This window comes from Bradyrhizobium sp. 160, assembly GCF_023073735.1.
Lineage (GTDB): Bacteria > Pseudomonadota > Alphaproteobacteria > Rhizobiales > Xanthobacteraceae > Bradyrhizobium.
This window is the reverse complement of sequence record NZ_JADPKD010000024.1, coordinates 1-57671: the sequence shown is the minus strand read 5'-3', so window position 1 is coordinate 57671 and position 57671 is coordinate 1. Positions and strand designations below refer to the sequence as shown.

General features: G+C 57.7%; 40 protein-coding genes, 1 tRNA gene and 8 pseudogenes (1 of these 49 running past the window's edge). 34 read left to right on the top strand and 15 right to left on the bottom strand.

Features of this window, described 5'->3' with window-relative positions; genetic code table 11:
* The 4 genes from IVA98_RS09200 to IVA98_RS09185 all read left to right on the top strand — a co-directional run.
* Positions 1-895, top strand: partial view of a branched-chain amino acid ABC transporter permease gene (locus IVA98_RS09200; protein ID WP_247354717.1) — the 3' portion only. 89 nt of this gene lie to the left of the window's left edge; the window shows 895 of its 984 coding nt (coding positions 90-984); its start codon lies beyond the left edge, outside the window; it ends in the stop codon at positions 893-895.
* Between the two features lie 149 nt (positions 896-1044).
* On the top strand, positions 1045-2043 hold the full coding sequence (locus IVA98_RS09195; protein ID WP_524536362.1) for a branched-chain amino acid ABC transporter permease: 999 nt from the start codon (positions 1045-1047) through the stop codon (positions 2041-2043).
* A complete protein-coding gene (locus IVA98_RS09190; RefSeq protein WP_247354716.1) occupies positions 2040-3029 on the top strand; it encodes a CobW family GTP-binding protein in 990 nt (329 codons plus the stop codon). The genes IVA98_RS09195 and IVA98_RS09190 overlap by 4 nt, the downstream gene beginning before the upstream one ends.
* A 27-nt stretch (positions 3030-3056) precedes the next feature.
* Positions 3057-4703 (top strand): amidohydrolase, encoded by a 1647-nt coding sequence (locus IVA98_RS09185; protein ID WP_247354715.1) that lies wholly within the window; start codon positions 3057-3059, stop codon positions 4701-4703.
* A gap of 289 nt (positions 4704-4992) precedes the next feature.
* Here IVA98_RS09185 and IVA98_RS09180 read toward each other — a convergent pair whose 3' ends face one another.
* The gene (locus IVA98_RS09180) at positions 4993-5655 is read right to left on the bottom strand and encodes a cupin domain-containing protein (RefSeq protein WP_247354714.1); all 663 of its coding nucleotides are present in this window, start codon (positions 5653-5655) and stop codon (positions 4993-4995) included.
* Between the two features lie 190 nt (positions 5656-5845).
* Here IVA98_RS09180 and IVA98_RS09175 point away from each other — a divergent pair, with 190 nt between their 5' ends.
* From IVA98_RS09175 to IVA98_RS09135, 9 genes are all read left to right on the top strand, one after another.
* On the top strand, positions 5846-8299 hold the full coding sequence (locus tag IVA98_RS09175) for a GcvT family protein (protein WP_247354713.1): 2454 nt from the start codon (positions 5846-5848) through the stop codon (positions 8297-8299).
* 25 nt (positions 8300-8324) lie between these two features.
* On the top strand, positions 8325-9116 hold the full coding sequence (locus tag IVA98_RS09170; protein ID WP_247354712.1) for an ABC transporter ATP-binding protein: 792 nt from the start codon (positions 8325-8327) through the stop codon (positions 9114-9116).
* Positions 9113-9826 carry an ABC transporter ATP-binding protein gene (locus IVA98_RS09165; RefSeq protein ID WP_247354711.1) on the top strand — a complete coding sequence of 238 codons (714 nt, stop codon included), beginning with the start codon at positions 9113-9115 and terminating at the stop codon, positions 9824-9826. Before IVA98_RS09170 ends, IVA98_RS09165 begins: the two co-directional genes overlap by 4 nt.
* A gap of 15 nt (positions 9827-9841) precedes the next feature.
* Positions 9842-10717: a branched-chain amino acid ABC transporter permease gene (locus tag IVA98_RS09160; RefSeq protein ID WP_247354710.1), complete on the top strand. Its 876-nt coding sequence runs from the start codon at positions 9842-9844 to the stop codon at positions 10715-10717.
* Between the two features lie 2 nt (positions 10718-10719).
* Positions 10720-11745, top strand: coding sequence for a branched-chain amino acid ABC transporter permease (locus tag IVA98_RS09155; protein WP_524536361.1), 1026 nt, complete (start codon positions 10720-10722; stop codon positions 11743-11745).
* A 30-nt stretch (positions 11746-11775) separates the two neighbouring features.
* The gene (locus IVA98_RS09150) at positions 11776-13023 is read left to right on the top strand and encodes an ABC transporter substrate-binding protein (RefSeq protein ID WP_247354709.1); all 1248 of its coding nucleotides are present in this window, start codon (positions 11776-11778) and stop codon (positions 13021-13023) included.
* A 109-nt stretch (positions 13024-13132) separates the two neighbouring features.
* Complete coding sequence (locus IVA98_RS09145; RefSeq protein ID WP_247354708.1) at positions 13133-14761, top strand: amidohydrolase; 1629 nt, start codon at positions 13133-13135, stop codon at positions 14759-14761.
* Entirely contained in the window at positions 14758-15768 is a 1011-nt protein-coding gene (locus tag IVA98_RS09140) for a CobW family GTP-binding protein (protein ID WP_247354707.1), read from the top strand. Before IVA98_RS09145 ends, IVA98_RS09140 begins: the two co-directional genes overlap by 4 nt.
* 145 nt (positions 15769-15913) lie before the next feature.
* Positions 15914-17953, top strand: a complete 2040-nt coding sequence (locus IVA98_RS09135; RefSeq protein ID WP_247354706.1) for a prolyl oligopeptidase family serine peptidase — start codon at positions 15914-15916, stop codon at positions 17951-17953.
* 54 nt (positions 17954-18007) lie between these two features.
* Here IVA98_RS09135 and IVA98_RS09130 read toward each other — a convergent pair whose 3' ends face one another.
* Complete coding sequence (locus IVA98_RS09130; protein ID WP_247354705.1) at positions 18008-19159, bottom strand: alpha-hydroxy acid oxidase; 1152 nt, start codon at positions 19157-19159, stop codon at positions 18008-18010.
* A 587-nt stretch (positions 19160-19746) separates the two neighbouring features.
* Here IVA98_RS09130 and pyc point away from each other — a divergent pair.
* Positions 19747-23223, top strand: coding sequence for a pyruvate carboxylase (pyc, locus tag IVA98_RS09125; RefSeq protein WP_247354704.1), 3477 nt, complete (start codon positions 19747-19749; stop codon positions 23221-23223).
* 268 nt (positions 23224-23491) lie between these two features.
* On the opposite strand, the gene IVA98_RS09120 is transcribed toward pyc, so the two are convergent.
* Positions 23492-24928: a PucR family transcriptional regulator gene (locus IVA98_RS09120; RefSeq protein ID WP_247354703.1), complete on the bottom strand. Its 1437-nt coding sequence runs from the start codon at positions 24926-24928 to the stop codon at positions 23492-23494.
* Positions 24929-25078: 150 nt separating this feature from the next.
* Here IVA98_RS09120 and IVA98_RS09115 point away from each other — a divergent pair, with 150 nt between their 5' ends.
* A complete protein-coding gene (locus IVA98_RS09115) occupies positions 25079-26461 on the top strand; it encodes an NAD(P)/FAD-dependent oxidoreductase (protein WP_247354702.1) in 1383 nt (460 codons plus the stop codon).
* A gap of 29 nt (positions 26462-26490) precedes the next feature.
* Positions 26491-26841, top strand: coding sequence for a cupin domain-containing protein (locus tag IVA98_RS09110; protein ID WP_247354701.1), 351 nt, complete (start codon positions 26491-26493; stop codon positions 26839-26841).
* Between the two features lie 205 nt (positions 26842-27046).
* Here IVA98_RS09110 and IVA98_RS09105 read toward each other — a convergent pair.
* Positions 27047-27123 (bottom strand) — tRNA-Arg (locus IVA98_RS09105).
* Between the two features lie 339 nt (positions 27124-27462).
* On the opposite strand from IVA98_RS09105, the gene IVA98_RS09100 reads away from it, so the two are divergent.
* Genes IVA98_RS09100 through IVA98_RS09090 form a run of 3 tightly spaced genes read left to right on the top strand, consistent with a single transcriptional unit; the run spans position 27463 to position 31133 of the window.
* Complete coding sequence (locus tag IVA98_RS09100; protein WP_247354700.1) at positions 27463-28788, top strand: FAD-dependent oxidoreductase; 1326 nt, start codon at positions 27463-27465, stop codon at positions 28786-28788.
* 15 nt (positions 28789-28803) lie between these two features.
* Positions 28804-29547 (top strand): enoyl-CoA hydratase/isomerase family protein, encoded by a 744-nt coding sequence (locus IVA98_RS09095; protein ID WP_247354699.1) that lies wholly within the window; start codon positions 28804-28806, stop codon positions 29545-29547.
* A complete protein-coding gene (locus tag IVA98_RS09090) occupies positions 29544-31133 on the top strand; it encodes an acyl CoA:acetate/3-ketoacid CoA transferase (RefSeq protein ID WP_247354698.1) in 1590 nt (529 codons plus the stop codon). Before IVA98_RS09095 ends, IVA98_RS09090 begins: the two co-directional genes overlap by 4 nt.
* A gap of 21 nt (positions 31134-31154) precedes the next feature.
* Here the strand turns inward: IVA98_RS09090 and IVA98_RS09085 are convergent, their stop codons facing one another.
* Entirely contained in the window at positions 31155-31841 is a 687-nt protein-coding gene (locus IVA98_RS09085; protein ID WP_247354697.1) for a GntR family transcriptional regulator, read from the bottom strand.
* A 355-nt stretch (positions 31842-32196) separates the two neighbouring features.
* Here IVA98_RS09085 and IVA98_RS09080 point away from each other — a divergent pair, with 355 nt between their 5' ends.
* The 5 genes and pseudogenes from IVA98_RS09080 to IVA98_RS09060 all read left to right on the top strand — a co-directional run bounded on the left by IVA98_RS09080 (position 32197) and on the right by IVA98_RS09060 (position 36363).
* Positions 32197-32574, top strand: coding sequence for an ABC transporter ATP-binding protein (locus IVA98_RS09080; RefSeq protein ID WP_247354696.1), 378 nt, complete (start codon positions 32197-32199; stop codon positions 32572-32574).
* 20 nt (positions 32575-32594) lie between these two features.
* The gene (locus IVA98_RS09075; protein ID WP_247354695.1) at positions 32595-33353 is read left to right on the top strand and encodes an enoyl-CoA hydratase/isomerase family protein; all 759 of its coding nucleotides are present in this window, start codon (positions 32595-32597) and stop codon (positions 33351-33353) included.
* Between the two features lie 32 nt (positions 33354-33385).
* Positions 33386-34528 (top strand): acyl-CoA dehydrogenase family protein, encoded by a 1143-nt coding sequence (locus IVA98_RS09070; protein WP_247354694.1) that lies wholly within the window; start codon positions 33386-33388, stop codon positions 34526-34528.
* 229 nt (positions 34529-34757) lie between these two features.
* A pseudogene (locus IVA98_RS09065) lies at positions 34758-35413 on the top strand (electron transfer flavoprotein subunit beta/FixA family protein).
* Positions 35413-36363 (top strand): electron transfer flavoprotein subunit alpha/FixB family protein, encoded by a 951-nt coding sequence (locus tag IVA98_RS09060; RefSeq protein ID WP_247354693.1) that lies wholly within the window; start codon positions 35413-35415, stop codon positions 36361-36363. The pseudogene IVA98_RS09065 and the gene IVA98_RS09060 overlap by 1 nt, the downstream one beginning before the upstream one ends.
* A 313-nt stretch (positions 36364-36676) precedes the next feature.
* Here the strand turns inward: IVA98_RS09060 and IVA98_RS09055 are convergent, their stop codons facing one another.
* From IVA98_RS09055 to IVA98_RS09050, 3 genes are all read right to left on the bottom strand, one after another.
* A complete protein-coding gene (locus tag IVA98_RS09055) occupies positions 36677-37531 on the bottom strand; it encodes a DUF2156 domain-containing protein (RefSeq protein WP_247354746.1) in 855 nt (284 codons plus the stop codon).
* Between the two features lie 128 nt (positions 37532-37659).
* On the bottom strand, positions 37660-38163 hold the full coding sequence (locus tag IVA98_RS37540) for an SET domain-containing protein-lysine N-methyltransferase (RefSeq protein ID WP_524536359.1): 504 nt from the start codon (positions 38161-38163) through the stop codon (positions 37660-37662).
* A gap of 348 nt (positions 38164-38511) precedes the next feature.
* Positions 38512-39303: a hypothetical protein gene (locus IVA98_RS09050; RefSeq protein ID WP_247354692.1), complete on the bottom strand. Its 792-nt coding sequence runs from the start codon at positions 39301-39303 to the stop codon at positions 38512-38514.
* 131 nt (positions 39304-39434) lie between these two features.
* Here IVA98_RS09050 and IVA98_RS09045 point away from each other — a divergent pair.
* A pseudogene (locus IVA98_RS09045) lies at positions 39435-39697 on the top strand (transposase); the annotation flags it as partial.
* A 242-nt stretch (positions 39698-39939) separates the two neighbouring features.
* On the opposite strand, the pseudogene IVA98_RS09040 reads toward IVA98_RS09045, so the two are convergent.
* Positions 39940-40985: pseudogene (locus IVA98_RS09040) on the bottom strand (IS110 family RNA-guided transposase).
* A 67-nt stretch (positions 40986-41052) separates the two neighbouring features.
* Between IVA98_RS09040 and IVA98_RS09035 the strand changes: the two are divergent.
* Positions 41053-41493: pseudogene (locus IVA98_RS09035) on the top strand (IS3 family transposase); the annotation flags it as partial.
* Positions 41494-41539: 46 nt separating this feature from the next.
* Here IVA98_RS09035 and IVA98_RS09030 read toward each other — a convergent pair.
* Together IVA98_RS09030 and IVA98_RS09025 are read right to left on the bottom strand one after the other, a co-directional pair.
* Positions 41540-41801 (bottom strand): annotated as a pseudogene (locus tag IVA98_RS09030) (integrase core domain-containing protein); the annotation flags it as partial.
* Between the two features lie 394 nt (positions 41802-42195).
* Complete coding sequence (locus IVA98_RS09025; RefSeq protein WP_247354691.1) at positions 42196-43572, bottom strand: aspartate aminotransferase family protein; 1377 nt, start codon at positions 43570-43572, stop codon at positions 42196-42198.
* 558 nt (positions 43573-44130) lie between these two features.
* Between IVA98_RS09025 and IVA98_RS09020 the strand changes: the two genes are divergently transcribed.
* Positions 44131-44901, top strand: a complete 771-nt coding sequence (locus IVA98_RS09020) for a CmcI family methyltransferase (RefSeq protein WP_247354690.1) — start codon at positions 44131-44133, stop codon at positions 44899-44901.
* A 509-nt stretch (positions 44902-45410) separates the two neighbouring features.
* Here IVA98_RS09020 and IVA98_RS37195 read toward each other — a convergent pair.
* Complete coding sequence (locus tag IVA98_RS37195) at positions 45411-46913, bottom strand: hypothetical protein (protein WP_247354753.1); 1503 nt, start codon at positions 46911-46913, stop codon at positions 45411-45413.
* Positions 46914-47272: 359 nt separating this feature from the next.
* Here IVA98_RS37195 and IVA98_RS37190 point away from each other — a divergent pair, with 359 nt between their 5' ends.
* Positions 47273-47578, top strand: coding sequence for a hypothetical protein (locus IVA98_RS37190; protein WP_346657699.1), 306 nt, complete (start codon positions 47273-47275; stop codon positions 47576-47578).
* A gap of 9 nt (positions 47579-47587) precedes the next feature.
* Here IVA98_RS37190 and IVA98_RS37185 read toward each other — a convergent pair.
* Positions 47588-47827: pseudogene (locus IVA98_RS37185) on the bottom strand (AAA family ATPase); the annotation flags it as partial.
* Positions 47828-47856: 29 nt separating this feature from the next.
* On the bottom strand, positions 47857-48120 hold the full coding sequence (locus IVA98_RS09005) for a hypothetical protein (protein ID WP_247354689.1): 264 nt from the start codon (positions 48118-48120) through the stop codon (positions 47857-47859).
* Positions 48121-48247: 127 nt separating this feature from the next.
* Between IVA98_RS09005 and IVA98_RS09000 the strand changes: the two genes are divergently transcribed.
* Positions 48248-49405 (top strand): hypothetical protein, encoded by a 1158-nt coding sequence (locus IVA98_RS09000; RefSeq protein WP_247354688.1) that lies wholly within the window; start codon positions 48248-48250, stop codon positions 49403-49405.
* Between the two features lie 127 nt (positions 49406-49532).
* Complete coding sequence (locus IVA98_RS08995; RefSeq protein ID WP_247354687.1) at positions 49533-50867, top strand: hypothetical protein; 1335 nt, start codon at positions 49533-49535, stop codon at positions 50865-50867.
* Here the strand turns inward: IVA98_RS08995 and IVA98_RS08990 are convergent.
* Positions 50863-50997: pseudogene (locus IVA98_RS08990) on the bottom strand (IS3 family transposase); the annotation flags it as partial. The gene IVA98_RS08995 and the pseudogene IVA98_RS08990 overlap by 5 nt on opposite strands.
* Before the next feature lie 268 nt (positions 50998-51265).
* On the opposite strand from IVA98_RS08990, the pseudogene IVA98_RS37535 reads away from it, so the two are divergent.
* The 4 genes and pseudogenes from IVA98_RS37535 to IVA98_RS08970 all read left to right on the top strand — a co-directional run.
* Positions 51266-51587: pseudogene (locus IVA98_RS37535) on the top strand (DDE-type integrase/transposase/recombinase); the annotation flags it as partial.
* Between the two features lie 970 nt (positions 51588-52557).
* On the top strand, positions 52558-53106 hold the full coding sequence (locus IVA98_RS08980) for a VOC family protein (RefSeq protein WP_247354685.1): 549 nt from the start codon (positions 52558-52560) through the stop codon (positions 53104-53106).
* A gap of 108 nt (positions 53107-53214) precedes the next feature.
* Positions 53215-54483: an aminotransferase-like domain-containing protein gene (locus IVA98_RS08975; protein WP_247354684.1), complete on the top strand. Its 1269-nt coding sequence runs from the start codon at positions 53215-53217 to the stop codon at positions 54481-54483.
* 371 nt (positions 54484-54854) lie between these two features.
* Positions 54855-57671: amino acid adenylation domain-containing protein (locus tag IVA98_RS08970; RefSeq protein ID WP_247354683.1), on the top strand; the 2817-nt coding region annotated here is incomplete at its 3' end.

The following is a 57671-nucleotide window of genomic DNA, read 5'->3' as shown; positions in this document are numbered from 1 at the left end:
CTGGTTCACTCTGACGATTGCTGGAGTGGCCATGGGGATGATTATCTTTACGATCGCGTCCGGCATGACCATTGTTTTTGGTCTGATGGATGTATTGAATTTCGGCCAGGGCATTTTCATCACAGTTGGAGCTTATATCTCAGCGACCGTCTTCGCATCACTCAGCGGCTACGTCGTATCTCCGTATCTGAGCGAGAATCTTCTAGTGATCCTCGTGGCCATCGTAGCTGCCGTCGCCGGTGCCGGCTTGTCCGGCTTTCTGTTTGAACGATTGCTGGTCAAGCCGGTCTACGGCGATCACTTGATGCAAATTCTGGTGACGACCGGAGGTCTGATTGTCGGTGAAGAGATCATCAAGATTATCTGGGGCGTTCAGCAAGTAAATGTGGTGCTGCCGCCGTTTCTGAGCGGCGCTTTCGTGATCGCCGATGTTGCCGTTGAACGTTATCGCGCCTTTGCATTCCTGGTTGGGGCTCTCGTCTTCTTCGCCCAGTATCTTGTGTTCACCCGCACAAAAACCGGGCTGTTGATTCGCGCAGGGGTTCACGACCGCGAAATGGTCGAGGCTCTCGGTTATGGTGTGCGACGCCTCTTCGTCGCGACATTTGTATCGGGCTGCGCGCTTGCTGGTCTCGGCGGAGTAATGTGGGGCCTCTACCAGCAGACGCTTGTCCCCCAGATCGGGAGCCAAATGAACGTACTGGTCTTCATCGTCATCATCATCGGCGGGCTTGGATCCACCGGCGGCGCTCTTCTGGGCGCAATCTTGGTCGGGATCTGCGCGAATTACGCCAGCTTCATCGAGCCCAAAGTCGCACTATTCTCAAACATTGCTTTGATGACGACGATACTCCTTTGGCGCCCAAATGGGCTTTATCCGACGAGTGCGCGGTGATTACGTCGATGGACTGGACGCGACTGATATCAAGAGACCGGCCTGGGAGCCGGCTTCTGGCCATACTTCTGATCGCAATCATTGTCGCGCTCCTCGTGGCTCCGTTTGCGGTAACCGGGGCCAAGGCTATCAGCATTTGCGTTAAAATCATGATCTTCGCGGTTCTTGTGGCAAGCTTCGATCTGCTGCTCGGCTATACCGGGATCGTAAGTTTTGCTCATACCGTGTTCTTCGGTATAGGGGCCTACGGTGTCGGTATCGCCATCGTCAGATTGGGGGCGAGCTGGACCTCGCTAGCCGTTGGCGCGATCGCGGCTATCGTCGTGTCCGTCTTGCTTGCGCTTGTCATCGGCTTGTTCTCGCTACGAGTGCGAGCGATATTCTTCTCGATGATCACGCTCGCGCTGTCGGCGGCGGCCCAAACCCTTGCAACTCAATTGTCCAATCTGACAGGCGGGGAAGACGGCATTATCTTCCGATTGCCGCCTGCTTTGATGCCAAGCTCCCGCCTCTTGGATACGAAGATATTCGGGCTTACGATCGACGGTAAAGTCGTCTGCTACTATCTCATTTTTGCGATGAGCGTGACATTCGTTCTCGCGATGCTCCGTATCGTGAATTCACCGTTCGGACGTGTGCTGCTCGCTATCCGCGATAATGAATTCAGAGCGGAGGCGATCGGCTATCCGGTTTTTGTCTTTCGAACGCTGTCCAACGTCGTTGCTGCCGTGTTCGCGTGCCTGGCTGGTGTCATGTTGTCGCTTTGGCTTCGATACACCGGACCGGACGCCTCGCTCTCGTTCGAAATCATGCTCGATATCCTGATGATAGTCATCATCGGTGGGGTCGGAACGATCTATGGCAGTATCTTAGGGGCGGCTGCGTTTTTAGTGGCGCAAGGCTATCTGCAGGATCTACTGAAAGGTGCGAGCACGGCCTTATGGTCATTGCCGGGAATCGGCCAAGTGCTGTCCCCGGATCGCTGGATGTTGTGGCTCGGACTGCTTTTCATTCTGGCAGTCTATTACTTCCCAACCGGAATCGTGGGAGTGTTGCGCCGTCCCGCGCGGAGGCTGGAATCCAGCAGCAAGCCATCCGCCAAGGAGCGCCTCAGTACTGTCTATCGCTGGATGGGACGCGCGAGATGATGCTTCCAGCGACAATCGTCTCCGGGTTCCTCGGTGCGGGCAAGACAACACTCATCAACCATCTCCTGCATAATCCTGGATCCGAACGTCTTGCCGTTCTGGTCAACGATTTTGGTGCGATTAATATTGATCAAGACCTCATCAAGGTTGAGACTAACGACCTGATAGAGCTGAGCAACGGTTGCGTTTGTTGTTCAATCCGAGACGATCTGGCATCCGGTTTGGTTTCAGTCAGCCGCCTGTCGAACAAGTTCACACGCGTCCTGCTCGAGTGCAGCGGTGTATCTCATCCCGCCGGTGTATTGAGAGTCTTCGACGGCGATCCCATCAGAGAGCTGTTCTATGTCGATGGCCTATTCTGTTTGATCGATACATCCAACATACTCGATCTCGACTTCCAAAGCACGGAGCTTGCAATAGATCAAGCGGCCATGTCCGATCTGGTTTTGTTGAATAAGACCGATTTGGTGCCGGAGGCGGTGCAGCTCGAAGTCAGGCAAATGCTTCAAGCAGCTCAACGCAGCATGAAGCTGTTGGATGTTGTTAATGCGCAGGTCTCGCCCGAAATTCTCTTTGGTACGACGGAACAAGCTCGCCACAGAGCTGGCGGAGCGGTACAGGGCAAACACTCGGATCTTTACGAAAGCGCTTCCTTTTACTGGGATGCTCCAATTCGTGCAGAAGCATTCAGACAATTCGTCGAGGCTCTCCCGCCCCAAATTCTGCGCGGCAAGGGCTTGCTGAGTCTGATGATCAAAGACCAACAGCGACCGTCACGGGCCATCTTTCAATTCGTAGGAAAGCGATCTTCCGTCGAACTGGAGCGAGAGGAAGGCCCTGAGAGAAGCCAGGTCGTATTGATCGCCCGGCGAGGAGAACTCGACAGGAACGCGATTGACGCGGCTCTTGAGCTCTGCCCCGGTGCGCGTGCCGCCCTACCAATCGCGCAGCGCCGGCGTCCAAGGCGTCCGAAGATCTGCGAATAGAAGCCACAACCGAAGAAGGGTGTCCAAATGAAGACAGCTGACAGAATATTCTTTGGCGGCCCCATCCGGACCATGGACCCGGCGAATCCGATCGTCGAGGCCGTTGCCGTTCGAGAAGGCAGAGTTCTGGCGGTTGGCTCCAAGGCGGATATGGAAAGGCTCGCGGTCGCCGACACGATCAGGAGCGATCTTGGGGGAAGGGCAATGCTCCCCGGCTTTGTTGAGGCGCACAGCCATCCCATGATGAGTGCGCTGGCGTGGGGCGATCCGGTCGTCGATATTCGAGCGGTTCATGAGCCGACGTTTTCCGCGGTGATTGCGAAGATGCGTCGCCGTGTTGCGAAAGCGAAGTCTGATGAAATCATCTGGTTTCTCGGACTTGATCCGCAACTGCACGAAGGCATGGAAGAGCCGTCCCGCGAACTTCTCGACGACATAGCCCCCAACAATCCGATCGTTGTTCAGACGATCAACTTTCACGGAGTGTTCATAAACACTAAAGCCCTTGCCGCTTTTGGGATCGGTGCCGACTACAAGCCGCCACTTGGCGGAAAAGTGTTCGACGCAGCGGACGGGCTTCCTTGGAAGTTTGCCGAGACTTCGGCATGGCAACTGTGTAACCACTTTTATGATATCTGCGGCGAAGAGCGAAAGAAGCGTAGCTTCGAGGAGTGGGTGCAGAAGTTCGTACGAGCAGGTTATACCACCACGTCAGAGATCATGATTGAGCCTGGCGCGGCCCCAATGCTCTACGCTATGGTTAAATCGCGCCGAAACCCGCTCCGTATTGTGGGATACGAAGCGAAACATCTGGGTGGTGAGGTGACGGTCGCCCGGAATTTTGGCGATGACGATTTCCGGATGATTGGGACCAAGCTCCACGCGGACGGCTCCGTGCTGTTGGGCAATGTCTGGACCACGAGCCCCTACCTGAACAACAAGATGACACTCAAGGGGATGGGGTTGCCCGAAAACAGCACGGGTCATTCCAACATTTCAGAAGAGAAGTTGTACGAATTGGTCGTCAAGTACGTGAGTGAGGGCTGGCAGATGTCAGTCCACGCTCATGGCGATCGGACCATCGACATGGTCCTCAACGTATACGAGAGGGTCATCGAGAGGGTCGGCGCTGACAGGGTGTCCGGGCCGCTTCGCATTGAGCACTGCGGGATCATGCGCGAGGACCAGATCGATCGTGCCATTCAACTGAACGTCGTTTGCTCTTATTTCTTGCCTTACGTCCACTACTGGGGCGAAGCGCTCCGCGACTATCTACTTGGTGAGGAGCGCGCGGCTCGCTTCGCTCCCTCAGGTTCAGCGGCAAGAAAGGGTATGCGGGTCTCCTATCACTGCGATTCTCCAATGACATGGCCAGATGCGCTTGTTTGCCTGAATGTCGCTGTCAATCGCAGCACAATGAAGGGCGCAGTCCTTGGCCCTGAGCAACGCGTGTCCATGGAAGAAGCGCTGAAGGCGATCACGATCGATGCGGCGTATCAACTTCAGATGGACGATAGAATCGGGAGCATTGCCACAGGCAAATTTGCAGATTTCGTCATTCTTGGCCGAGATCCCGTTGTTTGTGAAATCGATCGAATCCTTCAGATTCCGATCGTCGGGACAGTTGTCGGAGGAGTTGATACCAGCGACTTCTTTCGAGCCTCCTCGAACTGACCCAAGCAACTGACTGCGCGCGCTTCTCCTCGAAAGGCCTTCCTCCCAAACTAGGGCCATCTTCGCGATGGCCCTGTTTTTTTTGGTCAGACAATCTCGCCCTTTGATCGACAACAGTAATTGCTCGGTAGTCCCCGCCGCCTACCAGGACGACCGGCGGCGAGTCGCACTAGGCGACGTCATGGAGATTGCTCTGCAATCTGAGTGTGGCGACGTTCGTCGGTTCAAGCCGCCGGTGATTATCGGCTCTTACAGACCGCGTAATCAGTGACGCCTCTGCTGCTCGTCTTCAATAGCTCGGAGGCGTAATGGCCCATATGACCACGCATTCTCGATTGTTGGTGTTTGCATAACGATGGGGAAGGTCGCTTGCGAACGCAAAACTATCGCCTTCGCGCAGGACGACATGACGCTCGCCGATCCAAAGGTCGAGCTCACCTGAAATGACATATCCCGCTTCCTCACCCTGATGTGTGTAGGGTTCTTTGCCGCTTTCGGAGCCAGGAGGGAATGTACACCTCAGAAGCTCGAGCTGCCGGCCAAGATTGGGGGACAGAAGCTCGTCTGTAATGCCGCCTACGAAGGTCAGTTTCCGTCGTGAGCTTGCTCTCACGACATAGTCACGTAAATCACTGTCATCATCGGCGTTAGGCGGAAAGAACCAGCTGATTGTGACCCCCAGCGCCCGGCTGATACTGTGAAGAGCTTTCACCGAAGGGCTCGAGACCCCACGCTCGATCTGACTGAGATATCCCTTTGACAAGCCCGCGGCGTCGCTAAGTGCGTCGAGCGTGATACCGCGCGCCTTGCGTAGGTTCTTGATTTCTCCTCCGATACGGTCGCCGACATTGAGCAGTTCTTCCACGTTGACGGGTTGCTCAGCCTGCTCTGCCAGTCCCTCCAGATTGGAAGGGCGCAGCATCTTGGGCGGCGTCCTGATCATCGAACTCATGTTTGCTCCTTGAATCGATCGAATGCAGGCGTGGGACCGGATCAATTCCGCTTACGTCTTGTGAGCCCAACCAAGCCGAACCCTTTCGCATAGATTCTCGTGCCAACAAAACGCACAAAACTGTCACTTTGATATTGCAATATTCACTTTTGTGGATTTCAATCTCATAAATTCATCTTTTGGGGGCGGAATGGTAGGAAGGATTCCCGAGGAGGCCGAAGTCGTAATTATCGGCGGTGGCATAGCGGGCTGTTCGGTCGCCTATCACCTGACCAAGCTCGGTGTGAGTGACATTGTCTTGCTCGAACGCAAGCAGTTGACATCCGGAACGACATGGCATGCTGCGGGTCTCGTAACGCAATTGCGCGCCACTCGAAACATGACGGAGCTAGCCAAATACACTGGCGAATTGTTTCACAGTCTCGGCCCCGAAACTGGGCAGGAAACAGGCTTCAAGCAAAACGGCGCTCTGCGGCTCGCGAAAAGTCCTGACCGTCTCGAGGAATTGCTGCGCGGCGCCTCGATGGGGCGCAACTTCGGCCTTGAGATGCATGCTGTCTCACCCGCGGAGATCAAGGAGCGCTGGCCGCTCCTCAATCTGGATGGCATCGCTGGAGGGATATGGGCTCCCAAAGATGGCCAAGTGAATCCTGCCGACGTTACGCAAGCCTTTGCGAAGGGCGCGCGTATGGGCGGTGCAAAAATCGTTGAAAACTTGTGCGTCGACCGGATCCTGATTGAGCACGGGTGTGCCGCAGGCGTCTCGACGAATGAAGGTAACATTCGCTCCAAGAAGGTCGTCATTTGCGGCGGCATGTGGTCTCGAGAGTTTGCCTCGAGCCATAGCATTTCTTTGCCTCTTCATGCAGCTGAGCACTTCTATGTCGTCACTGACGCAATCCCGGACTTGCCGCGCGAACTGCCGGTGTTGTTCGTGACTGATGAGGAGGCATACTACAAGGAAGATGCCGGCAAGCTGCTCGTGGGATGTTTCGAGAAGGAGGCGAAGCCGTGGGCTCGCGATGGTATTCCGACGGACTTCTGTTTCGACTCGCTGCCTGAGGACTTCGATCATTTCGAACGAATTCTCGATATGGCGGTCAACCGGGTCCCGGTGCTTGCCCGCACCGGCATACAACTGTTTTTCAACGGCCCCGAAAGTTTCACGCCTGACAATCGATACCTCCTCGGCGAGACTTCCGAGGTACGGGGGCTCTTTACGGCCTGCGGATTCAATTCGGTAGGCATTCTTTCTTCCGGCGGCATCGGAAAGGCGCTCGCCTCTTGGATCAAGGAGGGCCACGCACCGGTCGATCTCGCTGACGTCGATGTTCTCCGTATGCATCCTTTCCAATCGAACAGGACGTATCTCTACGATCGGACGAAAGAGGCTCTTGGCCTGCTCTTCGATATGCATTGGCCCTACCGCCAATACACGACGGCACGCGATGTTCGTCAAAGTGTCTTTCATGATCGCTTGAAAGCACACGGTGCAGTGATGACGGAGGCCGCTGGATGGGAGAGGCCTGGATACTTCTCCCTCGGCGGAAAAGCGAAGGAAATTGAGTATTCATATGGCCGGCAAAACTGGTTCGATATCGTCGGCCAGGAGTGCCGAAACGCAGCCGGGCATGTCGCGCTGTTCGATCAGAGTTGCTTCGGCAAGTATATGGTCGACGGGCGGGACGCCTGTGCGGTCCTCAACCGAATCTGTGCCAACAATGTGGACGTGCCCGTAGGCAAGCTTGTTTACACGCAATGCCTAAACGAGCGCGGCGGGATAGAGGCGGACGTTACGGTCACCCGGCTTGCCGAAGAATCCTACTTGGTCGTGACGGCGGCGACGTCGCAGACGCGCGATCTGGTGTGGTTGCGACGCAATACTCCAGATAAGGCTCATGTTTTCATTCGGGATGTGACATCGGGATTACCCATGCTCGGTCTCATGGGACCTAAGGCAAGGCCATTGCTTGAGCGGTTGTCAGGTTGCGACCTCTCGAATTCAACCTTTCCGTTCGCATCCAGCCAGGAAATAGAGATTGGCTACGCGAAGCTACGCGCAAGCCGCGTCACCTATGTGGGCGAGCTAGGGTGGGAGCTCTATGTACCGGCCGAGTTCGCCGCCCATGTCTTTGACAGGGTCGTTGCGGCTGGCGCTGACTACAGCTTGTCACAGGCAGGCTACTTTGCCCTTGGCTCCATGCGCATGGAAAAGGGCTATCGCCACTGGGGCCATGACATCGGGCCGGAGGATACGCCCTATCAAGCTGGCCTCGGCTTTGCGGTGAAACTGGAAAAGCCGGGAGGGTTCATTGGCCGCGAGGCACTGCTGCGACAGAAAGAGCAGGGAACGCCACGCCGCCGGCTAGTGCAATTCAGAATGATCGAACCGGATGCTCCGCTTGTCTACCACCAGGAGCCCATATGGGCTGATGGTCGTTTGGTCGGATCTATTACCTCTGGCGCTTACGGACATCGTGTCGGCGCTTCCCTCGCAATGGGCTACGTCGAGAACGGTGACGGAATAGACGCCTCGTTTTTGTCCGCATCAAAATTCGAGATCGAGGTGGCGGGTCGGCGCCATAGGGCAGCGGCGCAATTTGCTGCGCACTATGATCCCTCCAATTCTAAGATCACTGCATAGGTCCATCGCGGACAGGAGCAATGCTATGAGTGCTAGCGCCGCTGTTTCAGAGCCGCAACTCTCCGTGCGGGACGTCGCCGTCCATTTCGGCGGCATTCTGGCGCTCGACGGCGTTCGCTTCGATTTGCAACGGGGCCAGATCCTCGGCTTGATCGGCCCTAACGGCGCCGGCAAGACGACGCTCTTCAACTGTTTAAGTCGGCTCTACACGCCCGTCTCAGGTGACATCATCTATAAAGGGGGCTCCATCCTGTCGAGCCCAGCCCACCGGATGCCGCGTATAGGCATCGGACGCACATTCCAGAACGTGTCACTCTTCCGTCAGCTCTCCGTGCGCGACAATATTCGCATCGGTGCCCATTCAAAGAGTAGGAGCGACATGTTTTCCGATTCTCTGGCGCTTCCTTGGGTGCGGCGACAGGAAAAGCATATCGATCTCATTACCGCGGAACTAATCGAATATCTCGATCTCGCCGATGTGGCGGATCTGCCAGTCAATGGGCTTCCCTTTGGAACGCAGAAGCGCGTCGAACTGGCGCGCGCTCTTGCGATCGAGCCCGGCCTGCTTCTCCTCGACGAACCGGCTGGCGGGCTCAACCACGAGGAAGTCGCCGAGCTCGGACGGTTGATTCGTCATATCAGAGACGATCGCGAAGTCACCGTGCTCCTCGTCGAGCACCATATGGGCCTCGTGATGTCGGTTTCCGACAAGGTCGTTGTTCTCAATTTCGGCCGCAAGATCGCTGAGGGCGCACCAGCCGAAGTTCAAAACAACCCCGACGTTATCGCCGCCTATCTCGGAGGAAGCGCGCATTGACAGCGCTTCTGAACGTCACCGGATTGCGCGCCTCCTATGGCGATTTCCGCGTCCTTCAGGGTATCGACTTTACTGTCGAGCGTGGTGGAGTGACAGCCCTGCTTGGTGCAAACGGCGCCGGGAAAACGACGACGCTGCGTGCCGTATGCGGCATGATCAGGCACAGCGGCGCTATTATTTTCGACGGCGTCGATATCGCCAGGCGCGCGACGGAGGACATCGCGCGGCTCGGCATTGCTCAGGTGCCGGAAGGTCGTGGCACCTTCACCGGCCTGACGACAGAAGAAAATCTCCAGTGCGGCGCGATCACGCGCAAGCACAAGGCTTCCATCGCCACCGATATCGAGCGCATCTATCACTGGTTTCCACGATTGAAGGAGCGCCGTCGACAGCAAGCCGGTACGCTGTCGGGTGGCGAGCAGCAGATGCTCGCCGTGGCCCGCGCCTTAATGTTGCGGCCGAAGCTAATCCTGCTTGACGAGCCCTCTTTTGGCCTCGCTCCGCTGATCGTCGCTGAGCTCTTTTTGATCCTCCGCCAAGTCAACGAGGAGGAGGGCGTCGGCCTGCTCATTGTCGAGCAGAACGCAGCGCTCGCCCTCGAACTCGCCGACCATGCCTTCCTGATCGAGACGGGAAGCATTTCGATATCGGGGCTCGCTGCTGAAATCCGAAATAACGAATCCATTCGCGCCGCCTATCTAGGTTACTGAGAGGATGCAAAACACATGGAGTTGCTGATCCAGCAACTGGTAACCGGCATCGCGACAGGCGGCATCTACGGCTGCATGGCACTCGCCATCGTGATGATATACCAGGCAATCCACCACCTGAACTTTGCTCAGGGCGAGATGGCGATGTTCTCAACCTTCATCGCCTGGCAACTGCTTCAATGGGGGCTTCCCTACTGGTTCGTAATCCCGCTGACAGTGGCAGTCTCCTTCGTCGTTGGAATTGCGATCGAGCGCATTGTCATCGGGCCACTCGGCGACGCCCCCGTCTTGAGCCACGTCGTTGTCTTTATCGGCCTCTACGCCGTCATCAACAGCACCGCAAGCTTCGTCTGGGATTTCACCACCAGACCGTTTCCCAGCCCCTTCGGTGAAGGCTCGCAACTCGGCAGCCTGATCAGTAACCAGCAGATAGGCATGGTCGCCATAACGCTCCTCGTCCTGGTTCTGCTCTATGCCTTCTTCCGCTATACGCGAATTGGCCTCGCTATGCGGGCGGCCGCGGAAAATCCGGTCTCTGCTCGTCTTGTCGGGATCCGTGTCGGGTGGATGGCGGCACTCGGCTGGGGCATGGCCGCCGCGATTGGCGCGATCGCCGGTATTCTGATCGCGCCCATCGTCTTCCTCGAGCCAAACATGATGCTGTCGATTCTCCTCTATGGGTTTGCTGGCGCTGTGCTCGGCGGCTTGGCAAATCCTGCTGGAGCGGTCGCGGGCGGCATCGCCGTCGGTATCATCGAGAATCTCGCGGGTACATATGTCCCGGTCATCGGCTCCGAGCTGAAGCTGCCGATCGCGCTCTTCCTGATCATCGTCGTGCTCGTTTTCAAGCCGACCGGCCTTTTCGGTCGTACCGTCGTGCAGAGGGTCTGACCGTGACGATAGAGACGTCGATCGCGCGGCAGTCTTCTGCCACAACGAGCAAGCCCACTGTCGTCAATCCCGCGCAGCGCCTCAGTGCAGGTAGGCTCACAATTACCATCACTTCCCTGGGGCTCGCGATTGCTGCGCCCTTCCTCGTGGGCAATTTCACCATTTTTCAGCTCACCATGGTGCTCGTCTATGCGATCGCTATTCTTGGCCTCAACATTCTGACTGGGATTAACGGCCAGTTCTCACTTGGCCATGGCGCCTTCTACGCGGTAGGTGCCTATACCGCCGCCATCATGATGGATCGCTGGGGTGTCGGTTATTTCTGGACCCTACCGGCGGCCGGAACCATCTGCTTCGTTGTCGGCTTCCTCTTCGGCCTGCCGGCACTTCGCCTCGAAGGCGTTTATCTTGCACTCGCAACGTTTGCACTTGCCGTTGTCACGCCGCAGCTCTTCAAGCTCTCGCCTTTCGAGCCATGGACCGCGGGCGTTACGGGTATCACGCTCACCAAGCCCGACGCTCCATTCGGTCTACCACTCGATCAAGATCAATGGCTCTATCTTTTCACGCTGTCGATCGGGATCGCAGCCTACGTTTGCGCCCGCAATCTGATCGCGAGCCGCGGCGGCCGAGCCCTCATGGCAATCCGCGACAATCCGACCGCGGCGCGGTCGATGGGTATCAATACGGCGGGTTATAAGTCGCTCGCCTTCGGCGTCAGCGCGCTCTACACAGGTGTGGCCGGCGCGCTCGGTGCGATCGTGGTCCAGTTCGTGGCCCCGGATTCTTTCACCTTCTCGCTCTCTGTTGCGCTTCTGGTTGGTCTGGTTGTCGGCGGCGTCGGCTGGTTGCCAGGCGCGCTGTTCGGTGGCGCCTTCGTGCTGTTTGTCCCGAACTTCGCAGAGGCGATTTCCAAGGGCCTATCCGGCGCTGTCTACGGGCTCGTCTTGATTCTTCTCATGTACGTCATGCCAAGCGGGCTCGGCGGTATTGTGCGCGCCGTGAAGGCGCTCGCATCAAAAAAATAGATTAGTGCAGTTTCACAATGGAGCAGAACCATGCAGAGCAGACGCTCGATCCTGAAGTACGGCAGTGCAGGTCTCCTGCTGGGCGCCGGTCTCGCGCTCTCCGGCGCGAGTTATGCAGCAGGCAAATACGATCCCGGCGCCTCAGACACCGAAATCAAGATAGGCAATACAAATCCATACAGTGGTCCCGCGTCGGCCTATTCGACGATCGCCAAGACACTCGATGCCTATTTCAACAAGCTGAATGACGAAGGTGGAATCAATGGACGGAAGATCAAGTTCATCTCCTACGACGATGGCTATTCGCCGCCCAAGACGATCGAGCAGGTGCGTAAGCTGGTGGAGAGTGACGAAGTCCTGCTTCTTTTTCAGCCGCTGGGGACTGCGCACAATATCGCTATTCGGAAATACCTGAATGGCAAGAAGGTGCCGCAGCTCTTCGTGGCGACCGGCGCCGCTACGTTCGGGGATCCCAAGCAGTTTCCCTGGACCATGGGTTGGCAGCCAAGTTACGAAAGCGAAGGCATTATCTACGCCCGCTGGCTAATGGAGAATATTCCGAACGCGAAGATCGGCGTATTGTACCAGAACGATGATTTCGGCAAGGATGTTCTGAAAGGCCTGAAGATGGGGCTTGGTGACAAGGCCTCAATGATCGTCGCAACCACGCCATATGAGGCCTCGCAGCCGACGGTGGACTCGGAAGTAATCAAGTTGAAGGCGTCTGGAGCGGATGTCTTCATCAACGTTGCCACGCCAAAATTCGCGGCTCAGGCTATCAAGAAGGTCTACGAGATCGGCTGGAAGCCGACGCAAATTCTCTCCAACGTCTCTGACGTGGTCAACGATGTCTTGAAGCCCGCCGGCCTCGAGACCTCGACCGGCATTCTCTCGACTGCCTATCTGAAGGACACAGGCGATCCACAATGGGCTGACGATCCGGGGATGAAGGACTTTTATGCCTTCATGGATAAGTACTATCCGGCCGGTGACAAAAGCTCAAAGTCGAACGCCTACGCCTACACGGTAGCTCAGACGCTGGTCCACGTCCTCAAACAGTGCGGCGATGATTTGACTCGCGGCCACATCATGAAGCACGCGGCGAGCATGAAGGGAATAACCCTGCCGCTCCTTCTGCCCGGTATGTCTATGACCACCAGTGAGGACGATTTCTATCCGATCGAGCAGCTTCAGATGAAGAAGTTTGATGGCACGCGATGGGTGCACTTCGGCAAGGTCATCTCCAGCGAGGACCTGCAAGATCCAAAGAAGCCTTGAATCGCCGCCGTGCTCATGGCTTGCCCAAGTCCCGTCGCCGGGCCGAACTTCCACGACGTTCCGGCCGGCGCGCGCTGTACCCAGACAGCAGCAACAGTTTGAGGACAAGATGGTCGATCAAATATTCTTCAACGGCATCATTATCACGATGGACCGCGCGCAGCCGACTGCCGAGGCAGTCGCCGTAAAGCATGGCGAGATCGTCAGGGTCGGTAGCACGGATGACATCCTCGTTCTTGGTCAGCCTAAAACAGAGCTCATCGATCTCAAGGGCGCTGCTCTCCTGCCTGGCTTTATCGAGGCGCACGGGCATCCTCTCTTTAGTGCGTTGTGTTGGGGTGATCCCGTTATCGATATTCGCGCCGTGCACACACCGACCTACGACGCTGCTCTCGCCAAGATCAGGCGTCGGGTCGCAAAGGCCAAGCCTGGCGAGTACATCATGGCGGTTGGTTTGGATTCGACGTTACACGATGGTGTGAGAGAGCCCTCCCTTGAGGAGCTTGACGGCATAGCGCCAGACAATCCTCTTTCAATAACCGTGTTCAACTTTCACGCTGCGTACCTCAACAGCAAAGCGATTGAGGCTTGCGGTCTGAGCGGAGATCTTGATCCCACGCTTGAAAAGCACGTTTTCCGCGACAAGCAGGGGCGTCCGACGAGATTTACAGAGAATGCATTCTGGCATGCGCGCGACATCTTTTTCGAAAAATGCGGAAAAGACCGTGCGGTCCGCGAACTCCGGGAGTGGCTCTCGAAATATTCCGCTGCAGGATACACAACGGCGGCCGAGATCGGCATGTTTCCAGATTGGGCCGGCTACTTTGAGGCCGTCCGCAAGCAGGAAACTCTCCCCATCCGGATCCGCGTGTATGAGGCCGGAATCCTTGACAAGCACTACATGTCAAAACTTGGAAGCGGCGACGATCACTTCAGGACGATCGGGATCAAGTTTTGGGCGGACGGCTCGATCTTTGCCGGCACCGCTGCAGTATCACGGCCCTATCTCAACACTGATCTGACCATCAAGAAGCTAAACCTTCCTATCGACAACCGTGGCCAAGGCACATACACCGTCAACGAACAGAAAAGGTTAATGACCGCGGCAATTTCGCAAGGCTGGCAATTGGCGGTGCACACTCAAGGAGATGCCACGGTCGATGTTACGCTCGACTTGTATGAGGAACTATTCAAAAAGTATCCGAATGCAAACGGCCCCTGTCGGCTAGAACACTGCACGACGATGAGGCCGGATCAGGTTGAGCGCGCTCATAGACTCGGAGTGGTTTGTAGCTTCTTCAATCCTCTCGCATATTACTGGGGCGATCCGATGCGCGCGGACATGTTCGGTCCGGGGCGGGGGGACGCGATATTGCCGTTCGGGACTGCGGCGCGGCTGGGAATGCGCGTTTCGTATCATTGCGATTCTCCTATGACATGGCCAGATCCAATGCTCTGTCTGTACTTCGCGACAACACGGAAGACCCAATCCGGTAAGGTCATCGGACCTGGCGAGCAAGTCGATATTGCAACTGCGCTGAGGGCGGTAACGATTGATGCTGCTTACCATCTCCAGATGGAGCACCTGGTCGGAAGTATTTTTGAAGGAAAGCGCGCGGACTTTGTTGTGCTCGATCAGAGTCCGCTTTCCGTCGACCCTGAGAATTTGCGGAGCATCAGAGTTCTTGAAACGTATGTCGATGGTATTCGGGTGCAACCTGTCGCGGAGCGGAAATGACGCCTGTGACAATTATCGGCGGCTTTCTAGGAGCTGGAAAGACGACCCTCGTCCGCCGCTTGCTGGCAAACCCCGAAGGGCGCCGACTCGGCGTACTTGTAAATGATTTCGGAGCGCTCAACATAGATGCCGAAATCATAGGCGAGATCAGGCCTGACGTCGTTTCGCTGAAGAATGGCTGCATTTGCTGCAATATCAATTCCGACTTGGCCGGCGGTGTTCGCCAGCTTCTTGCAACTGAGAGGCCTCCAGATCAGATCATTATCGAGACCAGCGGGGTGTCACAGCCGCGCCGCGTGGCCGAAACGTTTTTCTCAAACGGCGTGAGTGATCGGCTAACCGTGGATTGCATACTCTGCTTGATCGATTGCCTAAATTTTCCAAGTCTCACTTATGAGGAGACGGAATTTGCCATCGAGCAGGCTGCCGTTGCAGATATCGTGGTCCTCAACAAGGTGGATGCAAGCTCGAGGGCAGCAATAAAGTCTATTTCAAAGACCTTGCGCGATGCGTTGCCGTACGTGCGAATTCTTGAGGCGGCACACGCAGACATTTCTCCCGAAATCGTATTCGGAGTGGATCATCAGCGAAGGAGACGGTGGAGCGCGATGCGGGCTGTCGGTCTCGTCGACGGAGACATGCAAACGCACGATCGCACGTTTGTTTCCTGGAGTTGGCAGTCAAATCGACTGCTTAGTCTGGCTGCATTTCGCGAGGCCGTTGGACAATTTCCGACGAGCATATATCGTGCTAAGGGGGCTCTGTTCTTCGATGACGCGCCCGGCGAGCCTGGTCTATTCCAACTGGTCGGAAAACGATCTTCTCTCGACTTTCAGGGGCGCCTTCCATCCATTCGCCGGAACTCGCTCGTTGCAATAGGGCGCAGAGATTGTTTCGACCCCGCCAGAATGCAAGCCATAATCGATAGTTGTCTTCTGACTCATCAGGAGACAACTCAACGACTGCAATCGGGTCTTGCTGAGCCATCACCGGTGCGCTGTTCTTAGTTACTCCAACTCTCACTCACCTGTTGCTGGCCGCCCGCGACTCATCTGCGGCCACTCCGGTGCGAACAGGCTCTCGCATCGGTAGCGACGAGAGTTAGCCTCGCTAGGCGAATTCAAGCACGAGCCACACACTTGGAGAAGTGACATGCATCCTTCGGCTTTTGACTACCCTGTCACGGCTGCGGAAACGACGGTGGTTCGACTAGGCGGAAGGGCTGTGCCCGACGAATATAACTGGCTCGCGGAAGCCAGCCCGCGGGCGCAAGCGTGGGTGGCGGAACAAAATAGACTGACCTCAAACTACCTTGCCGGGCTTCCAAGTCGCGAATTCGTTTCGGGGGCCATCGGCCGATATGATGTCGCTCGGCCGGACCAACTTCCGAGGTTCGCTGGGGGCGCTTGGTTTTGGATCTCGAGCAATCTCGAGAGCGGCAGGCCGGTTGTCTGGACTGGGCCAAGATTTCCCGCTTCCGGAAGTATCCTATATGACACGACTAATCTCGAATCAGCCGTACCTACGATCACCTGGATCAGTCCAAGCCCGGATGGAAAAATACTTGCTCTCGGATTGTGCGAAGATGGGAGTGAAAATAATCGTATCATACTGATCGACGTATCGACCGGCCACGTTTTACCGGATGTTCCTGATATTCCACTGATGGACAATTGGACGGGCGGCGTTCACTGGCTACCCGACAACCGCGGCTTCTATTTCACGGGCTTGCCAAATCGATCCGTCGATGGAGGATTTGAAGTCTTCCTTCACGATCTCAAGTCAAAGCACACCGGCCGAGCCGACATTACCTGGTCTCAAAACGCAGACTACCGAGGTGTATTCATTCGGCCCGGGACTACGTGGGCGATTGCGGTGCAGGGATTATCGGACCCTGTTCCCATTGCGGTGCTTGATCTCGCTGATCCGCATGCCAAATGGCGTCCCTTCGTTCGCGAGGCAGAAGGGGGGCTCCCAGGTCAGGTGTTTGGTGACCGATACATTGCTGTAACCTTCGTCGGCGCCAATCGGGGGCGGATCGTCAGTATACCTCTGTCCGGTGATGGCTCAATGGACACTTGGCACGAGATCGTTCCCGAATCCGATGTTGTTCTCAGGACGATCATCCCCGCAGGAGATCGTTTCTACGTCACGTTGTTTGATGATACCTATTCAGGCGTTCATATCTACGGATTGAACGGCGAGTTTATCGATAGCGTTAGGCTACCCCCTCTCGGCGTGATTACTGAGGGCATCTTTCCGATAATGAACCTGACGAGACCAACCTTCGAAACAACGCCTCTGTTTGTGGTCTCAACCCTAACGACTTCATGGGGCATATATAAGCATGACCCATCAAGCGGCGGTCTGGAAACAGTCGTTGCGCCTGCCACGACTATTCCCGATGCGATAGTTGAAGAAGGCACGGCGCGGTCCAAGGATGGCACGCATGTGCGGTATCATGTCGTTGGAAAAAGACGGAGGGAAACCGGGCCGCGTCCTGCATTGATCTTTGCATACGGGGCGAGCAATCGTCCGCTCATCCCTGAATTCCCAGGTGCCATGGCCACCGTGGTTGAGGCCGGCTGTATTTTCGTCCATGCCCATATCAGAGGCGGTTCAGAGTTTGGACTTCGCTGGTGGCTGGAGGGGAGAGCACAAAACAAGCAGAACGGGTACGACGATTTGTACGCTGTTGCCGAAGACCTGATTGAGAAGGGTTTCACCCAACCTGAGCGGCTGGCCGTAGCCGGAAAGTCAAACGGGGGTATGATGGCTGGTGTGGCGATGACGCAAAGACCCGATCTTTGGGCTGCAGCAGTTCCCCTCGTACCAGTACTGGATCTCGTAGACTGGTTCACGCGACCCTATTTGCATGGAAACATCGAGTTTGGCGATCCCGATGATCCGCAAGACCTTGAGCGTATTCTCGCAACATCGCCTTATCACGCTATCAGGCCTGGTGTTGCTTACCCGGCGCTTCTGGCGATTGCTGGCGCGACCGACCCACGCTGCCCGTCCTGTCACGTCTCAAAGTTTGTGGCGCGTCTCCAGTCTGGACAAGCGAAAGGCAAGCCAGCTTTAATGCGGATCCACGAAAATGAGGGCCACGGTGCCGCGGCCGCAGCTGAGGTGCGCGTGCACCTCAACACAGAGTGGCTTACCTTCGTACTGTCCGAGATCACTGGGTAAGCGCGTTCAAGGCAGATTCACGAGCCGATCCGACGTGCTGCGATTCAGAGTTTTTCAGGAGGATCTGAAACGCAGATTTCCGCGCGATAGCTCGCTTACAGACTTGCAGCCCATCAGCTTCATGCCGCGCTCTACCTCGGCACGCAATAACGCGAGCGCGCGCTCGACCCCAGCTTCCCCCGCAGCCGCGAGGGCGTAAAGATAGTACCGTCCGATCCCTACCGCCTTGGCGCCCAACGCCAGTGCCTTGATGATGTGCGTTCCACGCTGGATGCCGCCGTCCATCATCACATCGATCCGGTCACCGACCGCATCGACGATTTCGGCAAGCTGATCGAATGCGGCGCGCGATCCGTCGAGCTGGCGGCCGCCATGGTTCGACAGGACGATTCCTGCGCAGCCGATCTCGACCGCTCTCCTTGCGTCGTCGGGCGACATGATGCCTTTGAGACAAAACGGTCCGTTCCAGATCTGTATCATCTCGGCGACATCGTCCCAGTCCATCGAGGGATCGAGCATCTCGGTGAAATAGCGACCGATCGACATAGCGCCGCCGCTCATGTCGAGGTGCTCTTCGAGTTGCGGTAGTTTAAATCGTTCATGGGTGACATAGTTGATGCCCCACATTGGCTTGATGGCGAATTGGGTCAGCCCGCCAAGCGTTAACTTGAAAGGGATGCTGAAGCCGGTACGAAGGTCGCGCTCGCGATTTCCACCGGTGATGCTGTCCACCGTCAGCATCATGGTCTCGACTCCCGCCTCCTTGGCACGCTGCATCATGGCCCTGTTCAACCCACGATCCCGATGAAAATAGAATTGATAAACCTGTGGCGTGTCGTGCGTTTTGCGTAGCTCCTCAAGACTGACCGTTCCCAACGAAGAGACGCCGAACAGGGTCCGGTGTCTTGCTGCCGCAGCAGCGACCGCGCTCTCTCCCCGATGATGGAAGAGGCGCTGCAGCGCTGTCGGGGAGCAGTAGAATGGCACCGCAAGCTTCTGGCCCATCACAGTCACGGACAGGTCGACGTCCTGCACACCGCGCAGCACGTTCGGCACAAGATCGCAGCGCTCGAAGCTTGTGCTGTTCCGCCGAAGACTGGCCTCATCGTCCGCACCGCCGTCGATGTAGTTGAAGATCGGTCCCGGCAGCCGCTTCAGCGCGAGCTTACGGAAGTCATGGAAGTTGTGGCATTGTTCGAGCCGCATTGTCTAAATCCTGTTTGCTGATGATCAGCCTTAAGCCTCGATCTGTTCAAACCTCGGCGGTATTACGCAATTGGCGATCGCTGTGCCCGTGAGCCCGACTGGCTCAAAGATGGGAAGCCGAGAGTGCCGTTCGGTGAATTCTTCAAGCTCGCAATCGAACATGTGAGCTCGTCGTCCCTTCCCAATTTAGGAAGCAACGAGACAGCACGGACATTTTGACCGCATCGGATTCGACGAACTCCGTCTCGTCACCTCGCGGGCCTATCTCTGACTGACCTAATCTATCCCTTCCACGGCTCTACCAGCGTACGGATCACCCGTTCATTCACAATTCGATCTAGCGGATCCGCAGGTTTCGGGCGAGTTCATTAAGGTCGTTATTCCCATTTCTAACGTCGTGTTGAGAATCCTGCGTCTCAGCGCCAAACTGAGCTGAATTTCTGCATCCGCAGGGCTCTCACGCTCCAAGTTTGCAGGAAAACAAATCGATCTTCCAACTAGAAAGTCGTCGTCTATTAGGGAGATCGGAAGATGAATGCCGCTTGGGTCTTGGAGTCGTTTCGCAAAGATGTGGCGGCAGGCTTAGGATGGTGATTGAGACTGACCTGCGGGCTATGCGAAATCTTCTTGTCGCAAATCGCTCCGAGATCGCAATCCGAATCTTCAGAGCCGCGTCCGAGCTGGGATTGCGAACATTTGCCGTTTATGCAGAGGAGGACAAACTCTCCCTGCATCGGTTCAAGGCTGACGAAGCCTACCAGATCGGGAAGGGCAGGGGCCCGCTAGAGGCCTACCTTTCGATCGACGAAATCATCAAGGTCGCCAGAGAGCACGCCATCGACGCGATCCATCCGGGCTATGGGTTTCTCTCCGAGAGCCCGGAGTTCGCTGATGCCTGCGCGCGCGAAGGCATCGTGTTCGTCGGTCCGTCCCCCGAGACGATGCGCACGCTCGGCAACAAGGTGGCAGCGCGCAATCTCGCAATCTCCTGCGGAGTGCCGGTCATGCCGGCGAGCGATCCTTTGGCTGACGATCCGGAAGCAATCTTGTCCGCGGCGAAGGCCATTGGCTATCCAGTGATGATCAAGGCCTCATGGGGCGGCGGCGGCCGTGGCATGCGGCCCGTCGAAAGCGAGGACCGACTCGTCGATGCGGTCCTTAGCGCAAAGCGCGAGGCGCGCGCGGCCTTTGGCAAAGACGAGGTCTATCTCGAGAAGCTCGTGCGCCGTGCACGCCATGTCGAGGTGCAGATCCTAGGAGACCGGCATGGCAACCTGGTTCACCTGTTCGAACGTGACTGCTCAATTCAGCGGCGCAACCAGAAGATCATCGAACGGGCCCCGGCTCCATACCTCGATGCGCGGACGCGTGATGCACTATGCGGTGCCGCGCTCGAGATCGGCAGGGCGACAGATTATGTCGGCGCCGGCACGGTCGAGTTCCTGATGGACGCCGAAACCGGCCAGTTCTATTTCATCGAAGTCAATCCGCGCATCCAGGTCGAGCACACGGTCACGGAGGTCGTGACAGGTCTGGATATCGTCAAGGCTCAGATCAGGATCGCCGGTGGCGGCCATATCGGCGATGCGGCCGAGACCGGAGTCCCGCCGCAGGCGGATATCCGCTTGTTCGGTAACGCCTTGCAATGCCGAATCACAAGCGAGAATCCGGAAAACAATTTCATCCCCGATTACGGTCGGATCACCGCTTATCGCGGCGCGATGGGGTTTGGCATTCGCGTCGACGGCGGCACGGCCTATTCCGGTGCAGTGGTCACGCGGTTCTATGATCCAATGCTAGAAAAGGTCACAGCCTGGGCACCGACACCGGACGAAGCCATCGCACGCATGACGCGAGCGCTGACCGAGTATCGCATTCGCGGCGTGGCAACTAATCTTGCGTTTCTGCATAACGTGATTGGCCATCCACGTTTCCGCTCGAACGACTACACCACGCGGTTCATCGACGAGACCCCCGCGCTGTTCGATTTTAAGGCACGCCAAGATCGCGCGACCAGGCTGCTAACCTGGATCGCCGATGTTACCGTGAACGGTCATCCCGAAACTCGTGGCCGGGTAAAGCCGGTCTCTGGCGCGCCGGTGTCGAGCGTGCCGCAATTCGCAGATCCCCCGGCGAAGGGAACCCGACAGCTGCTGGAGCAACTCGGCCCCAAGGCGTTTGCTGGCTGGATGAAGGCGCAAAAGCGCGTGCTGGTGACCGACACGACCATGCGTGACGCTCATCAGTCATTGCTCGCGACACGGATGCGCACGAAGGACATCGTTGCGGTTGCCCCAGCCTATGCGGCCGGGCTGTCGCAGCTCCTTTCGGTCGAGTGCTGGGGCGGAGCGACATTTGACGTGGCGATGCGCTTTCTCGCGGAAGATCCATGGGAGCGGTTGACCGATCTTCGGGCGAGGGTGCCGAACATCCTGACTCAGATGCTGCTCCGTGGCGCGAACGGCGTCGGATATACCAACTATCCGGACAACGTGGTCCGGCATTTCGTCCGTGAGGCCGCGGAGGCCGGCATGGACCTGTTTCGCATTTTCGACTGTCTGAATTGGGTTGAAAATATGCGCGTCGCAATCGACGCCGTGGTCGAAAGTGGCAAGCTGGCAGAGGGGGCGATCTGCTATACCGGCGATATCCTCGACCCCAGTCGTACCAAGTACGGACTCAAATATTATATTGCGCTTGCGAAAGAGCTCGAGGCGACTGGAATTCACATTCTCGGCCTGAAGGATATGGCAGGCCTGTTGAAGCCCGCCGCGGCGCGCGTCCTGATCTCCACACTGAAGCAGGAAGTCGGTCTGCCGATCCATTTGCACACACACGATACCTCAGGCATTGCAGGAGCCACAATCCTCGCTGCCGTGGAAGCTGGGGTAGACGCGATCGATGCGGCGATGGACTCTATGAGCGGAACGACATCGCAGCCGACCCTTGGATCGATCGTCGAAGCGCTTGCGCGTACCGAGCGCGACACTGGTCTTAGCCCGGATGCCATCCGCCGCATCAGCTTCTACTGGGAGAAGATACGGTCCCAGTATGCGGCTTTTGAAAGCGACCTCAAGGCCGGCGCTTCGGAGGTCTACCTGCATGAAATGCCAGGCGGTCAATTCACCAATCTGAAGGAGCAGGCTCGATCTCTGGGGCTTGAGGCGCGCTGGCACGACGTTGCGAGGGCCTACCGTGCGGCGAACGACCTGTTCGGCGATATCGTCAAGGTGACACCATCGTCGAAGGTGGTCGGCGACATGGCGTTGATGATGGTATCGCAGGGGCTGACGTCAGAGGATGTTGCCGCCGAGGACCGCGATATCGCGTTTCCAGCCTCCGTCGTGGAGATGCTCCGCGGCGATCTGGGCCAACCACCGGGAGGGTGGCCGAAAGTCTTGCAGAAGAAAGCCTTGCAGGGGGAGGCGCCGATCGTCGTCCGACCGGGATCGCTTCTGCCTGATGCGGATCTCAATCAACGGCGCGAGGAGGCAGAGAAGTCGTGCGGCCGTGCGCTCAATGAGCCCGAGTTCTCCGCGTATTTGATGTACCCGAAGATCTTCAGCGAGTTCGTCGCACTCCAGCGCAAGTACGGTCCGGTATCCGTACTGCCGACGCCCGTCTTTTTCTATGGCATGAAGATTGGGGACGAGGTGACGCTGGAGATCGAAAGGGGCAAAGCACTGGTCGTGCAGCTGGTGGCAATCGGCGAGCCGCGCGAAGACGGGCAGGTCGAGCTATTTTTTGAATTGAACGGGCAGCCACGCGTCATCACCGTTCCTGATCGGGCCGCGGCCGCCACTGTCAAAGCACGCCAGAAGGCCGAGAGTGGGAATCCGGCCCACATCGCTGCGCCGATGCCCGGTGTGGTGTCGACTGTAAATGTCGTCAAGAATCAGGAGGTTAAGACTGGAGATGTGCTGCTTACCCTTGAAGCCATGAAGATGGAGACTATGCTGCACGCGCCGCACGATGGAACGGTCGCCGAGCTGTTCGTCGGTCCCGGTGCTCACGTCGACTCGAAGGATCTGTTGGTTGATCTGAGGCCAAGCCTGGCCACCTGAACTGCTCCTCCCTCTGACTCCGAAAAGTCGATTTTTCTTCTTTCCTCGCTTTCGGGAGTTTTCTTCCTCTTTCCCCGCGAACACGACAATAGCGATGCGGTTCACTCGGGAGATCGGGATCTAGACGAGCCTCCTGTAGAACTCAAGCGGATCAGCTTTACGGCGGACGCGCAGGGGCAACGTCTGAGCCGATCACGGTTATTCCGCATCACTCGTGAAGTCTCCAGCGCCTTGCTACCTTTCATCAGCATTTTTACGAACGGTTCTCTCATGGTGCGCGCAGGAGTCCCGCCGAATGCCCAGCCTGCAGCGCAAGCCAGAAGGCTGTCGTTCCGGAGGTTGAAGCCGGTCTCAACCCTGTCAGTTGCTCGATCATTCGCAATCTATAGACCAGCGTCTGGCGATGAATGCTCAACTTGGCCGCCGTCACCTTCCAGCTACCGTCATTGGTCAGAAACGTGGAGAGAGTAGCCAAAAGCGATGTGTCATGATCGCGGTCGTACTCGATCAGCGGACCCAGGTATCGATCCACTAGATCGCGCGCCTCGGCGAGGGTTTTGGGTGCCAAGGCGGTGAGCGTTTCGGTTGATCCGTATTTGACGAGGCAAACTTGGCCTTCGCGCGCACGTGCAAGCGAGAGCCTGGCCTGATTTACGCTCTCTAGGAAGTCGGCGCCAATGATTGGTCGACTTACTCCCGCCCTCGATTCCGAGCCCAAGGCGTTCACTATCGTCCGGATGAGATATTCCCGATCGGGCACGACCGCGATCATAACATCTTCTTGCAGCAATAAGGGACTTATCGAACGCAATGCAAACGCATGGTGGATATCTTGCGGGTCCCACGAAGTGGGGCCGGCTGGATCGATGGCGAGAGCGACCAGTGGCCCGTGCAGACCTCTTCGCTCGAGCACCGCGCGAGCGGCGGCGAAATCTACCGCTCCGTTCAGGAAATCGCGCAAGAGGATTTCGCCTTCGACGCGGCGATGATCTCGCTCGATCGCCTGTTGCTCAAGCTCGACCGCGACCAATCCGGCCAGATAATGGACAAGGAGTGGATCGATAATCTTGTTCTCCTTGTGATGGCGCACCGTTAAGACCGCGCGCCCGCGGCCCGGGATGTCCGCAGTTTCTGGCCTTCCGCCGCCAGCCGGAAGTTCGCCTGACGAGGCGATCGGGTCGCCGCTGACCGGATCGCGGATTTCCACGTGCCATTCTTCACGTCTACCAAGCGTGGCCAGGCGTCCCTCGAAATCGTTACGCTCCCGGAGCGCAGAGGTGTACGACTGAAACAACCGTTGACTTGCCTCGAGCCGGTTTCGCTGTGATTGCAGTGCGCTCTCGATCACTCTTCGTGCGAGCTTGACAAATTCGAGTTCGAAGCTTGCTTCGAGCACGGGGAACTTGCGTGCGTCCGCGGCGGCCAACATCTGGTCTAGCATCCGGGGGGCATCAGCTCGCGCCGCCACCACAAGCGCACCTACGTTCGTATCGGCCAGACGATTGAGCCAATTGGCCTGCTCGACAGGATCCGTCGGGATGCTGGCACCCGTTGTCATTACCAGATCTCCGGCAGCGACCCATCTCCAAGGATCGGGCAAGTCGCAGGCGTGCGCCCATGTAACCAGACGATCCCCACCCGCGCCGCCAGCCCGAAAAACAAGGCCGAGAGTATCGATGGCGACGAGGCCGTTCACGGTGATCATCTGCTGAAAATACCTCGAGGCATCCGCGGGCTGTTTAGACAATTGTATAACAGCTTCGACCTCTTTTGTAGAAGTGCTTGATGGACGTACCCGGTGTCGCGCCTCTAACACCTATGGAAAGCCTGCAAGCCTCAAATGCGGATTTCTAAAATGGCGGTTAATCAAGCCCTAACCTGTCTGCCGAACGTCCCCCTTTGGCACGAAGATGCTGAGCGTCGAAAGGCGCTGGACTCCGATATCGACGCCGATGTCGCGATTGTCGGCGCAGGCTATACGGGTCTCTGGACCGCATATTACCTGTTGAAGGCTGAGCCGAGCCTGCGCGTGATCGTCATTGAGCGAGAGTATGCCGGGTACGGCGCGTCTGGCCGCAACGGGGGCTGGGCATCCGCAATTTTCCCGCTTTCGCTGCAGCACTTGGTCAAGTCCTCCTCGCACGCCGCAGCGCTCGCACTTCAGGCAGCCATGAACGAAACAGTTGACGAGATCGGTCGCGTTCTGCGCGACGAGGGCATTGACGCGAAATATTCCAAGCAAGGCTTTGTGTCGTTGGCGAGGTCGCCTGCGCAACTTAGTCGCGCCCGCGCCGCCCTCCAAGCGTCCCAGGCCTTTGGCCTTCCGCATCAGTGGCGGCTCTTAAATGCGCAGGAGGCTTCGGCGTTGGTAGTAGCCGAGGGATGCGTCGGTGGGCTGTACACCGAACATTGCGCTGTCGTTCATCCTGGCCTTCTCGTTCGCGGCCTCGCGCGCATCGTCGAGGCTCTCGGCGCCCGCATATACGAGAACACCTCGGCAACCAGCTTTTGCAAAGGCGGCGTCATCACCCCCGGTGGCAAAGTTCAGGCTCGTATCGTCGTTCGCGCGACGGAGGGATTCACGACGCAATTCAAGGAGTACCGTCGCGCCCTCATTCCGCTGTACTCGCTGGTGCTCGCCACCGAACCTCTGCCGCAACATCTGCGAACCGAGTTGAAGCTCGATCATCGTATCGCCTTCAATGATATGCGCCATCTGCGGACCTACTCGCAAGTGACGGCGGACGGGCGGCTTGTCTTCGGAGGCAGGGGTGCACCTTATCACTTCGGCTCGAGGATCTCGTCTAAGTACGACACCGTGGATGCCGTGCACGAGAAAATCCAAGCCGCGATGATCGAGTTTTTTCCCCGCCTCAGCGGGATCCGTGTCACCCATCGATGGGGCGGTGCGCTTGGAGTTCCGCGCGATTGGCATCCGTCCGTCGGACTTGATCGTACCAACGGTGTCGCATGGGCAGGTCAATACGTTGGAGACGGTGTCGCGACTAGCAACCTTGCGGCGCGCGTCCTCCGGAATCTCATCCTAGAGCGTGAAGACGAGATCAACCAATTGCCTATTGTCAATCATCGGTCGCCGCAGTGGGAGCCTGAGCCCTTTCGCTGGCTTGGCGTGAATCTCGGGCTCTATGCCGCGGCCATCGGAGACGCCGAGGAGCGTCTGGCGGAGCGCCCCTCCCGAATAGCCCATGTGCTCGAGTCATTGACCGGCGCACACTGACGACGTCGCAGATACGAAAGGGACCTGAAATGACCGCAATGACCTTTATCAAGAGCACCGATGTCGCTTCCGGCCATCTCCCGCCGGCGGGTCGACGGCCCGGAGCGGACAAAGGCGACCCTCAGCTCCGCCTCTTGAGGATTGCTCCGAACGCAAGCGGAAACATCGGCATCTGGGAATGCCAACCCGGAGGCTGGCCCGTCAACAATCGCCCAGACACCGAGGTGGCATTCATCCTGTCAGGCACCGCAACAATCACCGACGAAATCACCGGCACGGCCTACACCATCACGGCGGGTGATCTAGTCGTTCTTCCCCCTGGTTGGACCGGCCGGTGGGATGTGACGAAGACCATCCGGAAAGTTTACGCGATCTACTGAACGGCTCGTCCTGCCATATGTCAGGACCCGTGGGCGCGCTACCGCGCTCTGCGGGCTGCGTTCCGAGAGAGATCAAAAGCTCTCTCTTCCCGCGAGCTCGTCGCAGTTCCAACGTCATTCGATTAGAACGCATGGCTGAGCTTGCGGTCTGCAAAGCCCCGATGCGTTCGAGGAAAGAACTTGGTTCACTTGCCATCGAGAACGATGGCACACCCGACACGATTTGAACGTGTGGCCTCCCTTTTCGGAGGGGGGCGCTCTATCCAATTGAGCTACGGGTGTATCTCATTTCACCTAGCTGATCGGCCCTCGACAGCTAACGGATTCGGTATCTCATCAAGCCCTCATCCCTGCTAATGCACGCTGCGCTATGCTTGTTCGCTGCTGTTCTCCGGAAGCTGCTTACGCGAGAAATCTCCAGATCGGGCAGTCTGCCGAAAGGCCATCAATCTGCTGAAGCTCGTTGACTTTTTCTGCTTCCAAATGAAAATCCCTTGACATCACCGTCGGAGAGCAAGGGCCTGCAAGTTCGCGAGATTAGCGCAAATCTTGAACTTGTGCTTGCGTTCCATGACGGACATCAGTAATACATCACTAATGTACGACCAGGGAGGTTGTCGCTTGGACGCGCGCGGTTCCACTCGGCTCGATAGCGATGTTGTGGTTGTCGGAGGCGGTGCGGCCGGTGTCGCCGCAGCGGTATCTGCGGCGCGTAAAGGTCTCAGTGTGACTCTCATAGAGCGCTACGGATTCTGCGGTGGGGGCGCGGTCGCCGGTCTCTCCGGCACGGTCTGTGGGCTGTACGAAGCGACCAACAATGTCGCGGCAGGTCCCAAGCAGATCGTGTTCGGCTTCGCCGACGAATTTTGCCAACGGCTAGCGGCGAAGGGTGGGCTCGGTGATCCGTTGCTCTATGGCAAGACGTGGGCTCGCGTCCACGATCCAATCGTCTGGCGCGAGGTTGCCGATGCGATGCTTCGCGAGGCTGGCGTCAACGTCATTTTTCATGCGCATGCGCAGGCTGTGCGACTGGACGGAGAAAAAATCGAAGGAATTGGCGTCTGGACGAAGCAGGGACCGGTCGACGCGCGCGCGAAGGTCGTCATCGACGCCAGCGGTGATGCCGATGTCGTAGCGATGGCCGGACTTCCGAATTTCATTGGCGACAACGGCTCGGTTCAGAATCCGACGATGATCTTCAGAATGATGGGCGTAGACGTCGAACGGTTTATCGGCGAATACGGCGTGAACACCATCATGCCCGAAAAGGTCTCGGCGCTGATCCGGGCCAAGCACAACGCCGGTGACTACCGGTTGCCGCGTGCCAAGATCTGGCTATTTCCGACCACTCATCCTGCCGAACTACTTTGCAACTGCACGCGCGTTATTGGCCCGGACGGTCGGGAACTCAATACGCTATTCTATCAGGATTTCACTGACGCGGAAATTGAAGGTCGTCTGCAGGCCCGTGAATATGCGCGATTCTTCCGGGACAATCTCGTCGGTTGCGAAGCGGCATTCTTGAGCGACACTGGAGTGCAAGTCGGCGTGAGGCAGACCCGTCAGGTGTCTGGCGTTACGAGGCTTTCAAACGCCGACGTTGTGCGTGGTGCAAAATTCTCGGACGGCGTCGCCGTTTCGCCTTGGCCGCTCGAACTGCATACGGGCGACAAGCCCAGGGTTGAATGGCTGCTGAACGACTATTACGAGGTTCCGTACGGATGCTTCGTGCCCGAACGCGGCGAGGGGTTACTGGTCGCGGGTCGATGCTTGTCGGCAGAGCACGAGGCGGTGGCCTCGGCGCGCGTAACTGCGCAATGTTTCTCGTATGGGCACGCAATAGGGCTCGCTGCCGCTGTCGCAGTACGTGAAAACCTTGCGCCTCGTGCAATCGACGGCAAGGACGTCCGGACGCTGCTGAACGCGGACGGTGCGCAGATTGATTGAAGGACAAATCGCGAAATGATCCAATCAGAGTTGAGGGGGGCAGTCGCGCTCGTTGCGATCAATCGCCCTGAACGTCGCAATGCGTTGGGGTCGCAGTTGATGAGGCAACTCGGCGATGCGCTTACTGGCGCCGAGCGCAATGATCGGGTGAAGGCGATCGTACTGGCAGGCGCGCCGCCGGCATTCTGCGCTGGCAGCGGTTTGAAGGAGTTGGCCGGCCTATCTATCGCGGATATGTGCAGGCATGAAGCAGAGACCGCTAGATTTGCGAGAGCGATCGGCTATCGAGCGAAGCCGGTCATCGCCGCAGTGGAGGGATATGCTCTTGGCGGCGGATTTATCCTTGCAGCATCCTGCGACATTGTCGTCAGTTCATCGACGGCTCGTTGGCATTTACCGGAGGCGCCGAACGGCTGGTTACCTCCCTGGGGACTGACGGCGCTGATTGCTAGGGTCGGTGCCGTCCGGGCGCGCCGACTAACTTGGGGCACCTCGCCGATCGACGGCGTTGACGCGGTCCGCATCGGCCTCGTCGACGATGTGGTCGAGCCCGGTACTGCCCTCGATCATGCGATCGGTGTAGCTAACGGCCTCGCTGTGGTACCGCTGAAGGCAATTGCCTCAACCAAGCGATTCTTCGAACCATTCATCATGGCCGGCGCAGAGCGTCTAGATGAAGTCGCGTCTAGGGAATTCGCAGCGAACTGCGAATCCCCCAGTTCTGTGAAGACCTTCGAACGTTTCAAGGTGAAAGCGTGAGCAAAATTGTCGATGCTGCGACCGCGGTCGCTTCTATTCCGGGTGGATCCACGGTTGGGTGCGTTGGTGTGATCGGCTGGTTGACGCCGGACGCGCTGCTCAAGGCACTAGGGGATCGTTTTCGCGAGACGGCAAGTCCGAAGGATTTGACGTTCTATTTCCCTGTCGGAACGGGCGATGCTCAGGGTATCAAGGGTATGGATCACGTCGCGCAAGAAGGATTAATGAAGCGCATCGTTTCTGGATCCTACGTCAATCCTGTTGACCCGGCGACGGGCAGACGTCCAGAACTCATGCGCTTGATCCGCGAAAATAAGGTCGAGGCCTATTCATGGCCGATCGGGGCAACCATGCACTGGCTGCGCGAAGTTGCGCGTCGCGGCCCCGGCTATATGACGCGGATCGGGCTCGGAACGTACATCGATCCTCAAAATGGTGGCGGCAGGTTCACCGAGCGTGCGCGTGACGATTTGGTTCGCCGGATTGACTTTGAAGGACAGCCATATCTGTTCTATCCCTCTTGGAGGCTCGACACGGTCTTTGTTTGCGCTTCCTCTGCGGACGAGGAAGGCAATCTTTCGTTCGAAAGCGAGGCGCTGGTCTCGTCCAGTATCGCCCTTATCCTGGCGGCAAAGGCGCACGGCGGTCGTGTCATCGCCCAGGTTCGTCGAGCCGTACCCTATGGGACGCGGCCCGCTTCCGAGGTGAGGGTTCCTGGATTATTCGTCGACGCGGTGGTGGTCGATCCCTCGATGATGATGACAACCGATGTAAAATTTGAGCCAGCGTATTTCGCTGGGACACGGCTTCCTTTGTCGCAACTTCCGCCGATACCGATGACGGCCGACAAGGTTGTTGCGTTGCGGGCAGCGAAGGAGGTTCGTAAGCGGGAATTGTCGATCTTTGGCTTTGGCGCAGCGACCGACGTCCCACTGGTGATGGCCGAAAAGGGGATGTTCGAAGACGGGCGCCTTAGGGACTACTGGTTCACGACCGAGCATGGCTCTTATGGCGGCATCGTAATGTCGGGTTGGCAGTTCTCCGCTAACCTCAATCCGGATGCCATCATGGACGGGACCTACCAGTTTGACGCCATCGATGGCGGCCTGTGCCGATTCGCAGCTCTGTCCTTTGCGCAATTCGACCAGAGCGGTCTCGTCAACGTGTCCAAGTTCGGTGTCGCCAATCCCGGCGCCGGCGGGTTCATCGATATCGCGGAAAGCGCAGAGCGACTGGTATTTGCGGGCACCTTTACCACCGGCGGGCTCGACGTCGCATTCGGAGGGGGCAAGCTTCGAATCGTCAAAGAAGGCAAGGTGCGCAAGTTCGTAGAAAAGACCGAACAGATCACCTATTCCGTGATCGCTGGCGTAATACGCGGCCAGACCGCCAGCTTGATCACCGAGCGAGCGGTGTTCGAGGTTGCAGCCGAGGGCTTGGTCCTTACGGAAGTTGCACCAGGGATCGACGTTCGAAAAGACGTACTTGGTCAGATGGAATTCGCCCCATGGAAGGTGGCGGATGATCTTAAGCTCATGGATCGGGAATTCTTCTTGGACGCCCCCGCTCGCGCGGAGGTCGGCTAAAGCTGCCGGCCCCCGCTCAAATCAGGCTACACGCGTTCCTATGCCCAACTCGAAAATTCTGCGGGTGTAACTCTCAATCTTGTCCATCAGATCCATCGCGTGGCCAAGCGCCTTTCGCTCGTCTTGCCGAGCAACGGCACGCGCACGCTCGGCGTGCAGTTTGCCCATGGCTTCGAGATTCTGCAGCTCGGACTCATACTTATAGTAGAAACGACGGGACATCGCGTGGAGAGGTGAGATCGACCTAGCCGCAAAAGGATTGCCGGCCGCTTTCGCGAGGAGCTGATTGGCTTTGAAAACTTCGCGAAGATAATGCGCCACATTCCCTTGCTTGCCGGCCGCGTCGATCTGGTTCGCCGCTGCAAGGAGCCGCTCCCGATCACCGGCCATGATTCTCCGCGCCGCTCTCGCCGTAATGAAAAGCTCGAGTTCCTTGCGGAAGTCAATTACAAGTAGTTGCTCGTGGAGATTGATCTCGGTGATCATCAGACCATGTCGCGGCAATATGCTGACGAGATAATCCGCTTGCAGGCGCTTTACCGCTTCGCGGACCGGGGTGCGACCTATTCCGATCTTGTCGGCTAGTCCTTCTTCAGACCAGCGGCTCCCGGGAGGAAGCTGCAGCGTGACGATCATCTCCTCGATGCGTCGATGCGCGGCATCGGCCAGGGACTCCGTCGTTGGATCGATCGCAGGTTTCCTAGCCATCCGACATCTAAGCCTTTCCAGTGCGTGGAAATCGTATTGAAGAACTCGGTAGCGCCGAGTCAACCGAGCAACGCCAATTCTATACCACTTTGTTGTTTGTCAGTGCTCCTGACCCGTCCAATTCGGCCATCGCGGCCTTCATCTTTCCCGACCTCAGCCGAGCTGTATTCGCCTTGACTTGAGTAAGATATCAGTAGTACGTCACTGAGATAATACAAGCGCATCAGGGAGTGAGACATGCTCGGCGTGAGGGGTGGCCTGGTGCTCGTCCCGGAAGGCCGCCAGATCTTTCCACGATCGTCGTTCTACGAAAACCTTTTTGATGGGCGCGTACCATCGTCCCGATCGAGACAGGGTGGATGGGGATATCGAGCGCATCTTTTCCATGTTTCCGCGCTTGCGTGAGCGAAGCACCCAGCGAGCTGGATCGATGTCTGGGGGCGAGCAGCAGATGCTGGCGATCGGTCGGGGGTTGATGTCGCGTCCGAAGTTGATGCTGCTCGACGAGCCCACGCTGGGTCTCGCGCCCATCATCATCGAGGAACTTGGGCAAATCATCCGCAAGCTAGCTAGCGAAGGGCTTACGATCTTGCTGGCGGAACAAAATGCCGCAATGGCGCTGGGATGTGCCGACCGCGCCTACGTTCTTCAATCGGGCAGCATCGTAACCTCGGGTCAAGCAAAGCAACTCGCGGAGACATCTGAGGTCAAGCAGATGTACCTCGGCGCGTGACGAGTATCGGCAGGCCGCTCATGGATGAAAAGCACAAAGTTGTTGGAATTGAGAAGCGAGACGCGGTCGCAGTGGTCACACTGCTCAGGCCTGCGAGTCGCAATTCGATGAACCAGGATCTCGTCGATGAGACGAGAGCGGCGCTTTTGGAATTGGACCGAGACGACAATGTTGAAGCGATCGTTCTGGTCGGCGCACTTCCAGGCTTTTGCGCAGGCAGCGATTTGAAGTTCATCGGAGCACTGGGACTCGAGGCCATGGGTCGCTTCGAGCAAGAATGCGGCGATTTGGGCCGCCTCATAGGATACATCAGCAAGCCGGTTGTCGCTGCCGTTGAAGGATTCGCAATTGGCGGCGGATTTACGCTCGCCACGTGCTGCGACGTCGTCGTCGCCGCGCGCGGGTCAAAGTGGAGTTTGCCAGAAGTCCCGCACGGGTGGCTTACTCCTTGGGGGATCAAGTCCCTGGTAGCTCGAGTGGGCTTGATTAAGGCCCGCCATCTTTGTTTTTGCCTCGAGCCGCTGACTGCAGAGGACGCGCGGGTTTTCGGCGCGGTGGACTATTGCTGCGGAGATGGCGAGGCGCTTTCGACCGCCATCGGTGTGGCCAATAAACTTGCCCTACTGCCCCGACCTGCCGTCGCAGCCACCAAGCGCTTCTTTTCAAACTATCTGATGCAGGATGCCGAAGCGATGGACTTCGAGGCCAATCGTCTTTTCCTGGATAACTGCCGGGAAAGGGCCGCCCAAGCGACCCTCGATAAGTTCCGAAGTCGGTGAGTGCCAATATCTAAAACCAAAGGACCGGATCGATGCTGCTCGACCTCAGCGAAGATGAGACGCTTCTCAAAGAAAGCCTCGAACAATTTGCTTCGGGATCAATCCGTCCGAAGATCAAAGCCTTTGTGGACCGACACGATTTCCCAACTGAGTTGGTGAAGGAGTTCTTGTCACTCGGCTTCATGGGGACGGCCTACGATCCTGACTTCGGTGGTGGCGGGCTTGGCGCGCGTGGTTCGGCAATCGTTGCCGAAGTGTTGGCGCGAGTAGAACCCGGCTTCGCTGCGATATACCTTTGCAACAGTGCGCCGATGAGCGTGATCGCGCGCTATGGCTCTGACGAGCTAAAGCGGAAGTGGCTGGAGCCATTGTGCCGTGGCGACTTCATTGCGTCATTCGGCGTTACCGAACCCAGCGGCGGCTCGGATGTAGCGAGCATTAAGACGCGGGCTGTGGAAGATGGTGGCTCTTTCGTGTTATCCGGTTCTAAAGTGTTTTCCACGAACGCGGGCACGCCTCTGCATGGCGCGTCGACCTTCGTGGCGGTCACTGATCCAGAATTGGGTCCCAAAGGGCTGTCGACGTTTGTCGTTCCAGTCGGTTCGCCAGGGTTCAAGGTTGGCAAGCCGGGTCGAAAAATTGGCTGGCGGATTGCAGATTCAGTTGAACTGTTTCTCGATGAATGTCGCGTGCCGAAGTCGAATATGGTCGGCAACCGCGGCGATGGATTGAAGCAAATACTGACGACGTTGAGCCTCGGTCGAATTTTGGTGGGGGCCTCGGGACTTGGTCTGGCCCGAAAGGCCATGGATCTTGCCAAAGTCTATGGGGCGGGACGCAAAGTGGGCGGGACACCGATATTCGATCACCAAGGACTAACTTTCCCTCTAGCTGACGGGTTAACGAAGATCCATGCGGCTGAGCTTATGATACGCAACGCCGCCTGTTTGGCGGATGCAGGACGGCCTTTCCGACTTGAGACATCGATGGCCAAGCTTTTTGCCACCGAAATGGCGAGTGAAGTGGCTGATATCGCTCTACAGGTACATGGCGGCTATGGCGTATTCGACGAGTACGAGGTGTCTGGCCTCCTGGGCGAGGCGAGAGTGCTTCGTATCCTTGAAGGAACGAGCGAGATTCAGCGCCTCGTGATCGCTCGTGAACTATTCGCGTAGGAGGCGGCGGACCGTCTGGCGGGATACGCGTCTTCGTGAGAGCGTAGAGGATGGAACATAGTTCGCGGCAGAGCTGAAGGGGCCGGCGGAATCGATACTGTCAGGGCTTCACCACGCTGAGGGTGGATGCGTAACTCCGACAAAGACCGAGCTCAGAGGAAGAGAAACTGGTGTGGTTCCACCGAGTACGCCGCGGTCGAGCGTTCGTTTATTGAGGCAAGATTAGACGATGAAGGTCCTGGTACCGATTAAAAGAGTGGTCGATTACAACGTCAAGGTCCGCGTCAAGAGTGACGGGACGGGCGTGGAGCTCGCCAACGTCAAGATGTCGATGAACCCGTTCGACGAAATCGCCGTCGAGGAAGCGCTGCGGCTCAAGGAAGCCGGCAAGGCGACCGAGGTGGTGGTGGTGTCGATCGGACCGGCGCAGGCCTCGGAAACCATCCGCACCGGTCTCGCCATGGGTGCCGACCGCGGCATCCTGGTCAAGGCAGAAGGCAATGTCGAGCCGCTGGCGGTTGCCAAGATCCTGAAGTCGGTGATCGAGGCGGAGAAGCCCGGCCTTGTTGTCATGGGCAAGCAGGCGATCGACGACGACAGCAATCAGACCGGCCAGATGCTGGCCGCGCTGCTCGGCTGGTCGCAGGCGACCTTCGCCTCCAAGCTTCAAGTCGATGGAAGCGACTTCAAGGTGACCCGCGAAGTCGATGGCGGCCTGCAGACGGTGAAGCTGAAAGGGCCGGCGATCGTCACCACAGACCTCCGCCTCAACGAGCCGCGGTATGCGTCGCTGCCCAACATCCGGCGGGCCGCAAGGCCGGCGTCAAGGTCAAGGACGTCGCCGAACTCGTGAACAAGCTCAAGACCGAAGCCGGGGCTCTCTGATGACGACGCTGTTGATTGCTGAACACGACCACGAGACCCTGAAGGATTCGACCAACAAGGCGCTGACCGCGGCGAGCCAGCTCGGCGGCGATGTCCATGTGCTGGTTGCCGGTGGCGGCCAGGGCACCAAGGCGGCGGCGGAAGCGGCCGCCAAGCTCGCCGGCGTCAGCAAGGTGCTGCTGGCCGAAGGCCCCGCCTATGAGCACGACCTTGCCGAGCCGCTGGCGGCCCTGATCGTCGCGCTGGCGCCGGGCTACGACGCGTTCGTCGCGCCCGCGACCTCGCGCTTCAAGAACGTGATGCCGCGCGTCGCAGCCCTGCTCGACGTCATGCAGGTCTCGGAGATCATCAAGGTCGTCGCACCCGACACCTATGAGCGGCCGATCTATGCCGGCAACGCAATCCAGACCGTGAAGTCGAAGGACGCCAAGAAGGTGATCACGGTCCGCACCTCGACCTTCGCCGCCGCCGGCGAAGGCGGCAGCGCCGCGATCGAGAACGCCGCGTCGGCTGCCGATCCGGGCCTGTCGACCTTTGTCGGCGAGGAAGTCGCCAAGAGCGAGCGTCCGGAACTGACCTCGGCCAAGATCATCGTCTCGGGCGGCCGTGCCATGCAGAGCCGCGAGAACTTCGCCAAATACATCGAGCCGCTGGCCGACAAGCTCGGCGCCGGCGTCGGCGCCTCGCGCGCCGCGGTTGATGCCGGCTATGCGCCGAACGACTGGCAGGTCGGTCAGACCGGTAAGGTGGTGGCCCCGGAACTCTACGTCGCGGTCGGCATCTCCGGCGCGATCCAGCATCTGGCCGGCATGAAGGACTCCAAGGTGTTCGTCGCCATCAACAAGGATGAGGCCGCACCGATCTTCCAGGTCGCCGATTATGGCCTGGTCGCAGATTTGTATCAGGTAATTCCGGAACTGACTGAGACGCTCGGAAAACAGCGGGACTAAGCGGAAAGTAAACTGCTCCACTCGTTCGCCTGGTCACCTGCGCCGCGAGCCGATGTGTATAGCCGAGCTTGGCCTCTTGGCCAACGATATCGAACGATCGTTTGTTATCTTAGGCGCAACTGCTTGCTTTGATCCGCTTCCCGGTCGTAAGCTGCGCCAGCACGCTGCGCACACCCAACGCAGTGCAGTGGCGGACCGTTTAAGCCTACTAAACAGTTTGGATGAGGCGCTGCGCTCGCAGTAAGCCGCCATCATAACGACGTGGCAGCTGCGTTGAGAACCGCGTCGCAAACGTTTGGTCTAACGCCCTGCCCTACGAAGCTACCATAAGACTGAACTTTTCTATCATTCCTGCGGGACGCCAGCTGAGTTTCGCTTGGCGCAAACCCGGAATACCAAGATCTTGCCCCCGATTAAGGAAAGTAGCTTCGGCTACAATCTCGCCTGCGAGTGCGTGAAGAAGGTATTCATAAGCGCCTTTGAACTCTCGTTCGGCTTTCTCGTGATGTTCCACAAACATTGAAGAGTTGAGCCGCTCGCCTATGGCGAAACCCACGAGCTTTTCGCCTAACTCTATCACCACTCCCTTTATTGGCAGCAAATCAAAGTGCTGTAGAGCGACTTTGACGGCGAAGGTCTCCTCTGCTGCCGATTCTCGGCCGGCCTCTTGTTCGCTTAGCCATCTCTCCTGAAGCTCAATGCAATGAGCCGCATCTCGCTGCCGTAGCGTTCGCACAGTCGGATTAAGACTAGCAAATCGCCTGACGAGATTTCTTTTGCCTTCGAACTTCTTGCCCTTCAACGTCATCAACTCGTCTACTTTGTAGTAGTAGTCACTATTGTCACGATCGAGTACGACGGACGCGCTTTGCGAAAGGTCGCGGGAAAGCGGAGATGGGATACGCTCCCATCGGTAGGCCCTGAGCCCAGGTAGCAGGTCAAGCATTATCTCTTCTGGATGCTCTCCTATCGGAGGAAAGAACCGCAACTCGCTGTCAGAGTCACGCATACACGACACCAGGAGGTGATCTCGATAGATACAAGCCTGATGGTGTTTTACGGCGGCCCAGCAGAAAATGTTAGCAAAAGTCATTTCGCAGCATTTGGGCGGAAATGCCGCAAAATATCGGTCGAAGATCGTCTTCTGAGACATCGATATCGGCTGCATCGCATCCAAGATACACTTCATAGGACCACGTTTCTTGCGAGTGCATTTCTGATGATCAGGATTTGATTGTACTTGCGTCCGTTACAAAGAGCATCGAGTTCGCTTCAAGGCGGTTTTCAATGCGTTTCTCACTTAGACGACTTCGTCCCACCCGCCTCCGACATTTGGATGAGGTGCAACAGCGCAAATTGGTCTATGCAACGTAAGTAGTTATGCTGCTTGGTCTCCATCAGATGTCTGTATCCAGCAATGTAGTTTGATTTCTCGCAGCATCGGCACATAAACGGCTCGGCGAGAGAATACTCCGAGCAATTGTAGTCTATCGTTATTTCGTCGCTCTCACTTGCGATCGCGTTGATGGCCTTCAGAAGGACCATCTCAGAAGCAACCTCGATGTAGACGTTTGGACGACAACTATGATTAATAAAGTCAATAAAGTCGCTACAAAGATGACGTTGACGATCGATTTGTATGGTTCTCTTGTTGGGCGTTTCTAGAACGGCTCCGCTGAGTCTTCCCACAACAGCACCGCTCGATATTGGTTTTCGCGAGAAAAGACCCAATCCATTGATCTTTGATGGCCCCACGAAGAGCGATGAACTGGTCTCATAAGCGAGGATATTCGTAGTCATTCTGCGAAGTTCTCCGTGGCTCCTGACAGACGGCACGACGCGGACAGATCCGGTCTTTATCGCCGCACCTTTTTTCAGCAACGGCCGAGAGCGTGGATCATCTAAAGTGCTCTGTTCTGCCCTAGCAAGTCATCAACTCTGGTAGTCAGTTTTGAACCCCGCTCTGCGATCCTGCGCGGACACACGATGATTGCGGATATCCCCGGGGGGCACGGCGGCAGCAGTCGATCCGCTTCGCGGAGCTGTCCGGGTGACGGTAAAGATCCACTCGCCTTGCACGATTACGCGGAGCGGCTCGACTCTCCGAGTACTCCGGCCGTCCATCGACTGGCGAGCTCCGCATCAGGACTAAGTAGCGGCAAGTTGTGTCGGTGGAAACGGCGGGGTCAAAATGAGTGCGTTTCTATTGTGACAATCAAACTCGTTCCTCAACTCCTCTCCGGTTCGCCAAATCAGCCAGTATTCGTAGTCCACAATCTCGCCCTCCACCTCCACCAGTATCGATACGTCTGCTTCGTGGTGAGGACATGCGTACTGGGCGACTAGGCCCTTATCGAGTGCCCATCGCTCTACAAGCGCGCACAAGAAGTCAGGAGCCCACATTGCAAAAGACAGGCCGTGTGTCATTCTTGCTATGATCGCGGACATTCCTTGTCCTCTAAATTCTTTTCGGATCCAATAGTCGCCATGGTAGGCGACCGTCCCCGTTATTGTCTTTGCGCTTGGAGCTCTGCAAGTGCATCGGTCAGAACGATTGGCACGTACGGTTGGATCCGCATAGAACGCCTTTAAAGATTGAAAATGTTCTGCAAGATTACTGTTTGAAAGATCATAAAGTCGTTGCGCGGCCAAAATGGCGACAGCGTTCTCTTTGTCAACTCCCATGATCCAATAGCCCTCGCCTGGGTTGATTGGCGAGAGATCTGGCCTGAAATTTGGTTCGATCGGCTCCTTCGTTGGAGTCGCGCGAGTGATCCGAGTGTATTCGTCGAAATCGAATCCTATTCGTAACTTTATGCCTTTTTCAGCGAGGATGTCGTCATGAATTTGGAGGGCGCGAGAGACGCGCAACGAATCCATCAAGCACTTCATTGCTACAGTTCCTAGTTTAATGACTGCATCCTGGTCGTACTTCCACATGTTGATACAGCACAATCAATGGATCGATATACTACCCTCTTTGGTAGTGGAAACGTTGGATTGCTGTTGACCTGCCACTGAGTATTTCCTCCGGATGGAGTTAGAGCCCGGCCCCGCAGAAGGACGGACAGATGAAGCGAGCAAGTTTTTCGGAAGAGCAGCTTATCGCGGTGTTGAAGGAGCATGAGGCTGGTGCGAAGACGGCCGACCTCGCTCGCAAGCATGAGATTTCGGAGGCGACGATCTACAATTGGATGCCAAATTCCGCGGCATGGATGTCTCCGAGGCCAAGCGGCGGAAGGCGCTGGAGGAGGAGAACGCGAAGCTGAAGAAGCTTCTAGCCGAGCAGATGCTCGATGCGGCCGCCCTTCGCGAGCTTCTTTCAAAGAATGTATGGTCCGCCCCGTCCGTGCAAGGGTTCCTAACAGCAAAATGACGCTTCCAGTTGCATAAATGTATCTGGCCTCTCGCGAGTGGACTGCTGTTGCCGCCAGGCAGGCCATGATGAGATCCACGCACCCCGTTCCCAATAAATTGTTCGAGGACGAAGCCCGCTTTTTTGCACAGGGCTTACGGCATGTTGATCCACCATTTCGTCATCACTGTTCCCGAGCCTTGCAATCGAAGCCAGAAGCGTCAGGTGAAAGCAGGATCTCTGCGTTCGTGGAGAGCTCCGGGCTTGTTCAGGACCACCCAGACAATGGGGGCCATCTTGGCGGCTAGAGCGACAACGGCCTTGTTCGGATGCATCCGAACCTGGAGCCCGTCGAGCCAGCTTCCAGGCGATCGCGCGTCCGGTCCAGATGCCGGAAGCAGGATCGCGCGCCATGCACTAGAAGCTTTCTCACATAACGGTTGCCGCGTTTGCTGACGCCAAGCAACGTCTGTTTGCCGCCGGTCGCGTATTGCCTGGGCACTAACCCCAGCCAGGCAGCAAGGTCGCGGGCCTTGCAAAACTGCCGCCCATCACCGATCGCGGCAAGTACAGCGGTCGCACCCAATGCGCCGATACCGGGGATTGTCATCAGCCGGCGTGTGACGTCTCTCGATCGGCGACCGCTTCGAGCTCCTTTGTTACTTCGGGGATCCGTTCTCGAGGCGGCGGAGATCGGCGAAGAGATCCCACCAGGCGACGCATCACTGGTGGCAAATCGTTTCCTTCGTCATTCAAGGCGCGCGGCAACTCGAGTTTGAATATTCCGACACCGTGACACAAAGGTACGCCGTACTCGAGGCAGAGAGCCCGCATCTGATTGATCAGGCGTGTCCTCGAGCCGACCATCTGCTCACGGATCGATGCCGCGTTTGAAGATCGACTTGGTCCTCCTCCTTCACGGCGACGAAGCGCATTGTCGGTCGCGTCGCGGCCTCAGCGATCGCCTCGGCGTCGATGATATCGTTCTTGTTTGACTTCACGTAGGGCTTCACGAATTGCGCGGGGATCAGGCGCACCTTGTGACCAAGTGCCTGTATCGTCCGGGCGAGCCACTGTGAACCGGCGCAGGATTCCATGCCGACTATGCTTGGTTGTGCGCGAGCAAAGAACTGAAGAAGGGTGTCCCGTCGAAAGCAACGTTCTGAACAGGTGCGCCGTCGCAGCTCAGGCCAGAGACCTGGAACAGGTTCTTGCCAATGTCGATTCCATAGACAGCCGCAGGTCGCGGCAAATTGCGATGGGCCATGATACTCTCCTCTTTTGATCTGACCTTCCTATGATGAGAGAGGAGGACCGGGCAGGCCATCCCATTAATGGTAGGGCCCGCCGCTAAGCGCGCTGCGGTCGCACATCTGTAGGCCGTCATTAGCCTGTCGGAACGGCGGGCCGACTCGATCGTGAGCGCGGATCGGAAGATGATCCGCTATCGTTCCAGCCGCCCTCCAGAGGCAGAGCTGCGAGGCCGGCTGCGAGATCTCGCCAACAAGCGGCGGCGTTTCGGCTACCGCCGGCTGTTCGTCCTGCTGCGGCGGGAGGGCGAGCCGTCGGGCATCAACCGGATCTTCCGGCTTTATCGCGAGGAGGGACTCGCCGCCCGTAAGCGACGGGCTCGGCGTAAGGCTGTGGGGACCCGGGCCCCGATCCTGGGGGAGGCCAGGCCCAACGCGCGCTGGTCGCTGGACCTTGTCCACGACCAGTTCGCTAACGGCCGGCGCTTCCGCATCCTCAACATTGTCGACGACGTCACGCGCCAAGACCGCGAACGGGATCGCCGACTACAATCTCCGACGACCTGACTCAACGGGCGTCATCGAGATCGAAGAACAGGGTCTCGTTGAGCAGCTCATCGCGCATTCGGCCATTGAAACTCTCGATGAAGCCGTTTTGTACCGGCTTGCCGGGCGCGTTGAAGTGCCAGTCGATGACGGCATCTTTGCACCAGGCGAGCATGGCATTGCAGGTGAACTCGGTGCCATGGTCGGATACGATCATTCCTGGCTTGCCACGTCGGTTCGACGATTGTCGTGAGTTCGCGGGCCACCCGCCGCCCCGAGATCGACGTCTATTGAAATACCTAACCCCCGCAGCCTATGCCGGCCACCTCACCGCAACGGACGATCGGCTACGCAACACCCCGACCAGCTCCGCCGATCGTCCGTTGCTCCACCCACGCTACTTGGTGCTGCTATCGTTCGCCGTCCCCGCGGGCAGACTTGCTTTAGCCAACTGGTTGGGAAGCGATCTTCTTCGGAGTTTCAAAGCCGCCTCCCATCTTCTGGTGGGAATTCCCTCACGGGCATAGATCTCCAAGAGGTGTTCTGCCGAGAGTATGCTCGAAGGGTTCGACGGGTCCACCATTGATGCGAGCGCGACTTTATCCAAACACGAAGCATACATACAACAACTGGCTACTCGTAAGGCTCGTGATATCTCAGGCCTGTAAGCCGGACCAATTATTAGTTGGCAAAAACGGCCTTGACCGCATTAGCTGTGTTCTCGATGATGATATCAGCCTCGTCCCTTGTTAAGCACAATGGAGGGGCGAGCCCAAGAATATCGCCTTGTGGCAAGGCCCGGCCGATGACGCCACGCTCGAGTAGGGCGGCGGCTACCTGCTGACCAACTTTCTTGCTTGGATCGAAGAAGGCGCGGTCATCCTTGTCCTCAACAAATTCCACCGCCGCCATCAGCCCGTCCCCGCGTACCTCTCCGACGTTTGCGTGACCGTCGAGCACTTCAGTTAGTGCAGTGCGGAGATAGGCGCCGGTATCACGAGCATTAGCGATCAAGTTCATCTCATCGATCAGCTCGAGATTCGCGATGCCAGCCGCCGCGCAGATCGGATGGGCGGAACAGGTCCAGCCATGACCGATCATGCCGAGTTGATCGGAGCCTCGTATGAGCACTTGCCAAATCTTATCAGAGACGATGACGCCTGACAGAGGCGCGTACGCGGAGGTGAGGCCTTTCGAGATCGTCACTAGGTCCGGCCTAATGCCGTAGTGCTCGGAGCCAAACATGGTCCCAAGGCGGCCGAAGCCCGTGATGACTTCGTCCGCGATGAGTAGAATGTCATACTTCTCTAGTACCGATTGCACCTTTTTCCAGTAGCCAGTGGGTGGCGGAACGATACCACCGGCGCCTAAAATCGGCTCTCCGATGAATGCCGCGACTGTATCGGGCCCCTCGGCCAAGATCATGTCTTCGAGCTTGTCGGCGCATTCTTGGGCGAACTGCTCCTCGCTCATGGCGCGGTCGGCGCGGCGGAAATAGCATGGTGCCTCGGTGTGCAGAATTGGCGCGCGCGGTAGATCAAAGGCGGTGTGGTACAGTTCAAGCCCGGTCATCGAGCCCGTCATCACGCTTGAACCGTGATAGCCGCGCCAGCGCGAGATAATCTTTTTCTTCTCCGGTCGGCCAAGCACGTTGTTGTAATACCATGTCAGCTTGATATTTGTCTCGTTCGCATCAGAGCCAGATAGGCCGAAATAGACCCGACTCATGCCTACCGGCGCACGGTCTATGATCATTTTAGATAGCCTGATGGGGGCTTCCGTGCCGTTCCCGATATAAGCATGATAGTAGGCGAGTTCCTTCGCTTGTTTTGCGATCGCCTCGGCTATCTTCTGACGGCCGTATCCGACGTTCACGCAAAAAAGGCCCGCGAAGGCGTCGAGACTGGTTCGGCCGGACGTATCAGTGATGTAGACACCATCTCCTCTGCTCATCACGCGTGTTGGCATTTCACCTCGCGCATGCGCTCCAGCATACGTCGCAGGATGGAAGAAGTGATCGCGGTCCCAAGGGTTGAGTTCGTTAGAGCTGTCCAACATTTGCTGCTTAAGTCCCGTGTTGCTTGTCAGAGTGCATCGAGGTAACGATTTTGGCTGGCAGCCGTCTTCCAGTGGAGAGGGCCGGCTCGCTGCTTCGAATGGAAGTGGAGCCGGAGATTGTGCCCCAGCTTGCATCGACATACGATCATAGCAAAGCCCGTTGTGACGTGAACCTACGAGGCTTAGTAGTTAGCTCGATCAGCGGTCCGACCCGGCTCCTCGTCACATTTGTTCAAGAGCTGACCTTAGAAGTCACATCACGCTTCTCCGTCATACGGTTCATTGGTGAATCCGCAATTGTTGGAGGGAGGAATGCAGGGCCGGACAATGGCGCCACACGCCCTTGGCCAGTCGGTTCTTCGGCGAACTCGCACCATCTATGTCCAATTTGATAAGCTCTGATGTCGCGAACTCGACAAGCGCCACGTTCATTCCAGCGGACATGCTGCTGCGAGCTGCGTGCTCAGGTCCTGTCATGCAAGCGAGCATCATTCAGCGATTGGCACGGCGGTTGCTGGAGGAGCGAGGGGCCACTAGGGTCAGTGCGGAGATGGAGCCATGAAACTCGCTTCCGGATACAAAGCGTTTTGGGAACTCGCCCACAAGGACTACCCAGAAGAAATGAAGGTGGGCGGGCTTCTTGATCAGTGGGGACTGATTGATGCGATGAGAAGCATCGCAAATGCTGACTATTCGGACCGCTTTGCAAAGCAATCAGGTCGCGGATCGAGATCATCTATAGACCCTTGGAGTTTTCCCAAGCGCTCTACAAAAGTCGGAGCCTTAGCGCTGACCTACAAGGGCTTAATATTGATCAAAACCCCATTTGATTTGGCCCTATATACGAGGCTTATTTGGGAACTTCAGCCGAGGACCATTATAGAACTCGGCTCATTTCAGGGAGGTAGCGGACTGTGGTTTGCTGACCAAATGTCAGTTCTTTGTGAGCACCCAGGCCAAGTACACTCCTTTGACTTGAATATCAAACGTATCCATGAAAATGCAAAACATCCACTACTTACCTTCCATCAGGTTGATCTTTCGCTCGTCGAGACTTTGGACAAGAGCCTCCTGATCAAGTTACCTCATCCTTGGCTCGTGATTGACGACGCCCACGTGCAAGTATTTTCGGTATTTTCTTATCTGGGGGACTTTCTAGTCTCGGGAGATTATTACGTAATCGAAGATGTTCCCATAGAGGCAAATAAAGAGGTTATTGACGGCTTGCAATTGATGGAGCAATCAGGATTTCTGGTCGACACTTACTACACCGACGCATTTGGCACTAATCTTACTTGTGCTCCAAATGCTTGGCTTCGAAAATCGTAAAGGTGGAAGTAGAGGTGCTGCACATTGTCGACTTCCCGACACTAAAGCGGCCGAGAGATCCGGATGGCGCTCTCAAGCGGACTCCGCGATGGATTACCGTTCAAATCAACAGCTTAGCAAGTTTTGGGAAGTCGCCTGTTCCGATCAGTTATGCAGCGAGCCTGGGAATTTTCTGTTCTACCAATCGCAACAATCGTGTGTTGCGTGTCCCCGCAACCAACGATTCTTGCGAAAGCAAGGCACCAAGACCCCCGGCTTCCGAAAGGACGTCGAGTTTTCTGTTCGCGGCGAACCGTAAGAACGCAGCTAGGTCGCCGCGCAGCACAATCGCCAGCTCAGCCTCGTCGGGCACGAACGTTGCCTGATCGACCAGCGTCCGGAACAGTCCCGCTCCTAGATGAGAGTGAGAGCGCTTGATATCCCTGCGAATCGAAACGTTCTGTGGCGAAACCTGGCGAGGTTCTCGGGAGCTCAACGAGAGGCCGCGAAGGGCGCGTTAGTCACCCGGATTATCTCAGTTTGGACTCCAGATTGAGGCTGACGGCATCGCAGGCGCAGCGCAGCGATATCGGCTTGTGGCGGGGCGTCACAAACAGCCAGCTTTCGCAGCGCTCACATCTGAAGCATTCGAGCAGCTCTCGAAAAGCGTTAGCGACAGGCGCGAAGTCGCGCTTGCCGAAATTCTCCCATTCGTTGTAGTGCACGGCCTTGTTGATGGCCCATTGCTCCACCGAGGATGCCGCGTTCGACGCGGAGAGCTTGAACTTGAGCGCGGTCGCTTCGGCCTTGCCTTTGTCATTTCCCCAGGACTGCGCGGCGTCGGCGGCCTTTCCGCAGATCGTCTTGAATCGCGCAAGCACCGGCGGAAGGAGGTCGTTCAGTTCATAACCGCCATCGCCGCGAAACACCACGGCGGCGCCAAGCTGGTCGGCCAGGTGCCTGGAGACATATTCGAGGTGGCGCCGCAGGGCCGCGGCAGCCACGCCGACCTTGTTCTTGTCGAGCGCCGTCTTGATCTCGTCCCAGACCTCGACGTTCGATTCCACGAGCGGACCTGTATCGATGGTCCAGCTGTGAAAGCGGAGTGAGGTCTTGCCGGTAACGAGACCGGCGGACTTCATCTGCTCCGCCCAGGTGCGGTCGTGGGTGGTGATGATGAACTGCGTGTCCTTGAAATGCGTCTTCAGCAGCTTGCAGAACTGATAGCGATGGCCAGTATCGACGGACATCACGACATCGTCCAGCAGAGCGAAGGTGAATTGATTGCCGAACAGGCGCTTCATCAGGGCGAGATAAAGGCACACGCCCATACTGTCCTGATGCCCTTCGCTGTGAAAGGCACCCGGAGGATAAAGGCCGCGTTCGTAAAAATTGACGTCGAAATCGAGCTTGCCGGCGCTGGGCGAGAGCTTGGCGGTAAACTCACCCTCGTCATCTTCATTGATGAGTCGATAAAAGGTGCTGAAATCCTGCTGCACGTCGTCGTACAGAGCTTCCAGCTCGGCATCCATGACCTCGCAATAGGTCGTGTAGGCGCAGGTCGCGGCCGCGACAGCGAGGTCGGCGGCTTTGTCGGCGCGCATGTTCTCACGGAAATCGGCGAGCCTGATTTGCGCGGTAGCGAGAAAGGTCTGAGCGTCGACAGTGGCCGTCTGGTCCGGCAGATCGGCGACCATGTTTTCGAAGGCTGCGACTGCCTCATCGAATCCCTCCGGCACCGCATGCCATCCGCTCGCCAGGCGTTCGCTGATGCCGCGAAGCCCATCGAGTGAGCGGAAGTTGCCTTGCAGGCTGCCGAGCTCCGTGGTCCACTGATCGATCGCCGCGACGAGTGCCTCATCCCCAAGCGCCTCGGCAAGCCTGCGGATCGTCGCGAGTTGCGAGAGCCAACCCGACAGCGTGCGGTCGAGGATGTTGGCGTTGGCGAAGAGATCCCTTTGCAGGCGCTGCGCTTCGTTAGATTTCTCGAGCTTGATCGCGAGGTGATCGCGCAGATGTCGTTCGCTCTCCACGGGCTATCGCAGAGGGGGCAGTGCGGACCGTCGATTAGTTCGATGCCTTGCTCAACCAGCGTCCGTCGCCGGAGCGAGGCAAGCAGCGCCGGATCATCCGCCAGAGTAGTCATGGTCGCGAGCAGGGCGGCGACCTCGTCCTTGGCGAGCTCGGGAAGCTGCTTGCGAGCCCCGGCCATCGCAGCAAGGTCGCGCAGGGCCGATTGCTTGTTGAACGCTGACGCAGACGAGCTCGAGGTGAGCCCGGCGTCGAGCCTGGTGTCCGGCGTCAACTGATCGAGCAAGGGTAGGCCGAGAAGCTTGCGGCGCGCGTTGGCGGCCGCGAGCAGATCATCGATCTTGACGCTCGGGATCTGCATATGGGTCAGCAAACTGCTGCGTGCCGTCTGAAACTGGGCCTCGGCCGTTCGCTTCAGGGCATTGACACGGTTTTGTGCGCTATTGAGCACGGTCCGCCTCTCGCCGATCTCCTCAAGCTTGAGGATGGCTTGAACCTCCTCGGCCCGCCGCGATGGCTCGACCAGAATGAAGCGCAGGATGTCACGCCGGGACAGTGCAATTTCGGGATGGTCGGCAAGCTGCTCGAAGGCCGCCTTGATGTCAGGGTCGGCCGGTTCGATCTTGGGCTTTTTTGGTGCCGAGACCTTGCGGGTGATCGTCGCTGATCTCTTGAGGGCCGTGAAATAGACCTTGAGCGTGACGAGTGCTGCGTCAGGAAAGCGGACGCGATCGACATGCGGGCCGTGCTCGGCGATCGACAGCGACTTGGTGCCCGTGCCGGTCAGGCGGCTGATGCGGCCGGTCAGTCCGAATTCGATAGCGTCGATAACGCCGCTTTTGCCGGACCCGTTGGGGCCGGAGATGGAGAACGTCTTCTGATCGAAAGCGATGTCGAGGTTGCGGATGCCGCGCATCTCCTCAATATGCGCGTGCTCAAGGCGTATCACGTGAAGTCGCTCCCGGCCGGCGCGGCAAAGACCTTCACGAGCTCATCGACCTTGATCTTTTTGCCCGAGGCGAACAGCTCCTCAAGCTGCGCGATTTTCCCGGCATCCACGTCCTCCGATTGGCGCAGCTTCTCGAAATATTTGGATGCGATAGTCGCCTGCAGCGTCGGCACGTGGAAGTTCCCTTGCAGCCCGGTGATGGCGGTCGGCCCTTTTAGCGGGACGTTCGCTGAACTTCCAGCAGAATTGCTGCGCGGCAACGAAAGCGGGCGGGCACCCGCTGGGGTGATTTAAGGGTTGCATAACCGCCGCCCACGCGTTGTGAGCGATGTCCGGCTGGTGTAGGCACCGGGTCAGATCTGCGGTTCCGGAGAGAGCAAAGCTGACATGGCAAGAAGAGCGGTGATCTCGCCCGGTGTCCTGAAAGGGTATCTTCTCGAGGAGGTCGTCGCCTCGCTCATCAGGAACGCAGGCTATCGCCTTCTCACGCGGCCGGAGGATGACCCGCACGACCTCTCTCTCATGAGCAATGGGCTCCAGGTGCGCGGACGCGGCGGGTTCCATCAGGCGGACGTCTTGGGCGAGTTGACATGGGCGCCGGCGTTCGGAAATCCCATTCGTCTCTTCATCGAGGCGAAATGGAGAGGGCAGGGACGGGCGAGGGTGGGTATCCCCGAGGCGCGGCACGCCGTCGGCATCCTTCAGGATGTCAACCAGGTTCTGGTGACGGTGCAGGCGCGGCCGGCCGGAACCGCTCCAGGTCTAACAAACGAGGACGTCACCAATAGCGGGCGAGGATTCTGTTACAGCTATCGGTATGCGCTGTGTTCAACATCGGGCTTTTCGCCTGGGGCGCAAGCCTATGCCCTGGCCCACCAGGTGGCGCTGCTCGATCTGTCTCATCAGGAATACGACGAGTTGCGATCGGCGATCGACACGGTGGGCGACGATCTGCATGATTATATTGAAAGTACGGAACGCACCGCCAGCGCGTCGGCGCCGCCGCGAGGCCGGCTTGTCAGACGGATTCGCGCCACGCTGAGACGTGAGCTATGGGGTCTATCGCAGGCGGACGCTGAGGGCGGCCTGTTGCCGATACTCCAGCCACTGCTCGAAGCCGCCTGGAATATCGGCGAACTCTTCGTTGGTGTATCGGCAACCGGCTTTGTCATTCTCCTCAAGGCCGATCACCGCGAACGAATGATTCGCCATATGCAAGCGCCGGCCGATCCGTGGACCAGCATTCACTATCAGCTCGACGAGAATGGCGCATCCAATTGGCGTCTCACCGTTTCGAGCACAGACGGCAGCATCGAGCCCTGCCGACTATTCTTCGCTTTGCCTGATGCGATGCTCCGCGTCCTGGATGAACAGGCCGAGAGTAGCCGGCGCCGCGCGGCCGCTCTTAATCTGAAAGCGCAGCATTTTTCACGGATCACGGTCTACAGAATAACCGATGAGAAGAGTCTGATCTGCTCGCTCCGACTAGATGAGGGGTCGTTGGTGGAGGCACGCCGGCGTCTCGAGGGCCACACACCAAGGTAGACAATGATATGCTATCGTAAAAGTCCGATTGTCACTTGCGCTCGGACCCGTATCAGGCGGACTTTGTCAAAGCCTCGAATCGCCGCTGAGGCAGCCAATTTGACATTTCCAATCCCCTTCTGGAACCATGTCGCAGCCGTATAGTCAGGGTCCGCGCCTTTCTGAGCCGAGTGGCGATCCTTGCGCAAAGGCCGCCGCGTCCCTGCGCGGCTATGCTTATCAGCTCTATGCGAGCGGCCTCGCATGGCTGGATGTCGGTCCAAGCCAAGAGCTCTGGCTCGAGGTGGCGCAGGACTACGCGGTCGCGGCCGAGGAGGCGCTTCGTGCCGTGCAAGTCAAGGACACATCGGCCAGCATCACGATCAATTCGGAGGCGGTGCGCGATGCGCTGGACGGGTTCGTCGATCTGGTCGAGCGCAACCCGGATCGACAGGTCTACCTTCAGTTCCTGTCGACCTGTGCGATAGGTCGAGAACAGAAGCTCGAACACCGAGCTGGCGGCGAGGCAACGCTCCATTATTGGCGGCGGGCCGCGGCTGGAGCCGATGTGTCTCCCCTCCGGGCGATACTGGACAACATAGCGCTATCTGACCGAGCGCGAAACTTCATCGCGACCCGAGATGATACGACATTACGCGATGAGTTCCTGCGCCGCATCCAGTGGAGCTGCGGCAGGCAGCCCCTCGAAGGAGTGAAGCGCGAGCTCGAAGAGGGATTGCTTCATTATCACGTTGAGCATTTTCATGCGCCCGCCCAACGTGAGCGGCTCGCCGATGCCGTCGTACAGCGGATACTGTTGACGATTGCCGAAGGCGGACGGCGGCGCCTGGACGGACGCGAACTCCTGACCCTCGTAACAGACACAGCGAGCGTGCTGGTCCCGCGAACCGGCTTCGAGGCGATGATGAACCGCCTTACGCAAGAGGAGAGCATGGGGGAGCCGACCGCGCCCCCGAGCCTTCTCGAGCGGGAGTCGGAGTTGCCATTCCCGCCGGTGTTGGCCGCACGTGTCGAAGTGACAACCGATCTGCGGCAGCGCGTCCTGCGACATGGCGTGACCTTCGTGACCGGTGCGACCGGCACCGGTAAAACAACGGTCGCCCGTCTCATGGCCCGCCTGGAGGATACGCCTTGGTGCATTCTCGACCTTCGCGAGAGTACGGCTGAACAAATCACCAGTCGATTGAATGCGGCGCTGAGCGAACTCGTGGGGTCCGATTGGCGCGGCCTCATCCTCGATGATCTCAACGAGATCGAAGACCCGGCCGTTCGGCGGAGCTTAGTGCGTTTTCTTGCGGCACTGCGTCGACACGACATGCTGTGCCTCATCACGGCTTACCGCCCGCCTTCGAGCCGAGCCTTCTCTGACCTCGGGCTGGATCAGGGTGCACAGCTGTCCGTCCCTGATATGTCGCTTATCGAAATCGCAGCAATGGTGTCAGAGGCTGTCCTCATTGCTTGAGCGACCGCCACAGCCGCTCGATGAAGACGTTGTCCATCCAACGACCGCGGCCATCCATGGAGATCTTGATCCCTGCGCCCGCCAACGCGCCGGGTGAAGGCGCACTGGTGAACTGACTGCCCTGGTCGGAGATCGAGAAGCTGCACGCCAAGATCGGACAACTGACAGTCGAGCGCGATTTTTTAGCACGGAGGTCCGGAAGATGAGCACGCCGGACCGTCGAGGAATGCTCGATCGCGCCGACCCAGGCGCTGTCGATCCGCCGGCAATGCATGTTGCTTGGCATCGCGCGCTCTGGGGTCTACCGGCCGCCACGGCCGGCCAACGACAACGGCCTTGCCCTGATGCAGCGGATCGACGAGCTGTTCACCGCCTGGCCGTTCCTGGGCTCGCGGCGAATGACCACTATGCTGAAGGCTGAGGGGCTTCAGGTCAATCGCAAACGCGTGCAGCGCCTGATGCGCAAGATGGGCATCGCGGCGCTGGGACCGAAGCCGAACACGACGAAGCCGGCGCCGGGACCGGCCAAACCAGGTGTGGGCGGCCGACATCACGTATTTGCCCATCGGCCGTGGCTTTCTCTATCTCGTCGCCGTCATCGACTGGGCGAGCCGTGCGGTTCTGGCGTGGCGGTTGTCGAACACGATGGACGTCTCGTTCTGCGTGGCGGCTCTGGAAGAGGCGCTGGCGACGTACGGCACGCCGGAGATTTTCAACACGATCGTCATATTGCGCAGCAGATAGGGATAGATCTTGTGGCCTCGCGTTCGCGCACGTCCTCGCTCTCCCGCCGGACACCCGCGTCAAAAGCTCGGGCCGCCTGGTCCAGCAGTTGCTTCTTCCAGGCATAGATCTGGTTCGCGTGAACCTCATGGCGCTGGCCAGATCGGCCACCGTCGCCTGCTCCCGCACGGCTTCCAGCGCGATCTTTGCCTTCAACGCCGCGTCGATCTTCCGTCGTGTCTTTTCGTCATCATGCCCTCCGTCTATCAAACGGAGCGGCCCTTTTCCAACTAAGCCTCTGGTCCTAAAATCGGGGTCCATTTCAATCATGGTTGCGGGAACACGTTCCAACGGCACCAGAGGTGATCTCTTCACTGACGGTCCGTGTCGTTGTGATGAGCCGTGTCCGGTTGAAGACGTGCATGTAGGACGTCCGACAGTAAGGCTGGCGCGTAGCCCGCCGCCTCAGTGCGAAGCACGAGGTTTTTGCCATTCTTTAAGCAACACTCGCACCACCCCTTTTGCGGCACACTGATTGCTAGGGACGCGGGGCAGAGCCGTTGGTTGCTGCGGATTTTGGAGGGCGGCAGCGACGCCCGCCAAGTCCGGATGTAATGTAGGTTTTGCGATGAGCCGGATGAGGCGGTCCGACAGTCGACCTTCTGCCCCGCGCGGTCTCGAAAGACCGCGCTGGTCGGCTGCCTTCATTTCACTGGTTAGTACATGTGCTCTTTACTTATGCTGGAGTCGCCGGAATTCCGAGAAGCCCTAAGGCTACGAGAAGAGCTCAAAGCGAAGCTCCTTCGCGCTCAATTAGATGTGGCCAGGTATAAGGCTGAGTTGTCGGAACTCGAGCAAAGGACGGTGAGGGATCTTGATCTTAGAACGGAACTGATCTGTTGGTAGCAGCGTCGTTCGCGATGGGTCGCTTCGCTGTTCGAATTCTGCGAGTGAGAGCGAGGATGTTATGCCCAAGACCACCGATGGTAAGGCCAAACAGGGGGCCGTTATAGATGGCAACCGAACAAGCGCGAGTTCGCTGTCACAATTTCGCGGGATCGATCATATTGCGATTGCTGTGCTCGACCTTGAAGCCTCTATTGAGTTCTTTCGGGACGTGCTGGGCTTTGAATTGAAATGCCGGTTTCACATCAAGGGTCGAGCGACCGGCATGCTATCTGCCGAGCTTGAGACCCGAGGAATCAGGTTTGTTCTGTGCCAGGGCACTGAACCGACGTCTCAGGTCTCAGAGCTCGTGCGCCATCACGGCGTTGGAGTTGCTCATATCGCTCTTGAGGTCGATGACGTCGATGCTGCTGTAGAGGCTCTAAAATCTCGTGGCTTGGGATTCGATACGAGTGTGATTCGAGGTCCTGGATTGACGCAGGCCTTCTCAAGTCGGTCCATTGAAACGGGGCTTAGCTTCGAAATCATTCATCGAGGCGGAGAGACTGGCTTTCTCGAATCGAATGTCCAGCAGCTTTTCGACCAACTTGAGCAGTCTGGAAAATATTGAGCAATAGGACGTGTACACCTCGATGAGTCATGTCGGACACCGGTGTGATTTTATCCTTCCACGCTTTTCCAAGACTCCAGGATGAATGTCAGGTCGCAAAAATCAGTAATGAACTTCCTGAACGAAGTCTCCAGTCTGTTTCCGTCAGCTGTCTCGCTAGCGTCAGGCAGACCGAGTGACCGGTTCTTCGATAGGCTCAATCCCCAGGTTTTGTTGAACGCGGTGAACGTGTATCAAAACGATTCAGTTGGTGGTCACGGGGGCGCCCACGGATGGGCTCACTTGCTGCAGTATGGACGAACGGCCGGCATCATCAACGAGCTCGTTGCGCAACAGGTGCAATGCGATGAGGGGGTTCCGGCGAGCGCGGACCGCGTACTGATCACCTCAGGATGCCAGGAAGCAGTCGCCCTCTGCCTGCCGGCGCTCTGTCCGGAGCCGTCGGATGTGCTGCTGGTCTGCAATCCCACCTATATCGGTGCGATCGGTGCAGCCAAGGCTACAGGAGTCGCTGCCGCGGCGTTGTCCAATTCAGAACCTTGCCTTGCTGACGCGATCGAGCTCGCCGTGCTGCAATTGCGCCAGAAAAGTCAACAGGCCCGGGCAATATATCTTATCCCCGATTTTGACAATCCGACCGGACGTGTTCTCGATGCAGACGAGCGACGCAACATCCTCCAAGTGTGCGCCAGACACCGGCTCGTCGTTTTAGAGGACAACGCATATGGGCTGTTTCGGTATGACGGCGATCCGGTACCCCCGATGGCCGCTTTGGATGAGGTCGGAAGTGTTATTTACCTTTCCACATTCTCGAAGACAATAAGCCCAGCTCTTCGCGTCGGAGCTGCAAGCCTGCCCGACACGATGTTTGGAGACGCTGCTGCTCGTCGGTCGCTTTGGGAAGATCTGGTCCGGCGCAAGAGCTTCGTTACCGTCAATACGAGCCAAATTGCCCAAGCGATCGTCGCGGGGCTCTTGATTCAAAACGGAGGACGTTTAGGCGATTGGATACGACCGGCTCTGGATTGGTACCGTGAAAATCGCGACATTATGTTGTGTGAGCTGGACAGTGTATTTTCGCCTTTCTCTGATCAAATTCGGTGGAGCCGTCCCTCCGGTGGCTTCTTTCTAACTCTTGATCTTCCTTTCAGATTTGGCGCGGACTGCGCAGACGAGTGTGCAAGGCGTGACCATGTCATCGTTACGCCGTTGAGCTTCTTCGCGTTGGATAACTCTCAAGACTGCAGGATACGATTAGCTTTTAGCGCGGTTACTCCCGAGCAAATCCGAACCAGTGTGACAGGTTTGGGTCACTATGTAGCGCGGCGCCTGGAGCAGAAATTGCTGAGGCTGCGCGACGGAGGGGCCCGGGGGTGAAGATAGTCGATCGCTTTCCTTTGGTGGACGCCAGCCGCGCACTTATGGCGGTATTCAGACGCAGCACCAGACGCTCGATCGGGTTACGCGCCACAGTACGTAAATAGTCAATTGGCGCGAGATCCTGAGTCCCGGGGGGATTGTTCTGAAGTGATCGACCGCGTGACCGTTGAAGACAAGTTTGCCTCGTTCGCGGCTCGCGCATTGCTTGTTATGGACACGGGGCACGTTAGGAGGGATCTGTGCCAGTCTCATCGAGTTGCGAAATAGGCGATTGTGATAGACAGCAATCTGCAGCCCCATCAACCTCGTCTAGCGTCTTTGTTGGCAGTGGGACGCTAGCTATCAGGTGCGCTCAGCTAGCAATGGAGATGGGCCATGTCATCCGAGGGGTGCTGTGTGCCGATGTCATATTCGGCGATTGGGCTGCACGCGCCAATATCTTGCGCGCAGCGAGTGTTGAAGAGCTCTCCGCCTTACTGAATGCCGAATCGGTCGAGTTGATTTTTCTTGTCGGCAATCCATTCAAATTGCCAGTGGATGTGTTTCGTCGTGTCCACAAAGGCGCCTTCAACTACCACGACGGCCCGCTGCCACGATATGCAGGAACTCATGCCACGTCCTGGGCGCTGCTGGCGCAAGAGGTCGAGTACGCAATTAGCTGGCATCGGATCGATCATGGTGTGAATACCGATGACCTGGTGATTGAACGTCAGGTATCGATCGCGCCCAACGATACTGCGCTAACTCTCAACCGTAAATGTGATCAAGCCGCCATCGTGGGCTTCCGCGAGCTCTTAACTGGCTTGGCGAACGGAGAGCTCAGTGTTCGTCCTCAGGCGGTAGTGGAGAGAAGCGATTTTCCGAGGTCTCGACCACCAGATGCCGCAGGCTGCATGCGGTGGAATCGTGCTGCGGAAAATTTGTCAGCGATGATGCGAGCCTTAGACTTTGGGCCGTATCATTCAAATCCGCTATGTCTGTCCAAGGCTCTGGTAGGCGACGACGTTGTCGTAGTTAGGAGCTTGGAGGTGTCGGCTCGACGCACGGGTTGTCCGGCAGGTACGTTAGTCGAAATCCACCCCAGCCACTGGCGTGTGGCAACAGATACGGAGGATGTTGATGTCTCGTTTGGCAGCGCGGATGGTAACGCGTTGGACGCGCGTGTGCTTGCGAGGGATTTCGATCTGGATGTGGGGGATTGTCTGCCAGTTTTAGGCGATGATCAGGCGCGGAGCATAACTGTCGCCCACGAAATGTTGGCGCCTCAAGAGCGTTTTTGGCGACAGCGGTTTGAGCGGTTCAAGACATTGCAGTTTCCTTTTTTGTCGTCTCGAGAAGCTGGAGCTCGCTCTAAATGGCAGTCGAGCTCGTGGTTCGTTCCAAGTGGTTTGGCCGAGCTGTCGCCGACCGATCGTGCGGAATACCTGATAAGCGCGTGGCTCATCTATCTCGCCCGCGTCACCGGCCAATCAGAGCTTCAGTTGGGATGGACTCCCGCACCGAAAAGTTCGCGAGCCGGGTTGAAGATCATAGACGCGCTTGTCGCTTCTGTCGTGCCAATGGAAATTACCATTGACCTCGGTCATGGTTTTGCTGCGGTGCGCAAAGTGGTGGCGGCCGAGTGCGCTCAGCTGAGGGAGTACGATAGCTTTGCGCGGGATCTTATCGCACGTTGTCCGTCGCTGGGGGGTATTGAGCTGCTACGATCGCGCAGACCATGGCCGATTGGCATCACGGTTGTGGCAAATAGCTGTTCTGCTACCGGTGTTAGCCTGAGTTCAGAGGCAATCCTATCCGGTGATTTATTGACGTTTGAGGTTTGTGCTCTAGACGGGCGCTTTCGATTGCACTTTGATGCAAGTCGCTTGGTGGCCGACCAGATCGACCGCATCACGCAGCATCTGCAAAGCCTTTTGTTTGAGGTGGCTGCCGATGCGCATCGGCCGGTGCAACGGATTGGACTGTTGCCGTTCGACGAACGGGTGTACTTGCTAGAGGAGCTGAACCGGACGGCGACGGCCTATCCGTCGGATCGGTGCATCCACGAGCTGTTCGAGGCACAGGTAGCCAAGGCGGCGGACGCGGTGGCGGTGGTCCATGAGGACGAGCGCTTGAGCTATGGCGAGCTCAATGCGCGGGCGAACCGGCTGGCGCATCATCTGATCGGGCTCGGGGTGAAGCCGGACCAGCCTGTGGCGATCTGCCTTGAGCGCGGCGTGGCGATGGTGGTGGGGCTGCTTGCAATCCTCAAGGCGGGTGGCGCCTATCTGCCGTTGGATCCGGCCTATCCGTGCGCACGGCTCAAGCAGGTTCTTGAGGATGCGCAGCCGCAACTGTTGCTGGCCGATGCTGCGGGACGATCCGCGCTGGGCGCCGATGCGCTGGCCGATCTGACGGTGGTCGATCTCGAGACGGCGACATCGGCCTGGGCGAAGCTGCCGGCCTCGGATCCCGACCCGCGTGCGCTTGGCCTGACCTCGCGCCATCTCGCCTATGTGATCTACACCTCGGGATCTACCGGCACTCCAAAGGGCGTCATGGTCGAGCATCGAAGCTTGGTCAACCACACGATTTGGCAGGCGGATAAATTCCATTTCACTACCCACGACGTTTTCTTGCAGCGAACCTCCCCCGCGTTTGATGCCGCCGTATGGGAGCTATGGACAGCCTTGTCGATTGGGGCGCGTTCAATTCTTCTTCCTCGCGACCTGCAATTAGATGTTCGAAAACTTTTAGAGCTACTGGATAAGTATGGTGTCACTGTTCTGCAATTGGTCCCGTCGCTTCTTGCAGCATTGCTTGCGCTTACCGACGTTGAGCAAAAGTATATCGGTTCTTTGCGTTTCACATTCTGTGGTGGAGAGCTTCTTAGAAAAGAATTAGCGAGCAGATGGTTGCAATTGACATCTCAGCCGCTTGTCAATCTCTATGGACCAACTGAGGCGACGATTGACGCGGCTGCTTGGCATTATTCCGCTGGATTTAATAGGTCAGTTGTCCCGATCGGCCGACCGATTGCGAACACGCGGATTTATCTGCTGGACGGTCATGGCGAACTTGTTCCGTTTGGGGCGATCGGAGAGCTTTACATTGGCGGGGCGGGGGTCGCGCGTGGCTATCTGAACCGGCCCGAACTGACGGCGGAGAGGTTCTTGGCCGATCCGTTCAGTGGTGAGGTCGGCGCA

Bases quoted from the DNA above. Each gene is read 5' to 3' on its own strand.
- IVA98_RS09195 (WP_524536362.1), top strand. From the start codon at position 1,045: ATGATCTTCGCGGTTCTTGTGGCAAGCTTCGATCTGCTGCTCGGCTAT.
- IVA98_RS09190 (WP_247354716.1), top strand. From the start codon at position 2,040: ATGATGCTTCCAGCGACAATCGTCTCCGGGTTCCTCGGTGCGGGCAAG.
- IVA98_RS09185 (WP_247354715.1), top strand. From the start codon at position 3,057: ATGAAGACAGCTGACAGAATATTCTTTGGCGGCCCCATCCGGACCATG.
- IVA98_RS09180 (WP_247354714.1), bottom strand. From the start codon at position 5,655: ATGAGTTCGATGATCAGGACGCCGCCCAAGATGCTGCGCCCTTCCAAT.
- IVA98_RS09175 (WP_247354713.1), top strand. From the start codon at position 5,846: ATGGTAGGAAGGATTCCCGAGGAGGCCGAAGTCGTAATTATCGGCGGT.
- IVA98_RS09170 (WP_247354712.1), top strand. From the start codon at position 8,325: ATGAGTGCTAGCGCCGCTGTTTCAGAGCCGCAACTCTCCGTGCGGGAC.
- IVA98_RS09160 (WP_247354710.1), top strand. From the start codon at position 9,842: ATGGAGTTGCTGATCCAGCAACTGGTAACCGGCATCGCGACAGGCGGC.
- IVA98_RS09150 (WP_247354709.1), top strand. From the start codon at position 11,776: ATGCAGAGCAGACGCTCGATCCTGAAGTACGGCAGTGCAGGTCTCCTG.
- IVA98_RS09145 (WP_247354708.1), top strand. From the start codon at position 13,133: ATGGTCGATCAAATATTCTTCAACGGCATCATTATCACGATGGACCGC.
- IVA98_RS09140 (WP_247354707.1), top strand. From the start codon at position 14,758: ATGACGCCTGTGACAATTATCGGCGGCTTTCTAGGAGCTGGAAAGACG.
- IVA98_RS09135 (WP_247354706.1), top strand. From the start codon at position 15,914: ATGCATCCTTCGGCTTTTGACTACCCTGTCACGGCTGCGGAAACGACG.
- IVA98_RS09130 (WP_247354705.1), bottom strand. From the start codon at position 19,159: ATGCGGCTCGAACAATGCCACAACTTCCATGACTTCCGTAAGCTCGCG.
- pyc (WP_247354704.1), top strand. From the start codon at position 19,747: ATGGTGATTGAGACTGACCTGCGGGCTATGCGAAATCTTCTTGTCGCA.
- IVA98_RS09120 (WP_247354703.1), bottom strand. From the start codon at position 24,928: ATGATCACCGTGAACGGCCTCGTCGCCATCGATACTCTCGGCCTTGTT.
- IVA98_RS09115 (WP_247354702.1), top strand. From the start codon at position 25,079: ATGGCGGTTAATCAAGCCCTAACCTGTCTGCCGAACGTCCCCCTTTGG.
- IVA98_RS09110 (WP_247354701.1), top strand. From the start codon at position 26,491: ATGACCGCAATGACCTTTATCAAGAGCACCGATGTCGCTTCCGGCCAT.
- IVA98_RS09095 (WP_247354699.1), top strand. From the start codon at position 28,804: ATGATCCAATCAGAGTTGAGGGGGGCAGTCGCGCTCGTTGCGATCAAT.
- IVA98_RS09085 (WP_247354697.1), bottom strand. From the start codon at position 31,841: ATGGCTAGGAAACCTGCGATCGATCCAACGACGGAGTCCCTGGCCGAT.
- IVA98_RS09075 (WP_247354695.1), top strand. From the start codon at position 32,595: ATGGATGAAAAGCACAAAGTTGTTGGAATTGAGAAGCGAGACGCGGTC.
- IVA98_RS09070 (WP_247354694.1), top strand. From the start codon at position 33,386: ATGCTGCTCGACCTCAGCGAAGATGAGACGCTTCTCAAAGAAAGCCTC.
- IVA98_RS09060 (WP_247354693.1), top strand. From the start codon at position 35,413: ATGACGACGCTGTTGATTGCTGAACACGACCACGAGACCCTGAAGGAT.
- IVA98_RS09055 (WP_247354746.1), bottom strand. From the start codon at position 37,531: ATGCAGCCGATATCGATGTCTCAGAAGACGATCTTCGACCGATATTTT.
- IVA98_RS37540 (WP_524536359.1), bottom strand. From the start codon at position 38,163: ATGACTACGAATATCCTCGCTTATGAGACCAGTTCATCGCTCTTCGTG.
- IVA98_RS09050 (WP_247354692.1), bottom strand. From the start codon at position 39,303: ATGTGGAAGTACGACCAGGATGCAGTCATTAAACTAGGAACTGTAGCA.
- IVA98_RS09025 (WP_247354691.1), bottom strand. From the start codon at position 43,572: ATGTTGGACAGCTCTAACGAACTCAACCCTTGGGACCGCGATCACTTC.
- IVA98_RS09020 (WP_247354690.1), top strand. From the start codon at position 44,131: ATGAAACTCGCTTCCGGATACAAAGCGTTTTGGGAACTCGCCCACAAG.
- IVA98_RS37190 (WP_346657699.1), top strand. From the start codon at position 47,273: ATGGGTCAGCAAACTGCTGCGTGCCGTCTGAAACTGGGCCTCGGCCGT.
- IVA98_RS09000 (WP_247354688.1), top strand. From the start codon at position 48,248: ATGGCAAGAAGAGCGGTGATCTCGCCCGGTGTCCTGAAAGGGTATCTT.
- IVA98_RS08995 (WP_247354687.1), top strand. From the start codon at position 49,533: ATGTCGCAGCCGTATAGTCAGGGTCCGCGCCTTTCTGAGCCGAGTGGC.
- IVA98_RS08980 (WP_247354685.1), top strand. From the start codon at position 52,558: ATGCCCAAGACCACCGATGGTAAGGCCAAACAGGGGGCCGTTATAGAT.
- IVA98_RS08975 (WP_247354684.1), top strand. From the start codon at position 53,215: ATGAACTTCCTGAACGAAGTCTCCAGTCTGTTTCCGTCAGCTGTCTCG.